Source organism: Rhizobium sp. Root483D2, from assembly GCF_001426685.1.
GTDB classification, from domain to species: domain Bacteria; phylum Pseudomonadota; class Alphaproteobacteria; order Rhizobiales; family Rhizobiaceae; genus Pararhizobium; species Pararhizobium qamdonense.
On the sequence record NZ_LMFB01000019.1, the window covers coordinates 173,014 to 229,612 of the forward strand.

The following is a 56,599-nucleotide window of genomic DNA, read 5'->3' on the forward strand; positions in this document are numbered from 1 at the left end:
GGACAGGTCAAATGCGGTTCAAACCGGCGGCGCGATCTCGATCAGGAATCCTCTTCAGGAGACGGCTAACCGATGCCCTTTCGGATCAATTGTGGTGACACCATAATTGTAAAATGGGTCACTTAAAATTGATGTAGACAACAGGCCCCAGTGTGAATTATGCATAAAATAGCAATTTTTAGTTGTGCAGGGAAATTGATATGCTTTTTGCCGGAAATGCGATTTGGTTTGTATTTGGCGGGGCGCTTCTGTCGCTAATTTGGTTGGCCGGGGCAGCTTTTTTTGCTGTCAGTTTAATCGGTCTACCCGTTTCAAGAGCAGCGTTTGAAATCGCGAAAATTTCAGCTTTTCCCTTTGGCAAAGATGTTGTTCATGTTCGGGAGCTAGACGGCAAAGGTTTGAATCCGGTCACAGCCGTCACTGGTACTATCGGATTCATTGCCAACATAATCTGGCTCATAACTTTTGGATGGGTGCTATTTTTGGGTCACCTTATTGCCGGTGTCCTAAACTGCCTCACGATTATCGGAATTCCATTCGGTCTGCAGTCCTTTAAACTAGCCGGTATTTCACTTTGGCCTGTTGGTTGGCGTGTCGTGACGGTTGAGCTTGCTCGACGAGCGAGGCAACACAAGGCACAAAAGCAGTTGGATAAACTTCGAGGACTCAAAGCGAACGTTATGGCTTAAGGAAGCGGCAGAACTGCGGTCGAAGTTCAAACCGGCGGTGCGATCTCGATCGGTGTGCCGTCCGAAAAGCGGCTGAAGCGGAACGGGCCGGGATCGACGATCGGCGTCGCTCCCATGACCAGGTCGGCGGCAAGGTGTCCCGCAGCTGGTCCGATGCCAAAGCCGTGGCCGGAAAATCCCGTCGCGATGGTCAGGCCAGGAACGGCTTCCAGCGTCGAGATAACAGGCACCGCGTCCGGTGTCACGTCGATCAGGCCGGCCCAGATCTGTTCGACTTTTGCATTGCGCAGCAAAGGCATGGCTTCCGCTGCGGCTGCCAGTGCTTTCAAGGTGGATTTTGCGTCCGGTTTGGGGTCGAGAATCCGGTGCTTTTCGAAGGCGCCCGGGCGCTCCAGGGACACTGCCGGAATTTCGAACAGTTCGTTCCAGCTTTGGGCGCTCAAACCCAGCTGTACGGCATCGCCCTCCGCCTTTCTGGCCGGCTGGAAATCCCGGAAGAAGGCAAAACTGTCTGGCACCAGCGCATGCATGTTGATGCCGCCATTGGCGATGGTGTAGCCGCCGTCCAGGCGTTTGCGATAGGCAAAGGTTGCGGTGGCGCCGGCGCCATCCGGGCCGCCGCTGACCGGGCTGGTTCGCAGCACGGAGTTGCGCACTTTCAGTTGCGGCAGCCGGATATCGAGCCCCTTGCAGAACAGCCGCGACCAGGCGCCGCCGGCAAGCACCACGGCTGATGTCTCGATGCGGCCTTTCTCGGTGATCACGGCGCTGATGCGTCCGGCACTTTTCTCGATGCCGCGCACCGCGCATCCGGTCAGGATGCGGGCGCCGGCGCGGCGCGCACCGGCTGAAATCGCAGGCACTGCCTTTTGCGGCTCGGCCCGGGCATCGCTGGGTGTATAGAGTGCGCCTTTGTAGCGCTGCACGGCTCCGGGCATCAGCGCTGCCGTCTCATCCGTGCCGATCTGGCGCGTGTCGAGCCCGTGCGCCTTAGCCAGTTTCAGCCAGGCATCGCGATTGGCAATGTCGGTCTCTGTTTCGGAAATGTAGAGGATACCGGAGCGGCGAAAGCCGGTCTCACCGCCGACGCGCGCGTCCAGCCCGTCCCAGATTTTCAAAGCTTCGATGGCAAGCGGAATTTCGCGGCGGTCGCGGCCCATGACCCGGACCCAGCCCCAATTGCGGCTGGACTGCTCGCCGCCGAGCACGCCTTTTTCGCAGAGCACGACATCGACGCCGCTTTCGGCCAGAAACAGCGCGGTGCTCACCCCGATAATGCCGCCGCCGATAATGACGACATCGGCCTTTTCCGGCAGGGTCTGGTCTGTTTCGCTGTGGTCGAGGATAGGGCCGGGCATCGAGAGGGTTCCGAACGACGAGAGGAGGAGACATCCGGTGTGCACGCTATTGCGGCGTTGTTCAAGCCGCAAAGACTGGCCGTTTGCCGGGCGTTTTCACGCTCGTCGGCCGGGGAGGGAAAAAGCATCGCTCTTGCCTTCAACTGTTTTCGGGCGACGGCGTGGCTATACATTGGCGGGGGCGCGCGATAGTCTTTTGCCGATCCAGCCAGGGCACGCAGAACCGCATGACACAGACAGATACCAGCAGTCTCCACCCCGTCCTGCGGGTGGATTTTCCCCATTCCGAAAGGCTGGGGCGGGGCAAGATCGAGCTGCTCGAACATATCCGCGAAACCGGATCGATCTCGGCTGCGGGCCGCGCGATGGATATGTCCTACCGCCGGGCCTGGCTTCTGGTCAGTGCGCTCAACAGCATGTTCAAAGAAGAGGCGGTGGAATCGCAGCGCGGCGGAAAGCAGGGCGGCGGTGCGGTGCTGACGCCTTTCGGCGAGGCGTTGATCCGTCAGTTCCGCGCGATGGAGGAAAAGGCGCAAGTTGCGCTCGCCTCCGAACTTGCCTGGCTGCAGGACAATCTGAATTCCGGCGCGGCTGTGATCAGAGATCCAGAGCCACGCTCTTGATGATCGCGTAAACCGGTTTACCGGCGTGCAGTTGAAGCATGTCGCGCGACAGAAACGTGATGCGCGAAACGATCGTCACACCGCCGCAATCCAGCCGCACATCCACCATGCCCTGCGCCGGTTCGCCGATCTCGATGATCGTGGCAGTGAGGATGTTGAGCGCGCTCAGTCCTTCCGGCCGGCTGGTGGCGAGCATGACGTCGCGGGCGGCGATCTGCAGGCGCACCGCCTTGCCGTTGGGCGCGTTCAGGTGCGGCACGCGGATTTCGGCCTGTCCGGCGCGGATGACGGTGATCTGATGCTCTGTATCTGTTCCCCCGACGACACCATCGATGACCGCGCCGGCCTCGCGGCGGCTGATGGTCGAGGAGGGCTGGCTGAGGATGGTTGCCGCATCGCCCGATGCGCTGACGCGGCCGTTTTCCAGGATGATCACCTTTGTGGCGAGCCGCGCGACTTCCGCCACCGAATGGCTGACATAGACAATCGGAATATCCGCCTCATCACGCAGCCGCTCCAGATAGGGCAGGATTTCGGCCTTGCGCTCCTCGTCAAGCGCGGCCATCGGCTCGTCCATCAGCAGCAGGCGCGGATTGGACAAAAGCGCCCGGCCGATGGCAATGCGTTGTTTTTCACCGCCAGACAGATGCGCCGGTGCGCGGTCCAGAAGCGCGCCGACGCCGAGCAGATCGACGATCCGGTCGAAATCCGCCCCACCCTGGCCGCGAGGGGCAAACCAGCGGCCGTAGCCGAGATTGCGCCGCACGCTCAGATGCGGAAAGAGCCGGGCCTCCTGGAAGACATAGCCGAAACGGCGCCTGTGTGCGGGCACGAAACTATGGGTGGCGCCGTCGAAAAGCACGTCGCCGTTGAAGCTGAGGGACCCGCTTTCAGGCCGCATCAGCCCGGCGATGATGTTGATCAGCGAGGTCTTGCCGGAGCCCGAGCGGCCGAACAGGGCGGTAACACCCTTTTGCGCGGTGAAGGCCGCTTCGACGGAGAAAGCGCCGAGCCGGTGGCGGATATCAACCTTGAGGCTCATGCGGCGTCCATTTTCTTGGCCGCAAGGTTTGCGAGGATTTCCGAGAGAATCAAGGCGGCCATGGAAATGACGATGGAAATGAGGGTCAGGCGAAACGCGCCGGCATCGCCGCCGGGAACCTGGGTAAACGTATAGATCGCCGCTGACAACGTCTGGGTTTCGCCGGGAATGTTGGAAACGAAGGTGATCGTTGCGCCGAATTCGCCCATCGCCTTGGCAAAGGCAAGCACCATGCCGGCTATGACACCGGGCAAGACCAGCGGCAGCGTGACGGTGATGAAAACCCAAAACGGCGCGGCACCGAGCGTCGATGCCGCCTGTTCCAGCCGGCGATCGACCGCTTCGATCGACAGGCGGATGCTGCGCACCATCAGCGGGAAGGCCATGACAGCGCAGGCAAGGGCGGCACCCGTCCAGCGGAAGGAAAAGACGATACCGGTATATTCGGCCAGAAATGCGCCGATCGGGCCGCGCTTGCCAAACAGGATCAGAAGCAGGAAACCGGTGACGACCGGCGGCAGGATCAGCGGCAGGTGGACGAGGCCGTTAAGGATGGATTTCCCCCAGAACCGCCCGCGCGCCAGAAGCATGGCGATGGCAATGGCAAAGGGCAGGCTGACGATCATGGCGACAAAGGATACGCGCAGGCTGAGGCGGATCGCCGTCCATTCCGCGTCGCTTAACGTCAACCAGTCCAAATGCTCATGCTCCGTCTCCGATAGCCAAACGATATGCGCTCCATCCCTTTGCGGATAGAGCGCATCGCCGTCTTATTATCGGGTCATCTATTTCAGGCTTGCTTACTTCAAAACCGTAAAGCCCTGGGCTTCGAACAGGGCGGCAGCCTTGGCAGATTTGACAAAGTCGACATAGGCGGCTGCGTCCGGGTTCTTGCTGTCAGCGGTGATGGCGATCGGGTAGACGATCGGCGGATGGCTGTCTTCCGGGAAAGTGCCGGCAATGGTCACATCCTTGTCGGCAGCGGCATCCGTCTGATAGACGATGCCATAGGGCGCTTCACCCTTGGAGACGAGCAGAAGCGCAGCCCGGACGTTTTCAGCGCCGGCGACGTTCTTTTCGACGGACGACCAGATACCGAGCTTTTCCAGTGCGGCCTTGCCGTATTTGCCGGCGGGAACGGAATCAACGGCGCCCATGGCGAGCTTCTCGTCGCCGAGCAATGCCTTCAGATCAAGTCCCTGCTTGATATCGACGGGGCCTGCATCCTTTTTGCCGGTGACCAAAACGATGCGGTTGCCGAGCAGGTTGGCGCGGGTGTCGTCCTTGATCAGTTTCTTCTCAGAAACGTAATCCATCCAGGCAAGGTCGGCGGAGATGAAGACGTCGGCCGGTGCGCCGGATTCGATCTGCTTGGCGAGTGCCGAGCTTGCAGCGTAGGAAACGGTGGTTTCCTTGCCGCTTTCCTTCTTCCATTCGGCATCAACGGCATCGAGCGCGTTCTTCAGGCTTGCCGCAGCAAAGACGGTAACCTTTTCGGCTGCAAGCGCAGGCTGGGCGAGCGACGCGCCACCGATCCAGAGTGCGACGGCGGCAGTTCCGAGAAATTTCAGCAAGGTTCGACGTTCAGTGCGCATGCGGTGCCCCATTTGGTTTCGAGATATTCCTTTAGATATAACGGCGTAGTGAGATTGGCCAGCGTTATATTAATCAAAATATATTGAAACTCATTCGCACCGGCCTGTTGCTTGCTGCTTGCCATCGGCGGAGCTGACGTTAAGTTCTGCGCCGCAGGGTGGACGGAATGGACAAGGTTGGGAACGTGATGGAATCGAGTGTGAAGATCGAGGAGAGCTGGAAAGCAGCTTTGAGCGCGGAATTCTCCAGCCCCTACATGGCCGTCTTGAAAAAATTCCTGCTGGAGGAAAAAAACAGCGGCAAGCAGATCTTTCCGAAGGGGACGGAGTATTTTCGAGCGCTGGATCTGACGCCGCTCGACAAGGTGCGGGTCGTCATTCTCGGGCAGGACCCCTATCATGGCGAGGGGCAGGCGCATGGGCTGTCCTTCAGCGTCAAGCCCGGCGTGCGCTCGCCGCCATCGCTGGTGAATATCTACAAGGAACTGCATGGCGATCTCGGCATTTTGCCCGCCCGCCACGGCTTTCTGGAACATTGGGCGCGGCAAGGTGTACTTTTGCTCAACAGCGTGCTGACGGTGGAGCGCGCGATGGCGGCGTCCCATCAGGGCAAGGGCTGGGAAAAGTTCACTGATGCGATCATCCGGGCGGTCAACGATCAGCAACATCCGGTCGTCTTCATTCTCTGGGGGTCCTATGCGCAGAAAAAGGCGGCTTTCGTGGATCCGTCACGTCATCTAGTGATCCGCTCACCGCATCCCTCGCCACTGTCGGCCCATAACGGCTTTTTCGGCACCAAGCCCTTTTCCAAAGCCAATGATTTCCTCGTCTCGAAGGGCCGCGAGCCGATCGATTGGGAATTGCCTGCCAATCCGGAAATTCAGGCTTAGGTCAGCGTCTGGGAGGATGGCGGTTCGGGTTGCTTGGCGTTGCGACGGGCGACGATGCTTTCGCGCCAGACGGTGAAGATACCGGCGCTGACGACGATCACCGAGCCGAAGATCATGTTGAGGTTCAGCGTTTCGCCGAAAATGGAGACGCCGATGATCGAGGCGAAGACCAGCTGTAAATAGGTCAGCGGCTGCACCTCGGCAGCATCCAGCAGTTCATAGGCCTTGATCAGGAAGAAATGGCTGCTGGTTCCGGTGATGCAAAGCAGCAGCATCCAGGCCCAGTCCTGTGGCGCCAGCACCGTCCAGTAGAACGGGCCGACAAGGGTGATCGCGACCGCGCCGGCAACACCTGTATAAAAGAAGCTGGTCATCGCACTGTCATCGCGGCTGACGAGCCGCGTCGAGATAACATAGATCGCAAAGATCAGCGCCGAAGAGATGGGGATCAGGAAATTGATGTCGAAGCTGCTGTCATCCGGCTTCAAGATCAGCAAAACGCCGAGCAACCCGACGATGATCGCCGTCCAGCGCCGCCAGCCGACGCGCTCGCCAAGCAGCGGCATGGAGAGCAGCGCCACGAAAAGCGGACCGGAGGAAAAGATTGCCTGCGAATGGGCAAGGCCGACCCTTGAGAACGAATAGATGACGATGACGATCTGGGCGACCAGCAGCATGCCGCGCAGGACCTGCAGCACCGGACGTTTCGTTTGGGCCGTGACGGAAAGACCGCCGCGCGATCGCGATGCCAGCAGGATGGCGAAGGCCGCAAACGCCCAGTAGCGGATCATCGTGATGAAGACCGGCGGGTAGAGGCTGCCCAGGTGCTTGGAAATCGCGTCCTGTATCGAAAAGATTACAAGGGCAAGCAGGACGAAAATATAGCCGGTGCGCTTCGAGGTCATGACACCGGTCATACACCGGCTGTGCCGCAAGCAGCCACGCGATTTTGACGATGCTGCCTTGATTGTTTGAAAACAGGCGTTTTCCGGCAACACGGCCATGCGGAACATGGCCGTGTTGCCTATTTTAACTTTAGTCTTCGCGGAACGTATGCTGGATCTGTTCGGTCAGCGGTTTTGCGAGATAGGAGATCACCGTGCGATCGGCGATCTTGATGAAGACCTCGGCGGGCATGCCGGGATAAAGGGTCAGCCCCTTCAGCCCTGCCAGGCTGTCCGCCTTCGGCTTGATGCGCAGCGGATAGTAGGTCATTCCGGTGCGCTGGTCGGTCACGAGGTCCGGAGCGATGGTGACCACTTCCGCATCGACGATCGGCGTGGTGCGCTGGTTGAAGGCGCTGAAGCGGACTTCCACCGGCTGGCCGAGGCGGATCTGGTCGATATCATGCGTGGCGATCTTCGCCTCGACCGTCAGGCCATCGGCGCCGGGAACGACAAGCATCAGCACTTCGCCGGGATTGATGACACCGTTCACGGTATGCACCGCCAGCTGATAGATGCGGCCATCGAGGGGCGCACGAATGTCGATACGCTTCAGCTGATCCATGGCGGCAATGCGGCGATCCTCATATTCGGCGATCTTGCCTTCTACATCGGTCAGTTCCTTGGCGATCTCGGTGCGGCGGTCTTCGTCGAGCTGCAGGATTTGCAGGTCGATTTCGCTGGATTTTCCGGCCGCCTGCGCACGGGCCGCAAGACGCGCCCCGCGATCACCTTCCAGCTGGGCGCGGTCGCGCTTCAGCTCGGTCAGGCGCTGCATGGAAACGAGGCCCTTGCCATAGAGCTTGTCGAGGCCGCCCAGTTCCTCGCCGATCAGTTTCAGCGCGTCCTCGATCGCCGCCAGCTGAACCGTCAGGCCCTTGGTCTCGTCCACAAGCTGGTCCTTGCGGGATGCAAGCTGGCTCTTCATGCCGACGAGCGCGCTTTTGCGGCTGACGAACAGCTTGCGCTCGCTCTGTTCCAGGACGCTCGCCGGAGTGCTTGTTCCGGAGGTCAGTTCGTTCAGGTTTTCCGGAATGCTGAAATCGCTGGACCCGAGCTGTTCTGCCAAAAGGCGAGCCCTGCGGGCATAGAGCTGTGCCAGCGTGTTCTGCACGATCGACAGGTTGGCGCGCACGGTGGTGCCATCGAGCTTGATCAGGATCTGGCCGGCCTTGACGCTGTCGCCTTCCTTGACCAGCACCTCTTCGACGATGCCACCGGTCAGGTGCTGGATCTTCTTGACGTTATTCTCGACCACGACGGTGCCGCTTGCGACGATCGCGCTCGACAATTCCGTGGTCATCGCCCAGCCGCCAACGCCAACGACGAGGGCGATGCCGAGAAGAGAAACCGCCGCGATATGCCGGCCCAGCGACCGGTGCGAGCTGATGGGTTTGACTGTACCGGTCATGATGCGGAATCCTGTCCTTCGCCCACGACTTTCAGCGATGCGTGGCTTGCAATTTGCGGCTGGCGGTTGTCCTTGCGCAGAATCTGGGCCAGCACCTCGTCCTTCGGCCCGAAGGCCTGCATCCGCCCTTCGTTCATCATGAGCACCATGTCGGTTGCCGCGAGCGCGCTTGGCCTATGGGCGATGACGACGACGATGCCGCCGCGGGCCCGCACGCTCATGATGGCTTCACTCAGGGCCTGCTCGCCCTCCGCATCCAGATTGGAGTTGGGTTCGTCAAGGACGATCAGGAAGGGCTCTCCATAGAGGGCGCGGGCAAGGGCTACGCGCTGGCGCTGGCCGGCAGACAGCGCTGCCCCGCCATCGCCGATCTCGGTCTCGTAGCCATTGGGCAGTTTGAGGATGAGGTCATGGACGCGGGCGGCCCTGGCCGCAGAGACGATGGCGTCCGGCGACGGATTGTCGGAGAGGCGGGCAATATTCTGCGCCACGGTGCCGGAAAACAGTTCGACATCCTGCGGCAGATAGCCGATGTGACAGCCGAGCCTGTCAGCGTCCCACTGGTCGAGTGCTGCACCATCGAGGCGAACCGAGCCGCGAAATGCCGGCCAGATGCCGATAAGGGCGCGGGCAAGCGACGACTTGCCCGAGGCGCTCGGGCCGATGACGCCGAGCGCACTGCCGGCCTTCACGGTGAAGTTCACCTCTGCAAATGTCAGGCGCTGCGCGCCGGGAGGGCCGCCGGCCAGGCCTTCGGCGCTCAGTTTTTCCTTGGGCTCGGGCAGTTCCAGCGGCGCTTCGCGTTCCGGCAGGGCCTTGAGCAATTCGTTGAGGCGTGCCCAGCTCTGGCGGCAGGACACATAGCCGCGCCAGTTGCCGATCGCCAGTTCCACCGGCGCCAGCGCGCGGGCGGTCAGGATGGAGCCTGCGATGATGATGCCGGGCGACGCCATGCCTTCGATGACGAGAACGGCGCCTGTTGCTAGAACGGCCGATTGCAGCGCCATGCGGAACACCTTGGACAGGGCGCCATAGCCGTTACCGACATCGGACGTCTCGCGGTTTTGCTCCCGGTAGGTGTTGTTGCGCTGTTCCCAAAGCTGCGACATCCGGCCCATCATGCCCATGGCCTGCATGACTTCGGCATTGCGCTGCGAGGCCTGGGCGAAGGCATTGCGATGGTTGCCGGCTTCCGAGGCCTTTTTCGACGGGCCCTGCGTGCCGCGATTGGTGAGGAATGTCAGGGCGATGAGGATGATCGAGCCGACGATCGCGACGATGCCGATCATTGGGTGGAAGAGGAAGCAGATGCCGATATAGAACGGCAGCCAGGGTAGATCGAAGAAGGCGGCCGGGCCGGTTCCCGACAGGAACGAGCGGACCTGATCGAAATCGCGCAACGCCTGCAGGCCGTCGCCCTGGGTGCGCAGCTTCAACGGTGCCTGAACCACGGCGCGGTAGATCCGTGCGCTCATGGCTTCATCGAGAGCGCCTGCAATGCGCACGAGCATGCGGCCGCGCACCATCTCGAAGGCGCCCTGGAAGGCATAGAGCAGCAGCGCGAGCAGGCAGAGCGCGATCAGCGTCGGGATGCTTCGGCTCGGCAGAACCCGGTCATAGACTTCCAGCATGAAGAAGGAGCCGGTCAGATACAGGATATTGACCAGCGCACTGGCGACAAAGATGCCGATAAAGCCCGCCTTGCAATTCCACAGGGCTTCGGCCGGATCGGATGCGCTGACTTTGGTCTTCGATGCATTCATCACTGTTGAGGTCCTCGCGAGACGTTCGCCGTCTCAAATGGTGTGCACAATGTGCCACAATTTCTCTAAGGCCGCATTACCTGGGATTCTTTGTCCTGGGGAGCATGCGAACTGCACCGGCATATCGTGTCGCCGGCAGCGGGATTTGCGCGCCTATGTAAATGATTTATCGCTAATGTAAACGTATTTATCGCTTTTATAGTGCAAATATCGGCCGGTGACCATGGCGGTTGTATTATCCTGGTAAAGTATTTTTGGTGTTTTACCAGATGCTTATCTTGAAGCGGGACGCCTCCGTCTTGCGCTCGTTTCATCCATGCGCCAAACACACCGATATGTTGAAAAAGGTTACGGCATGAAAAATGTTCTGGTCGTGGGTATAGGTGCGGGAAACCCTGAACACATGACGGTGCAGGCGATCAATGCGCTCAATCAGGCGGACGTCCTGTTCATCCCCACCAAGGGTGACGCCAAGGCGCAGCTGGCCGATATCCGCCGCGATATCGTCTCGCGTTATGTCTCCAATCCAAAGAGCCGGGTGGTGGAATTCGAGCTTCCCGTGCGCCATGTGGCGGATCGCTCCTATCATCGCAGCGTCGATGACTGGCACGCCGCCATCGCAAGCGCCTATGAGCGCCTGCTGATTCAGGAACTCGCTGAAGGCCAGACCGGCGCCTTTCTCGTCTGGGGCGATCCGATGCTCTATGACAGCACGATCCGGATCATCGAACGGGTGCGCGCGCTGGCGGCGGTTGCGTTCGACTACGCGGTCATTCCCGGCATTACCAGCATACAGGCGCTGGCCGCCAGCCACAGGATACCGCTCAATCTCGTCGGCAAGCCGGTGGAGATCACCACCGGGCGGCGGCTGGCGGAGAGTTTTCCGCACAGAAACGAGACGGCCGTCGTGATGCTGGATGGCGAACAAGCGTTCATGAAGATCGAGGATCCGGACGCGCGGATTTATTGGGGCGCCTATCTCGGCACCGACCAGGAGATCATCCTGTCCGGCCGCCTTGCCGACGTGAAAGACGAAATCCTCAAGACACGGGCTGCGGCGCGGGCACAGCATGGGTGGATCATGGATGTCTACCTTCTGCAAAAGGGCGCCGATTTCGAGGAATAGCGGCCAAAGCGGTGCTTCGTTTTGACGTGGTACTCGGCATGGCGGCGGGATTGTCTGTGTTGTAGAGTGCTTTTTCAGCCGGCGTTCGCTGGCCCGTTTGGATTGTTTGTAAAGACTGGAGATGGCCACGCGCCTGTCATGACGTTTCATGCCGCACCATCCGATGGGCCAATGGAAGCCGCGCAGCGCTCGCCGATGCGCCGTGGCGCGTGCCCGTCCCTGTCGGCACCGATGATGACCGGCGACGGTCTTTTGGCGCGCCTGCGGCCTGAAAAGCCCGGATTTGCGCTTCGTGAACTGATGGCGATCGCGGATGCCGCTGCAGTCTGCGGCAACGGCATCCTGGAAATCACGGCGCGCGGCAACCTGCAGATCCGCGGCCTGACGGCACAAAGCGTTCCCATCCTGTCGCAGAAAATTGAAGATGCCGGCATCGCAATCACGCAAGGGCTGGCCATCGAGACGCCACCTCTGGCGGGGCTCGACCCGGCGGATATCGCCGATGCAGTTTCAATGGCCGAGCGGTTGCGCATGGCGGTGTCTGCGCATCAGCCGCCACTGGCGCTGGCCCCGAAACTGTCGGTAATCGCGGATGGCGGCGGGCAGCTCAATCTGGGGGCGGTCACTGCTGATATCCGGTTGCGCGCTGTGCGGATCAACGATGCGGTCTTCTGGCTGCTGTCGCTTGCCGGTACGGAAGCGACAGCGAGCCGGATCGCGGTGCTGGAAGACGCGGCCGTCGTGCCCGCCACCATGGACATCCTCAAAAATCTGGCTGCGATCGGCAGGGATGCCCGCGCCCGCGATATTATCGGGGCCGTTGCGACCCGCTGGGCAAGCGCATTCGATCTCGATGGGATCCCGCCCCAGATGGCCGCGCCGAGTTCCGCTGGCATTCATGATCTTGGCAATGAATGCTGCATTCTGGGCATCGGCCTGCCCTTCGGCCAAATCCATGCGCGGGCTCTTTGCACCTTGCTGGAAGCGATGGACATAGTCGGAGCCACGGAAATCCGCTTGGCGCCCGGTCATGCGCTGATGGTGCTGGGGATTGTGCGGGACCGGATCGCCGCTGCACAGGCTCTGGCTCTTGGCCATGGTTTGCGGGCTTTCCCGCGCGATCCGCGCAATCATATTGCCGCCTGCGCCGGGCTTGGCGCCTGCGCTTCGGCGCAGATCGATACGAGAGCCGTCGCGCAGATGCTGGCCGACACGGCGCCCACACTGCTTGACGGGTCGTTGACGGTGCATGTGTCGGGCTGCGCCAAGGGCTGTGCCAAGCCGTCTGCCTCGGGCTTGACGATCACGGCTGCGCCAACAGGCTATGGGCTTGTCGTAAATGGCTCCGCATCGGCGCAACCAACCGCTTATATCGATGAAAACAACATAAGAACCGCGCTTGCACATCTCGACAAGCTGGTGTCTGAGCGGAAACAGGGTGGCGAATCGGCCCGGTCCTGCCTTACACGGCTCGGAGCGGATGGGATCAGAGCCGCGGTTCAACAGGGATAGAGATGCCTGATTACGATTATATCCGGGATGGCGATGCCATCTACGAGCGCTCGTTTGCCATCATTCGCAGCGAAACCGATCTCTCCCGTTTCACCGAGGAAGAGGCCGATCTGGCCGTTCGCATGGTGCATGCCTGCGGGCTGGTGGATGCTGCGCAATATTTCGAGTTTTCGCCGGGCTTCGTCCCGGCTGCCCGCCAAGCCCTGAAAAATGGTGCGCCGATCTTCTGCGATGCTTTCATGGTTTACCACGGCATCACCCGTGCCCGCCTGCCCGCCAATAATGATGTGGTCTGCACGTTGCGCGAACCGCAGACCATCGAGATTGCCCGCGAGATCGGCAATACCCGGTCTGCCGCTGCCCTGAAGCTCTGGGTCGATCGTCTTGCCGGGTCCGTGGTTGCCATCGGCAATGCGCCGACGGCGCTGTTCTTTCTTTTGGAACTGCTGCGCGACGGCGCGCCAAAACCGGCCGCCATTATCGGCATGCCGGTCGGCTTCGTCGGGGCTGCGGAATCAAAGGACGCATTGGCGGAGCACTCCTACGGCGTGCCCTATGCGATCGTGCGCGGCCGTCTCGGCGGCAGCGCCATGACGGCTGCTGCGGTCAATTCGCTGGCGAGGCCAGGACTGTGAGCGCGCCGTCTCAAGGCAGATTGATCGGTGTCGGAACAGGCCCCGGCGATCCGGAGCTTCTGACCCTCAAGGCGATCAAGGCATTGGAAGCCGCCGATGTGCTCGCCTATTTCGCCAAGCAAGGGCGGCGCGGCAATGGGCGCGCTGTGGTCGATGGGTTGCTGAAGCCCGGTCTCCTCGAATTGCCACTTTACTATCCGGTGACCGTCGAGATCGAGAAGGATCACGACGACTACAAGAGCCAGATCACCGGCTTTTACGATGCCTCGGCTGCAGCCGTTGCCGAACATCTGAACGCCGGCAAGACCGTCGCCATCCTCAGCGAAGGCGATCCGATGTTCTACGGCTCCTATATGCATCTGCACGTGCGTCTGGCCGGGCGTTTCCCAGTCGAGGTCATTCCGGGGATCACCGCCATGTCCGGCTGCTGGTCGCTGGCGGGCCTGCCGATCGTGCAGGGCGACGATGTGCTGTCCGTGCTTCCGGGCACGATGGGCGAGGACCAATTGATCCGGCGTCTTGCCGATACGCAGGCCGCCGTGATCATGAAGGTCGGCCGCAATCTGCCGAAGATCCGGCGGGCTTTGACGGCAGCCGGCAAGCTTGGCCAGGCGGTTTATGTCGAGCGCGGCACGATGGCGAATTCCGCAATGATCCCGCTGGCTGAAAAGGCCGATGATACCGCGCCCTATTTTTCGCTGGTGCTGGTTCCCGGCTGGAGCGGCAGATCATGAGCGGCACGCTGTATGTGATCGGCACGGGTCCGGGCGGTCCGCAGCAGATGACGCCCGAGGCGCTCGATGCGGTCTCGAAATCAACCGATTTCCTTGGCTACGGCCCCTATCTCGACCGGCTTTCCCTGCGCCCGGATCAGAACCGGATCGCGTCCGACAATCGCGAGGAACTGGACCGGGCACAGGCGGCCATCATGCGCGCCGTGGCTGGTACCGATGTCTGTGTCGTTTCCGGCGGTGATCCCGGCGTCTTTGCCATGGCTGCCGCCGTCTGCGAGGCAATCGATAACGGACCGGAGGAATGGCGCGCGATCGATCTCGTCATCGTGCCCGGTGTCACCGCGATGCTCGCGGTTGCCGCCCGCATTGGTGCTCCGCTCGGCCATGATTTCTGTGCCATTTCGCTGTCGGACAATCTGAAGCCCTGGGATGTGATTACCCGCCGTTTGACGCTGGTAGCGCAAGCGGGCCTGGTGATCGCGCTCTACAATCCGATCAGCAAGGCGCGGCCCTGGCAGCTTGGCGAAGCCTTCGATATCCTGCGCACCGTGCTGCCGGCGCAAACGCCGGTGATCTTCGGCCGCGCGGCCGGACGCCCGGATGAGCGCATGCTGGTCATGACGCTGGCGAAAGCCGATGCCGGGAAGGCGGATATGGCGACCTGCGTGCTCATCGGCTCGCCCGAGACCCGCATCATCCCACGTCCGGGCAAGCCTGACCTCGTTTACACGCCGCGTTTCATCGCCGGGGAGAAAAGGTGATCGACAAGGCCGAGCGCGTCTTTGACAGTCTCCACCGTGCGGACATCGTCCGGTTGCTGGCGCTCGACCATGATTACCGCGATACCCAGCGCACGGGCGGCTGCGATCTTACCATAGGTGGCCGTGCCGCCGCTGTTCTTGGCGACGATGACGTCGATCCGGTTGCCGGTGAGAAGGGCGCGCTCGGCGGCTTCCTCAAAGGGGCCGGTCGCCAGAATGTAGCGCGCATCGGGTATGCCGAGCTGCGGCAGGACGGGATCGACGCTGCGGATCAGATATTGGTGTTGCGGCGCATGTTCGAAATGGAAGACCTCCTGCCTGCCAATGGCGAGAAAGACACGTTTTGGCGCCGCGCCAAGCGCCGCAACCGCCTCCGGAATGGAACGGATGCAGGTCCAGAGATCGCCGGGTTGCTGTTTCCAGGCGAAGCGGCGAAGCGCAAAAAATGCAATGCCGGTGCTGCCTGCCGCAACCGCCGCATTGTGCGAGATGCGCGCCGCAAAGGGATGGGTGGCGTCGATCAAAAGGTCGAAATTTTCAGACTTCAGAAAACCGGCAAGCCCGTCGCTGCCACCGAAGCCGCCGCTGCGGCTCGGCACCGGTTGAGCGATGGGTTCCGCCGTTCGCCCGGCGAGCGACAGGAGAATGTCGCAGTCCGTGCGGAGAGCCAGCGCGGCTGCCAGCTGCCGTGCTTCGGTCGTGCCGCCAAGGATCAGGATACGGTGTTTGCCCATGGGTGACGGTCAGGCCTCTTCTGGCAGCAATAATCTGCCCTGGCTGACGATCATCGGCCTGGGTGAAGACGGTTTAGCCGGTCTCGGCGACGAGGCCAAGCGCTGCATCGCCGCTGCTTTGGTGGTTTTCGGTGGCGCCCGTCATCTAGAGCTCACCGCAACCTTGATCTCCGGCGAGCGCCATCCGTGGCTAAGCCCTTTCGAGCGTTCCGTCGAGGCCGTCGTTGCGCTGCGCGGACAGCCCGTCGTGGTGCTCGCATCCGGCGATCCCTTCTTCTTCGGCGCCGGGGTGACGCTGTCGCGCCGGATCGCCCGCGCCGAAATGCGGGTTTTCCCCGCTCCGTCCTCGTTCAGCTTGGCAGCCTCCCGCCTCGGTTGGGCGTTGCAGGATACGGTGATTGTGTCCCTGCATGGCCGTCCGCTCGATCTGATCCGGCCGCATCTGCAGCCGGGATCGCGCATTCTGGCGCTGACATCCGATGAACATGGTCCGGCTCAGCTTGCGGCGCTGCTTGTTTCAAGCGGGTTCGGGCAATCGCGGTTGACGGTGCTTGAGGCGCTGGGCGGTGCTCGGGAGCGTGTGACTTCGCAGATCGCTGCGGATTTCTCGCTGGCGGCTATCAACACGCTCAACATCTGTTCTGTTGAGGTTGTGGTTGACACTGACGCGCGCATCTTGCCGCTCGCCGCCGGCCTTGATGACGGGCTTTTCGAACATGATGGCCAGATCACCAAGCGCGAGGTCCGCGCGCTGACGCTGTCAGCACTTGCGCCCCGGCGCGGCGAACTGCTTTGGGATGTCGGCGCAGGTTCCGGATCGATCGGGATCGAGTGGATGCTGTCCGATCCGGCAATGCGCGCGATTGCCATCGAAGGCTCGCCGGATCGCATCGCGCGCATCGGGCGCAACGCGGTGAATTTCGGTGTGCCCGGTTTGACAATCGTTCATGGAACAGCGCCCCAGGCCCTTGCCGGGTTGCCATCTCCGGATGCGGTTTTTATCGGTGGCGGTGGCAGCGAGGAGGGCGTTATGGCTGCGGTCATCGCCGCCTTGAAAAGCGGTGGCCGGTTGGTTGCCAATGCGGTGACGACGCAGATGGAGGCGGTGCTTCTGGACCATCAGGCCCGCCTCGGCGGATCGCTGCTGCGCATCGATATCGCCCGCGCATCGCCGGTGGGCGCCATGACGGGCTGGCGTCCGGCCATGCCGGTCACGCAATGGTCATGGGTCAAACCCTGACCTTGGATATTCAGAAGGATAGAAGATGACCGTTCATTTCATCGGAGCAGGCCCGGGCGCCGCTGATCTCATCACCGTTCGCGGCCGCGATCTCATCGCCCGCTGCCCGGTTTGCCTCTATGCGGGGTCGATCGTCTCGCCCGAACTCCTGCAATATTGCCCGGACGGTGCGCGCATTGTCGATACGGCGCCGATGTCGCTGGATGAGATCGAAGCCGAATATGTGACGGCCGCCGCCGCCGGCCAGGATGTGGCGCGGCTGCATTCCGGCGATCTTTCGGTTTGGAGCGCCGTTGCCGAACAGATCCGCCGGCTGGAAAAACACGGGCTCGACTATACGATGACACCCGGTGTGCCGGCGTTTGCGGCGGCGGCTGCCACACTCGGGCGCGAACTCACCATCCCCGCCATTGGCCAGAGCCTTGTGCTGACGCGGGTTTCCGGCCGGGCCTCGCCGATGCCGAATGCCGAGACGCTGGCCGGTTTCGGTGCCACCGGCGCGACGCTGGCCATTCATCTGGCGATACATGCGCTGGCGCAGGTGGTTTCCGAGCTGACGCCGCTTTACGGTGCAGATTGCCCGGTGGCGATCGTCGTCAAGGCATCCTGGCCGGATGAGCGGGTGCTGCGCGGCACGCTTGCCGATATCGAGGCGAAGGTGGCGGCCGATCCGATCGAGCGCACGGCACTGATCTTTGTCGGACGCACGCTTGGCGCCACCGACTTTCGCGAAAGTGCCCTTTACGACGCCGCCTATCAACGGCGGTTTCGCGGCCGCGACGGACTATAAGCAAACCTCAGATATCCATGCCCGACGTATCCGGGCCCGGCGTATCCGGCTGGTCGCCGGCGGCCTTGCGCGGCACGTCGTTCCGGCCTTCGATCCGGTCACGGTAGAGCGCGGATTGTCCGAGCAGCATCAAGGTCACCGGCGTCGTCAGGATGACGAAGACGATGATCAGGACTTCGTGCAGGATCCAGCGGTTCTGCAGCACGGCAAAGGTGATCATCGAGGCAACGGAGATCAGGATCGTGCCGGCGCTGGCGCCGAGTGTCGGCGCATGCAGGCGGCCATAGAAGGTTTTCAGCCGGATCAGCCCCATCGAGCCGATAAGGGTGATGACGGAGCCGGTCAGAAGCAGGATGCAGACCGGGATCGCCGCCCAGGCCGGAAGGTCGGTCAGGTGGCTCATTCGATCACCTCGCCGCGCATCAGGAATTTCGCAAAGGCGATCGACGAGACGAAGCCGAGCACGGCGATGATCAATGCCGCTTCGAAATAGATCGAATTGGCCGTGCGGATCCCGAAGGTCAAAAGCAAAAGCATGGCCGTAATATAGAGCGCATCGAGGCCGAGGATACGGTCCTGGGCGCGTGGCCCCCGCACCATGCGAAACAGCGCACATCCCATCGCCAGTCCAAGCAGGATCTGGGAGGCGAGGATCGACCAGATGATGAAGAGCTCGGTCATTCGAATATCTCCTTCAACGGGGCTTCGTAACGCTTTTTGATCAGGTCCGACCAGGCAGCACCGTTTTCCAGGTCCAGCACGTGGAGAAGCAGCACGCCGGTCTGGCGGTCGAATTCGAGCCAGGCGGTGCCGGGTGTCGCCGTCAGGATGCAGGCAAGCAGTGCCAGGGCATTTTCGTCGCGCAGGCTGATATCGATCGCCACGAAACCGGAATTGACCGGCCGCCTTCCGGCGCGCAGGATCACGCCCATCACGGCAAGGTTCGATCTCACCACATCGAGCGCCACATGCCCGGCGAGAACCGCGATGCGCCCATAATTCTTCATCCGCGTCTTGTCGGGCTGCAGGTTGACCATGACCCAGGCAAACGCGATGCCGAGCATGGAGCCAAGGATGATCTGGCCGGGTGATACCGACTGGTTGATCAAAAGCCACAGCATCAGGAGGGCCAGCGACAGAAGCGGGTAGGGGAACCAGTAGCGCATGGCCTACTCCCCCGCTGCCGGGCTGGCACGCGGCGCCGACATCACGCGTCCGATATAGTTCTGTGGTTCGCCCAGCGATTTCGCCGTCGCATCCATATAACGCATCACAGGGCCTGCCTGGAAGCTCAGGAAGACGCAAGCCGCCAGAAGCATCAGGACCGGTGTGATCTCGATCAGGAAGACGCGCGGAATGGTGCCTTCGATCGAGGTCCAGAACGTGCGGATACCAACGCGGTTCATGGCGATCATGGCCGCAAGGCCGGATAGGATGAGAAGGGCGGTATAGGCCCATTCGGCGCCGGAGACCGGAGCGTCATCGCCGAAACTGCCGGGATTGAACAATCCGTGCAGCATGGCAAATTTTGCTAGAAATCCGGAAAGCGGCGGCAGGCCCGAAAGCAGGATGGCGCAGGCACAGAAGCACAGACCCAGCACGGCCATGGTGCCGGGCACGGCGACGCCGCCTTCCTTCTCCGCCTCGTTTTCATCGACATCGCCATAGGCTTCCATGGTCACCGCCAGAACGTCGGCGCCGGCATCGCGAGCGCGCTCCACCAGCTCGATCAAAAGGAAGAAGGCGCAGATCGTCAGTGTCGAGCTCACCAGATAAAACAGGGCGCCGCCGATGACGGCGCCATTGCCAAGCCCGATCGCCGCCATCAGCGTGCCGGACGAGACCAGCACGCAATAGCCGGCAAGCCTGCCCATGGCCTGCGAGGCCAGTACGCCGATCGCGCCGAAGCCGATGGTCATCAGACCGCCATAGAGAAGCACGGATTGACCAAAGCCGAGGGAGGCGCCGGCGTCTGCGCCAAACAGTAGCATGGAGAGCCGCAGGAGGATGTAGACGCCGACCTTGGTGAGGATGGCGAAGATTGCGGCGACCGGCGGCGTCGCGGCCGAATAGGTGGCGGGCAGCCAAAAGCCGAGTGGCCACATGCCGGCCTTGACGAGGAAGGCAATGCCGAGAATGGCCGCCCCCGCTTCCATGAGCATCCGGCTTTCCGGGCCGATCGTGGTGATCCGCATGGCAAGATCGGCCATGTTCAGCGTGCCCGTTGCGCCATAGATTAGGCTGACCCCGACCAGAAACAGCGAAGAGGCTGCAAGATTGATGGCGATGTAATGCAGGCCTGCCTTGACGCGCATCGGGCCGGAGCCATGCAGCAGCAGTCCGTAGGATGCGGCGAGCATCATTTCAAAGAAGACGAACAGGTTGAACAGGTCGCCGGTCAGGAAGGCGCCATTGAGGCCGGCCAGCATCAACTGGAACAGCGAATGAAAATGGTAACCGGCCCGATGCCATTTCGCCATCGAAAACACCTGCGTCGCCATTGCGAGCAGCCCGGTCAGCACCAGCATCAGCGCTGACAGCCGGTCCAGTACCAGAACGATGCCGAAGGGGGCTGGCCAGTTTCCAAGCAGGTAGACGCTGGCCCCGGTCTCGCCCTCTCCCGAGGAGGCTGCCATCCGCATCAACAGGATGCTGATGATGAAAACCACCACGGTTGAGGTGAAGGCGATCACCCCTTTCAGCGTCCGGTTCCGTTCATCGACGGGAATAAGGGCCGCTGCCGTGAGGATCGGCAGAATGATCGGCAGGATGATCAGGTGATGAAGCCAGTTCATGCCGCGTTACTCCCTACCGTCCACGTGGTCGGTGCCGGTAAAGCCGCGGGATGCGAGAAGCACGACCAGAAACAGCGCCGTCATGGCAAAACCGATGACGATGGCTGTAAGCACCAGGGCCTGGGGAATGGGATCGGTATGGGTCAAAAGTCCGCCAACGCCACCCGGCTCAAGCACCGGCGGCGCATTGACCCTCAGACGGCCCATGCCGAAGATGAAGAGATTGACGGCATAGGAGAGCAGCGACAGGCCGATAATGACCTGATAGGTGCGCGGCCGGAACAAAAGCCAGACGCCGGAAGCGGTGAGGACGCCGATGCCTGCGGAAAGAACCAGTTCCATTATGTGTTCTCCTTCGCAGCCAATTTCGCCGCCCTGATCTGGGCGCGGGGTGCACGCACCGACTGGTGGGCGAGCGCGATCAGGATCAGCACGGTGGCGCCGAGCACCAGCGAGAAGACGCCGAGATCGAACAGGATCGCGCTTGCAAGCGGAATTTTACCGATGACCGGCAAGGATACGTATTGGGAATACGAGGTCAGGAACGGATAGCCGAAGACCCAGGACCCGAGGCCGGTTGCGGTGGCGACGATGAGGCCGATTGCCATCCAGCGCAGCGGATGGATCCGCAGTCGTTCCTCGACCCAGCGCGTACCACCCGCCATATATTGCAGAATGAAGGCGATCGACATGGCGATCCCAGCTGCAAAGCCGCCGCCCGGAAGATCATGGCCGCGGAAAAACAGGAAGGCCGCCAGCATGCCGATGACCGGGAACATCCAGCGCATGATCACCGAAGGGACCAGCAGGTATTCGGCAATGCTGTCGCCCTTCTTGCGATCGGGGTGATCGTCGTCGAACGCATTCTGGACGCGCTGCTGCTCCGGTGCTTCCAAGCTTTCGGTGGCAGGGCGGAAACGCAGAAGCAGCGCGAAGACCGTCAAGGCGACGATGCACAGGACGGCGATCTCGCCCAGCGTATCGAAGCCGCGGAAATCGACGAGGATGACGTTGACGACATTGGTGCCGCCGCCTTCGATATAGGCGCGCTCGAGGAAATAGCTCGAGATGGTCTCGGGCATTTCCCGGCTCATCACCGTGTAGGAGACGAGCATCATGCCAAGGCCGGCAAAGACGGCGGTCGCAAGGTCGCGCAGGCGGCGCAGGCGCGTCGATATGGTCATCATTTCCGGATCATCGGGATCTTCGATCCGCTTGGGCAACCAGCGCAGGCCAAGCAGGATCAGAACCGTCGTGACGATCTCGACGAGCAATTGCGTGACAGCCAGATCCGGTGCTGAAAGCCACACGAAGGTGACGCAGGTAACGAGACCCGCGCCACCGAGCAGCACGAGTGCTGCAAGCCTGTGGAACTTCGCCTGATAGGCTGCGCCGATGGCACAGACCATGCCGACCAGCCAGAGCAGCGCAAAGGCCGGATCAATGTTGCGCAGTACGATATTGGCCGGTTTGAAACCCTGCGTCAGAAGCGTGGCGGCGCCGGCGACAACTGCCACTGCGACGAGGACGCGCATCTGCGGCTGCAGGCGGCGGGTGCCGGCGCGCATCTCGATCGAGCGCGCCCATTTCCATGACAGGGTGACCAGCACGCGCTCGAAGATGCGTTGGCCCTCCAGGCGGCGGAAGAAGGGCGGGCCCTCGATGCTGGTGGCAAGATAGGGCCTCATGATGAAGAACAGCCCGATGCCGCCGACAAGCGCAATCAGGCTCATGAACAGCGGCAGGTTCCAGCCATGCCAGACGGCAAGGCTATAGACCGGCGTCGCCTCGCCCAGAACCGATTGCACGGCGGTGTGCAGAAAGGGACCGATCGTCAGGGTCGGGATCACGCCGACGACGAGGCAGGAGAATACCAGGAAATAGATCGGCGCCAGCATCCAGTGTGGCGGCTCATGCGGCGTCGTGGGCAGATCCTTTGGCGGCGGTCCGAAAAAGACGCTGTAGATGAAACGCAGCGAATAGGTGACGGCAAACATGCTGGCGAGCGTTGCGACATAGGGCGTGATCGTGTCGAGCAGATTGTATTTATGGGTTTCGATCGCCTCGGCAAAGAACATTTCTTTCGACAGGAAGCCGTTCAACAGCGGTACGCCGGCCATCGAGGCGCTGGCGACCATCGCCAGCGTCGCCGTTATCGGCATGTATTTGAACAGGCCGCTGAGCTTGCGCATGTCGCGGGTGCCGGTTTCATGATCGATGATCCCGGCGGCCATGAACAGCGAGGCCTTGAAGGTGGCGTGGTTCATGGTGTGAAAGATCGCGGCGACCGCAGCCAAGGGACTGCCGAGGCTCAGAAGCACGGTAATAAGGCCGAGATGGCTGATCGTCGAATAGGCGAGCAGCCCCTTCAGGTCCTGCTGGAAGATCGCGAAATAGGCGCCGAGCAACAGCGTGCTGAGGCCGGCAAGGCCGACGATCCAGAACCACTGGTCGGTGCCCGCCATGACCGGCCAGAGCCGGATCAACAGGAAGACGCCGGCTTTGACGAGGGTCGCCGAATGCAGATAGGCCGAAACCGGCGTCGGCGCCGCCATCGCATGCGGCAGCCAGAAGTGGAACGGAAACTGTGCACTCTTGGTGAGGGCTCCGAGCAGGATAAGAATGAGCACGGTCGTGTAGAGCGGATCGTTGCGGATCAGGTTGCCGGACGAAAGCACGACATCGAGATCATAGCTGCCGACGATATGGCCGATCAGCATCAGCCCGACGAACATGCACAGGCCGCCGGTGCCGGTGACGGTCAGCGCCATGCGGGCGCCATCGCGCGCATTGGCGTTGTGGTGCCAGTAACCGATCAAAAGGAAGGAAATGATGCTGGTCAATTCCCAGAAGATCGCCAGCAGAATGAGATTGCCGGAAAGTACCACGCCGAGCATGGCGCCCATGAAGGCGAGGAACAGGGCAAAGAAGCGCGGAACCGGGTCGCTGGCCGACATATAGTAACGGGCGTAGACAACGACGAGCAGGCCGATCGCGGTGACCAGGCTTGCAAACATCCAGGCAAAGCCGTCCATGCGCAGCGAGAAGTTCAGCCCGAGTTCCGGAAGCCAGTCGACATTGTAGCGAAGCACTTTGTTTGCGGCGACGATCGGATAGAGGCCGGCCGATGTTGCAAGGCAAAACAGGGCGATCGAGCCTGAAAGCCAAGCGCTGGCCGTGCCCTTGTGTGCCGGAATGCAGATTGCAGCAAGGCTCCCCGCGAAAGGCGCAAGAACCAGAATGAGAAGCAATGTCGCTGCGGTGTCTATGTGCCCGTTTCCCTCAATCTTTCCGAAATGACAGGACCGCGAGGGGTCCGTGAGTGCTGCAGCATGCGTGCGCTGCGGCGGTGCCCGAAGCGCACCGCGAAACGGTGCAAGAGCACATTGTTTTTATGTCTGCTTTCGGCTGCCATGCCAACCCGCAACGGCGATAAAATTGCCTGCCTGCGGCAATTCGTTGCCGGTCGTGGCGCAAAACTGCGGTTTGATGGCTGATCGTTGCGGCACCGGTCAAACTGTGTTTGGAAACATCGGGCTGCGTTTTTTGTAACGAAGTGTAGGATCGGTGTGACGGGAAATATTTCGACACCGAAAACGGCCGGCAGCTGTGGATGGGCCGCGTGCGTTTTTCCGTTCTGCTGGTATAAACATCGGCATGGACACAATACCGCACATTCTTGTCGTCGATGACGATCCGGAGATTCGCCGGCTGCTTGGAAAATATCTCGATGGTCAGGGTTTTCGCATCAGTCTGGCTGGCAGCAAGGGCGAATGCGAGGCGAAGCTCGCCGAGCTGAAGATCGATCTTCTTGTTCTCGATGTCATGCTGCCGGATGGCTCCGGGCTTGATCTGTGCCGGTCGTTGCGCGGGCGGATGCCGCAGCTGTCGATCATTCTTCTGACGGCGCTCAAGGAAGATGTCGACCGCATCATCGGGCTTGAATTCGGTGCCGACGATTATCTCGGAAAGCCGTTCAACCCGCGCGAACTGTCTGCCCGTATCCGGGCCGTGCTGCGCCGCGGCCGGGCCGAGGCGCAGCCGGCGGGAAGCCGGCAATATGTCTTTGCCAATTATGTCGCCGATATCGAAAGCCGCACCTTGCTTGCCCCTGATGGGAGCACCGTCGATCTGACCGGAGGCGAGTTCGAGCTTCTGGTGGTTTTCCTGCAGCGTCCGGGACGTGTTCTGTCGCGTGATTCGCTCTTGGATCTGACGCAGGGGCGCACCGCTGACCCGTTTGACCGCTCGATCGATATTCTGGTCAGCCGCCTGCGCCGCAAGCTCGGCGATGCCAGCGTATTTGCCATGCTGAAGACCGTGCGCAACAAGGGCTATCAACTTGCGGTTCCCGTCGAGCGGAGCAACTAGATGCTGTCGCTGCGCACGCGGTTCACGGCACTTTTGATCATCTCGGTGGTTCTGGTTCTGGTGATCGCTGCTGTCATCACCGCCTGGCTTTTGCGCAAACCGCCTGAAGTCATGTATGACCGGGTGCTGGCTGAAAAAGCCGAATTTGCGCTGCTTCTCTTGCGCGCCGATCCGCTCGCAGCCCAGACATTGCATATCGTCATTCAGGACAAGCCGCCGCAGGATCGCATCGATCCGGAGCGGACGGAGAATATCCGCGCGGAGGGACGCCGCAAGGGTTATACCGCCGATGTCGTCGTGTTGAAGAGCTTCAATCCGCATCGCTGGGATATCGCCATCCGGCTGGATGACGGGCGCTGGGCATACCTCGATTTTCCCGATCCCACCCCTTTTCCCTATCTGCCGCTGGCGGCCTATCTGGCGCTGGTCGCGATCGGCATGACCGGCATTGCCACCTATGTCAGCAACGTGATGATGCGGCCCCTGCGCATCCTGGATGAAACGATCGCCAAGATACGGCCGGATGGCATCATTCCCGAATTGCCGGAAACCGGGCCGATGGAGGTTCGCACCTCCGCCAAGACCATCAACCGGCTGGCAACGCGCCTCAACGCAGCCGTGTCCAGCCGCATGCGGATGATTGCGGCCGCAGGCCATGACATGCGCACGCCGATGACCCGCATGCGGCTTCGCGCCGAATTCGTCGTCGATGGCGATGACCGGCAGTCCTGGCTCAAGGATCTCGATGAACTCGATCATATCGCTGACAGCGCCATCCGGCTGGTGCGCGAGGAAATCAGCCCGGCGGCGCAGGAACAGGTGTCGCTTGACGTGGTTTTGCGCTCGGTAACCGCAGAGGTCCGGGAGACGGATCTGCCGGTCGAACATGGTGCAATCGTCCCTGTCCTGGTCAAGGGCGCTCCGTTTGCCCTCAAGCGTGCGTTGCGAAACCTGGTGGTGAATGCCGCGACCCATGGTCAGGGCGCACGCGTTTCGCTGTCCAGTTCCGGCGAAGAAGCGGTTCTCAGGATCCTCGACAGCGGTCCCGGCATTCCAAAGGATCTGCTCGACCGGGTGTTCGAGCCGTTCTTTCGCGTCGATCAGGCCCGGCGCCAGCTCGTGCCCGGCGCCGGTCTCGGTCTCGCCATTTCGCAGGAAATTATCGAAAACCATGGCGGCACGATCACCATCATCAATCGCCGGGAGGGCGGCCTGCTGCAAACCGTGCGTCTGCCGCTGTGCAAACCGGACCAGTATTGAGCGGGGTCAATGCTTCTCGGTGATGTAATAAAGGTTGGTAAAGTGGGCTCTGGGGATCCGCCGGTAGGCTGAGCAGGAAAGCTTTCCGTTGGCATGTTCACCCGGCTCCATCACAGGGCAGACGGTCAGCTACGGATCTCTTCTAATCGTCCGCCTGATCAAAAGAACCTTTCAAGTCAAGGACTTGAGCTGGCTGGATCTCTGTGACAAGCACTGAGATGACGGAGAGTTTGTCAAACGCATAATTTCCAAGTGACCTGCAAAAAAAGCCGGGAATGGGCTTGGTCAAAAAAAGCGCGGCCGATGGAAATCGGCCGCGCTCTGTTTGTCTTCACGTCGAGCCTGCGGACAGGCTTGCGCCGTTCTTATTGTCCGATGGCCTGGATGCCTGCGCCACCGCCGATGGCGATGTTCAGAGCAACATAGTTGTTGGCGAGGTTGCGAATGCCGGATGCGAGCGCGATACGCGATGTTGCCAGCGAGCGCTCGGCGTCCAGAACGTCAAGCAGCGATGTGGCGCCGCCCTTGTAGCTTTCGCGGGCAAGACCCAAAGCCTGCTCGTAGGAATCCACGACCTTCCGCAAAGCTGCCACGGTCTGGTAGTTGTTGCGCAGTGCAACGAGCGCGTTCTCGACTTCCTCGATGCCGTTCAGAACGGTCTGCTTCCAGGAGAGATATTGCTGCTGCGCGCCGGACTTGGCGATATCGACATTGGCCTTCAAACGTCCGCCGCTGAAGATCGGGATATTCAGGCTCGGGCCGAAGGACCACGTGCTCAGACCACCGGCCACTGCAGAGACGATACGCGAACCGTCGATCGAACCGCTGAGGCTGAGGCTTGGATAAAGCTGGGCCTCGGCAACACCGATCTGGGCCGTGGCAGCGGCCAGAAGGCGTTCGGCTCTGCGGATATCGGGGCGGTTGCGCACGAGATCGGCCGGGATGCCGATCTTGGTGTTGTAGCGCGGCGAAGGCTGGGACGCGCCGTTGCGCAGGCCCGCCGTAACGGTGGTTGCCGGCAGTCCGAGCAGCGTCGCGATATGGTTTGCCGCCTGGTTGAAGCCGGTCTGGTAGCCGGGCAGTTCAGCCAGCGTGCTGTTGACGAGGCCTTCGGCCTGGACGACGTCGAGGCTGGAGGCTGCGCCCGCTGCCTTGATGTCATTCGTCAGCTTCAGCGTTTCGCGCCGCGAGGCCAGGCTTCTCTGCTGCAGTGCATAGGCTTCCTGATTGTAGCGCGCCTCGATGTAAGAGGTGGTCAGATCGGAAAGATAGGCGAGGCGGGCAACGTTGACGTCGGCATAGGCGGCATCAAGCGAAGCGTTGGCGGATTCCTTGGCGCGGGCATACTGGCCGAACAGATCGATCAGCCAGGACGCATCGCCGCCGCCGCCGATTGTTTTGGTTTCGCTGTGATCGCTTTGGCCGGCCCTGACCCGGGAGGAACCATCCTGGCCGGCGACACTGGCCGAACCGCTGGCATTGATCTGCGGCAAGCCGCCGGATGCAGCGACGATGACATTGGCGCGGGCTTCGATGATACGTTCGATCGATTGCTGAACGTCAAGGTTTTCGCTGAGGCCCTGGGCGACGAGGCCGTTCAGCTTCTTGTCGCGGAAAGCTTCCCACCAGGGCTTCAGTGTGACATCGGCTGCTTCGGCCTGGCCCCCTTGCGAAAACTTCGCCGGCACAGCTGCAGTCGGAGATTGATAATTCGGACCGACAACGCAGCCCGAAAGGAGAACGAGGCTCAAGGGAAAGAGCACTTTAGCAATTTTCATCTGGGTCCCCATCCGGCCCGAGCGGGTCGGTAACAAACGATTCACTTTTTTCGTCTTTAACATTTTCCGCGTCCCTTGCGAGGGAACAATTGCAAACTTGTGTTCGAAATCAACTATCCCCAGCTTTGGTGTTTCCAAAGTGCCACGCCTTTGGACGTGTGGACGACGATTTCAAGGGTTGACGGAAAAAATATTTACAACGGATGGATGCCGTTTCTTCACGTGATTGGATGGGATTTGCCATCCATCTCAATCCATTAACGCGTGCACGTGTCCGGCGTTTGTCGGGGGAGTGTCGAATTGTTTCCGCAGTGTGACGCGTCGCCGTCGCTGTGTGTGCCGGGCATACCAAATGGTCAGGTTAAAATGGGGAAAGGCGAACCAGGCTGCGACTCACCGTCGTTTGCGGGCGTTGCACGCTTAGTTCAGCGACGCTAACGGGAGTAGAGGCCGGTTCGATAAACCGAGCCCCTTTGATTTCTGAAGGTCGTCGAAAATTACTTTTTCTTCTTCGGCAGGTTTTTGCGGTCGGTTTCCGCGAGCTCCTTCAGCTCTTTCTCCGACATGGATTTCTCCATGCTCTTGGAGGCGCCCTTGAGTTCCGATTTTTTCGTTTCACCGCGTTTGGCAGAGAGTGCCGCACCGGCTGCCTTTTGCTGGGCCTGGGATTTTGCGGGCATTGACTTTCTCCTCTCGTTGCATGCCCGATTTAACAATCGCTGCCTAGATTGGTTCCGAAGGCTCTGCCAAATTGCTGGGCGCGCCGATCATCGCCTGCAGGGTTTCGAGCCTGTCTGCATCGCGTGGCAGCTTGTCGGTGCGCAGCCGCGATATGCGCGGAAAGCGCATCGCGACGCCGGATTTGTGGCGGCTGGAAAGGTTGATGCCCTCGAAGGCGACCTCGACAACGAAACCATGATCGGCCTCTGCCCGGATCGAGCGGACCGGACCGAAACGTTCGATCGTATTGTTGCGCACGTAGCGATCCAGCACCTCAAGCTCCGCATCGGTAAAGCCGAAATAAGCCTTGCCGACAGGCACCAGCACATCCTTGCCCTCGCTCATCATCCAGACGCCAAAAGTGAAGTCGGAATAGTAGCTTGAGCGCTTGCCGTGGCCGCGCTGCGCATACATCAGCACCGCATCGACATTGTAGGGCTCGCGCTTCCATTTGAACCACGGCCCCTTCGAGCGCCCGGACGTATAGGGCGAATCCAGGCGCTTCAGCATGATGCCTTCGATCACCGGATCCGGCGGGTCCTTCCTCAGGCGGTCGAGTTCCTCCCAGCTCGAAAACGAGACGAGCGGGGACAGATCGAAATGCGAGGGGGCGGCCGTTTCAATGAGGGCAGAGAGTGCAGCGCGGCGGGTCAGGAAGTTTTCCGGGCGCATGTCTTTTTCCCCGGAAAACAACAGGTCGTAGCCTCTGATGAACACCGGATAGTCATCGAGCATCTTTTTCGTCACGGTCTTGCGGTTCAGCCGCTGCTGCAGATCGGAAAATGTCCGCGTGGCGCGGTTGGTCCGCATGGTGCCGCCGACGAGCAGCTCGCCGTCAATAATGCCTTCGAAATCCGCAGCCTCGAGAATATCGGGAAAGGCGCCGGAAATGTCGTCGCCGCTGCGCGAATACAGCCGCCGCGTGCCGGCCAGATTGGCAAGTTGAACGCGGATGCCGTCCCATTTCCATTCGGCGGCAAAATCCTTCGGGTCGAGCAAAGCCAGATCATTGTCGCCGACCGGTGTTGCCAGCATCACCGCGTGAAAGACTGCCGGCATATCGAGTTTCGGCTTGTCCGCCTTGCCGTCGAGCCATTGAAACAGGGACAAGTAGGGTGGCGACAGGCCGTGCCAGAGCGTTTCGATCTCCGTGACATCGACATTGCCCATGTCGGCGAGCGCCTGTTTCACCAGCCGTGCGGAAACGCCGATGCGCAAACCGCCGGTGATCAGTTTGAGGAAGGCGAACCGGCTTGATCCTTCCAGGTCATCCAGGAGGTCGCGCACCAGCCCGTGCACGTTGGCCCGCCCGACGGTCTCCAGTTGATGCATGACGGCACCGAGAGACAGGTCGAGTGCGGCTGGTTTGTCCGTGGCTGCCGGTTCCCAGACCAGCGAGATGGTTTCGGCGAGGTCGCCGACATAATCGTAGGAATAGCGGAACAGCACCTCGTCCATGCGCTCCAGAACGAGTTGCCGCAGCACGTTGGGTTTCACGGCCTTGAGCGTCAGCGTGCCGGCAATGGCGGCCAGCGCATAGCCGCGGTCGGGGTCGGGGGCTGTACGGAAGTAGTCCGCCATCAGCTTGATCTTGGCATTGCGCTGCGGGGTGAGCACCAGACGGTCGAGCAGTTCGGCGAAGGCGCGCATCGGCTATTCTCCCTCGTCGTCGTAGCCGACCAGATGCAGCGGCCGGGCGGCAATGCCCTGCAGCTCGCACCAGCGCACCAGGGCTTCTTCGCGGCCATGGGTGACCCAGACTTGACCGGGCTTGACCTCGTTGATCGTGTCGAGCAGCTCCGGCCAGTCGCAATGATCGGAGATGATGATCGGCAGTTCGACGCCGCGCTGCTTGGCGCGCTGGCGCACCAGCATCCAGCCGGAAGCGAAAATGGCAACCGGATCGGGAAAGCGCCTGGCCCATTTGTCGGCAAAGGCTGATGGCGGACCGACGACCACGGCACCGGCGAAGGACTGCCTGTCTTTCGCGTCGATCGTGGCGGGCCGCAGATCGCCCAGTTCGATGCCTTCGCTTTCATAATAATCGCATAGCCTTGCGAGCGCGCCGTGGATGAAGATCGGCTCGTGATAGCCCGCTTCGCGCAGGAGCATGATGACGCGTTGCGCCTTGCCCAGCGCATAGGCGCCAACCAGATGGGCGCGCTCGGGGAATTGCCGCAGGGATGTCAGGAGCTTGGCAATCTCGCCGCGATCGTCGGGGTGGTGAAATACCGGCAGGCCGAAGGTTGCTTCGGTGATGAAGACATCGCAGGGCACAGGTTCGAAGGAAAGGCAGGTCGGGTCCCGCCGCCTTTTGTAGTCGCCGGAGACGACGATGCGCATGCCGCCCTGTTCGACGGCGATCTGCGCCGAGCCGAGCACATGCCCTGCTGGGTGAAAACTGACGGTGACATCGCCGATCGCCGTGCGCGTGCCGAGGACGGCCTCCTGCGAACTGGTGCAGAATGCCTCGCCATAGCGGATCCGCATGATATCGAGCGTCTCGCGCGTCGCCATCACATGCGTGTGGCCGGCGCGGGCGTGGTCGGCGTGGCCATGGGTGATCAAGGCCCGTTCGACGGGCTGGACGGGATCGATATAGAAGCCGCCCTTCTCGCAAAAGAGACCCTTGGGCGTCGGGTAGAGCAGCGTTTCCGGTTTCATGCCTGTGAAGATAGATGGCAATCGTGCGACTGCCAGCTATCGCGGCGAATTTTTAAGCTCAGGCCGTCTCGGCTTGTCCCAATGTCTTTGAGATCAGATCGAGGACCGCTTCGGCATCGATGCCGATGCAGATGTTCTGGCTGGGCAGGTCGTCCCAGTCGTTCGGCGGGAAGATGTGATCGTCGGCCTTCTGGATGGTCTGGCCGTCGGCAATGCCGCCGCAGACAACGCGGATCGCGCCGCTGCGCAGCGTGAAGAGTTCCGGAGCCACGACATAGACGCAGGCGCAGCTGTCGTGCACGACCATGCCGTCATCGACATGCTGTTCATAGAAATCGATGTAGAACTGCGAAATATCCGACAACAGCTTTGCCCGCTTCCCACCCGTTGCGACGATGGCTTCCAGCCTAGCGCGGGTCATGACGGTCTTTTCGGTCACGTCCAGACCCACCACGACGACTGGCCAGGGGGCTGTCATCACCACATTGGCTGCTTCCGGATCGCCGTGGATGTTGGCCTCGGCAGCGGGGGTGACATTGCCGCGCATATCGAAAGCGCCGCCCATGATGACAACGTCCTTGACCAGAACTGCGATGTCTGGATCGTCGCTGAGCGCCAGCGCCAGATTGGTCATGCGGCCGACGGCGACGATGGTCACTTCGCCCGGATTTGCGCGGACCGTGTCGATGATGAAGCGATGGGCCGGACGCGGATCGCATTCCAGATCGACCGTTTCGGGAACGCCGATATTGCCAAGGCCGTCATCGCCATGAATGAAGGCCGGCCAATCGACATGGAGCCGCAACGGATCGAACGTTTCGCCCAGTCCCCTGGCGACAGGAGCTGCAATATCCCATTGCTGCTTCAGATAAAGCGCGTTGCGTGTCGTTGTTTCGATCGAGGCATTGCCGAAAACGGAGGTGATGCCGATCAGGTCAATATCCGGATGGTTGTGCAGAAACAGCAGGGCCATCGCATCATCGACGCCGGGGTCCGTATCAAAAATTACCTTATGCATGATGTCTTCTTTTCGCTGATGGGCAGTCTACCAATATGGCGCCACTTTTAGCGGGGTACCGCCCAAGAGCAACTGATTTTGCAACTCCAAATCGGGCAAAGTCTCGAATCAGGGCAAATCTGCCGATCGCCAGGCACAAACGGCGTGGCCGCTTAAACTTTCCGAAACGTGGTGCGGTTAGGGTGGGTGCTCAATCAAAAATCAGGTTGTGCCTTTTCCCCGTTGAGATGCGCGGTGGTGGCCAGGAGTTGAGGCTGATGACGGAGCAGCAGACGTGAAGGCGGTCTTCAAGACGATACGTCTCCCCCGCAAGGTGATGTTCCTCATTGCCGGCGTTCTTGTGTTGTCGGGTGCGTCCGGCGCCTTTGCCGTCTATTCCGGCAAGGAAATGTTTCTTGGCATGGCCGGGCCGGCAAAACCCTCGCTTTCAGGCCTTGCCTGCACCACGATCGAAACCTTGAAGATGCGCCGCAACGGCCAGCGCTGGATCCGCAAATATGTGAGCACGGACGCGGCTGCCGGGATTGATCGTGTCCGCACCGCCTTGCGCATCACCGGCCTGCTTGCCAAGCAGGAACAGGCCGATCTCTACCAGGTCGTCGTGCTGGACACGGCTGGGCCCCTGGACCGGGCTGACCGCCGTGGTGCGGCTATCGGTGCCCAAGTCCTGTTTGCGCCCGACCCGTCCAAACTGCCGGGAATGAGCACGCCATTCATCGCCCGCTACAGCGATGCCAAGGCCAATGGCGCCGGTCTCTTCTATGGCCAGGACGTCCTTCTCTCGACGGATGACATCAAGACGACGCTGACGGCGATGGACGACAAGTCGGATTGCTTCGACCCGGTTGCCGCTGCGGCTGCCGCAGAACCGGGCGCTGCCGGATCGAAAAGCGGTGGACATGGTGCGGCACCGGCTCCCACCGGTCACGGAGAAAGCGCTGATAGGGGCGAGGCGGCCCCCGCGCATGGCGAGCCTGCAGACAATGACGAGGAAGCACTGGCGCGGGGACATGAACCCGCAGCTGCAACGGAGCAAAGCGCGGCACAGCTGGAGGAAAAGGGTTTCTTCGGGGCCATGCTGGCCATGGTTCTAGGCGATGGCGGTGAAAAGCCGTCGAGCGTTGTCTCTGAGCCGAATGCAGAAGATCCCGCCGGCACCTCCACGGAGGAGCCAGCGGGACACTGACGGGATTTGCCGTTCAGCCCTTATCAGACGATGGCGTTGCCAGCGATCACGGCGAGCACAACGAAGATCAGGAAGATAATCACAGCGATGGCAAACAGCACGCGCGCGATCGTCGCTGTGGCTGCCGAAACGCCGGAAAAGCCAAGAAAGCCCGTGATCAGCGATATGACCAGGAAAATAAGCGCCCATTTCAGCATGGAGGGGTCCTTTCAAATTCTGCCGGTATAGACGCGCAGAACGCTGAAAAGTTCCATGAACTGATCAGAACGCGCCATCCTGTTTCCAAGATGGCGCGGTCTTCGTGTCGTCTCAGTCCGCCTTGTTGCGGCGGGCCGGGAAGAGGATGATGTCGCGGATCGACGGGGCGTTGGTGAGCAGCATGATCAGGCGATCGACGCCGATGCCGAGGCCACCGGCGGGTGGCATGCCCTGGTCGATCGCATCGAGGAATTCGTCGTCCAGCTGCTTGTCCTTTTCGCCACGGGCATGGGCCTGTTCCAGCTGCTCGACCATGCGCTTGCGCTGCTCTTCCGGATCGTTGAGTTCCGAAAATGCGTTGCCCAGTTCCCAGGCGTTGCAATAGGTCTCGAAACGCTCGACCAGGCGCGGTTCGCCCGGCACTTCCTTGGCAAAGGGCGAGATGTCCTTTGGAAAATGCGTGACGTGCGAGGGCTGGATCAGCGTGCCTTCGACCTTTTCTTCAAAGATGAAGGCCAGGCATTCGCCCCAGGTCCAATCCTTTTCGACAGCAAAGCCGGCGGCCTTGGCGGCCGTGCGGGCTTCTTCGTCGGTCGTCATGGCGATGAAGTCGAGGCCCGTCGCTTCCTTGACGGCGTCGGGCATGGGGACGCGCTTGAACGGGCCCTTGAAGGAGATTTCCTTGTCGCCGAACAGGAATTCGGTGGTGCCGTGGATCGACAGTGCGAGCTTTGTGAAAAGCCGCTCGACGAGGTCCATGATGTCCTCGTAATCGGCATAGGCCCAATAGCATTCCATCATGGTGAATTCAGGATTGTGCCTTGTGGAGACGCCTTCGTTGCGGAAGTTGCGGTTGATCTCGAACACCTTGTCGGTAAGGCCCGAAACCAGCGTGCGCTTCAAGAACAGTTCCGGCGCGATGCGCAGGTACATGTCGAGCTTCAGCGTGTTGTGATGCGTCTTGAAGGGCTCGGCGGTGGCGCCGCCATAGACCGAATGCAGCATCGGCGTTTCGACTTCCATGAAGCCGTCGTCTTCCATGAAGCGGCGGATGCCCGAGACGATCTTCGAGCGCTGCTGAAAGCGCAGCTTGGATTCCTCGTTCGTCATGATGTCGAGATGGCGCTTGCGGTAGCGCTGCTCGATGTCGGACAGGCCATGCCACTTTTCCGGCATCGGCAGCAGCGACTTGGTCAGCATGGTGATCTCTTGCGCATTGATCGACAGTTCGCCGCGCTTGGTGCGGCGGACAACGCCGGTCACGCCAATGATGTCGCCGATATCGATCAGCGGCAGCAGCGCGCGGGCGTCTTCCGGTGTGGTATCCTTGTGGGAGAAGATCTGGATCTTGCCGCCGGCGTCATGGATGTCCATGAACATGCCGGAATTGCGCGAGGAATAGACCCGGCCGGCCACGGTGACGACATCGTCCGTGACCACATCCGCTTCCAGGCCCTCGTATTTGCTGGCGAGTTCCGCATTGGTGATGGTGCGGTGGAAATGCGCCGGATAGACGTCACCGATCTTTTCGCGCAGCATTTTCAGCTTCTGGGCGCGCACTTCGGTGACGTCGGAGGAGAGGGCGGTTTCGGTCTTGTCGGTCATGGGGCTCGCCTTCGATAGGGGCTGTGTTCTTATAGGGTCTGCACTTTGGGGCTTCGTCCTCTTCGCCCCAGTGGGGAGAAGGTGGCCCGCAGGGCCGGATGAGGGGGGAGCCGCTTGCTTCGCAGTCTACCGCCCCCTCATCGCGCTGGCTTTCGCTCGGCACTTCTCCCCGCTGGGGAGAAGAGGAGTTCGACGTTATTTTCCGCTGCCAGCCATCGCGGCCGCAACCTGGCCTGCGACCTTCAGGCGCTGACGCACGACCGAGCGGCCGAGGATGGCCATCGAATCGAACAGCGGCAACGAGCGGGTCGAGCCCGAGACTGCGACGAACAGCGGTGCGACGATGACCTTGAGCTTCTTGCCCATGCGATCAGCAATGGCCCGCAGTTCGGCTTCGATCGCCTCGACATTCCATTCGAGGATCTTTTCCAGGTCCGGCTGCACCGTGTTGAAGATTTCGACCAGTTCTTCCGGGCTCGATTTGACCTTGGCGAAGGAGGAGGCGTCAAGGGCAAGATCGGACTTGAACAGGAAGCCTGCGAGATCCGGCAGTTCGCCAAGCTTGGAAATGCGCGATTGCGAGAGCTTGAGGCCCTGCTTGATGCGGTCGTTTTCCATAGCCCAGGCGAGCACGCGGGCGGCGAATTCGTCTTCGCTTAATCCTTCGCGCAACCAGCGGCCATTCAGCCAGTCGAGCTTCTGGATATCGAAGATCGCGCCGGCCTTGGAGAGGTTGGCCGGGTCGAATTTCTCCGCCAGCTGTTCCATGGTCAGCATTTCCTCGCCTTCGGCGATCTGCACGAAGAACAGGCCGAGGAAGTTCATCAGCGCTTCCGGCAGGTAGCCGAGAGCGGTGTAGTACGAGATCGAGGTCGGGTTCTTGCGCTTGGACAGCTTCGACTTGTCGGCATTGCGCATCAGCGACAGATGCATGAACACCGGCGGTTCGAGACCGAGATACTGATAGATCAGGATGTGCTTGGGTACCGAGGACAGCCATTCCTCGCCGCGCGCCACATGGGTGATCTTCATCAGATGGTCATCGACGACATTGGCCATATGATAGGTCGGCATGCCGTCGGCCTTGAGCAGGACCTGCATATCGACCGCATCCCACGGGATATCGACTTCGCCATAGACGCCATCGACGAACTTGCAGGAGCCTTCCACCGGGATTTTCATGCGCACGACATGGGGTTCGCCGCTGGCGACGCGGGCCGTGACTTCTTCCGCCGCGATATGCAGGCAGAGACCGTCATATTTCGGCGGCTTGCCGGCGGCGCGCTGGGCCTCGCGCATTTCGGTCAGACGCTCGGGCGTGCAGAAACAGCGGAAACCGTGGCCGGCCTCGACGATCTTTTCGACATAGGGCTTGTAGAGGTCCTTGCGGTCGCTCTGGCGGTAGGGGCCGTAGGGGCCGCCGATATCGGGGCCTTCCGACCATGTCAGGCCGCACCATTTCAGCGCGTCCAGGACCTTGGTCTCGAATTCGGGGGTCGAGCGCGTCGCGTCGGTGTCTTCGATGCGCAGGATGAACTCGCCACCCATTTTCTGCGCGAAGAGATAGTTGAACAACGCGATATAGGCGGTGCCGACATGGGGTTCGCCGGTGGGAGAAGGTGCGATGCGCACCCGGACTGGTCTGTCTGTCATGATCCTGGCCCGTGCTTTACGTGCTTTCGGCCTTCCGCCGGAGAAAGAGACGTCCGGATGGAAAGGCGCATGCTTTTAAGGGAAGGAAGTGCCCGATCGATGCCTGAAACGGCGGAAAATACCGGAAATTCCATATGGCTGGCGTGAGACCATATTCAAAAGGGCACGTCAAGGAAAACTGCGTTTGCGCAACGTCGCGACCGTCACGCTCTCACCCGCAACGCAGGGCACGACAGTGACCTGGGCGATGGATGGACCGAGCCCTCTCATTGCCAAGATCATGAGTCTGTTCTTCGACGCGGACACGATGATCGGCGGCGATTTTGCGCAAGGGCTGGTGAATCTTAAGGCGATTGCCGAAATATAGGCGGGAAATGGGGAACCATTGAAGACCTAGCCCGTTTCTTTCATGAGGAATGCGGGGCTGTGTCAACCGGACCCGAGGGAGATGGAGAACGCGGAGATTTTTCCGGTTTCTCTTCGCGGCCAACGAAACGGCAGTCGAGCTTCTTTACCCCTTCGGCCCTGCATCCTCAAATTTTTTCCATTCAACATGCCCCGGAAGATTGGTTCCGGGGCATTTTTGTTTGCCGTGTTGCGGCAGCAAAAAGGGAGCGCATCCAGCCGGACGCGCTCCCTTTGATGGGGGGATAGACCGGGCAAAGACTAGTGCTTGGCGGCCTTGTCCTTCTGCCGCTTGCGGCGCGACAGCATGTTGAGCACCTCAACCAGTGCCGAGAAGGCCATGGCCGCGTAGACGTAACCCTTCGGAACATGGAAGCCCATGCCTTCGGCGATCAGCGTCGTGCCGATCATCAGCAGGAAGCCCAGTGCCAACATGACGATGGTCGGGTTCTTTTCGATGAAGCGGGCGAGCGGGCCTGCTGCCACCAGCATGACAGTCACAGCGAAAATGACCGAAACGATCATGATCGGCAGGTGCGGGGTCATGCCGACAGCGGTGATGATGCTGTCGATGGAAAACACGAGGTCGAGGACCAGGATCTGGCCGATGGCCGCCGCGAAGGTGGTGGTGCCGGCCTTGGCCAGCACATCCTCTTCGTGATCGACGGGATCGACGGTGTGATGGATTTCCTTGGTCGCCTTCCAGACGAGGAACAGGCCACCGGCAATCAGGATCATGTCCTTCCAGGAATAGCCATGTCCGAAGAGTTCGAACACAGGTTCGGTCAGCTGGACAATCCAGGCGACGGTTCCCAGCAGCGCAAGACGCATGATCAGTGCCAGGCCGATGCCGATGCGGCGGGCCTTCTCGCGGCTTTCCGGGGGGAGTTTGTTGGTCAGGATCGAAATGAAGATGAGGTTGTCGATGCCAAGAACGACTTCCATCACGATCAGGGTGATCAGGGCAATCCAGGCAGTCGGATCTTGCATCAGGAGCAAAATATCCTGCATCAGGGGCGGTTCCTTCCTCGCTATCAAGGTGCATATGCGTGAACCCGCGCCGCCGGGTGGCAACGCGGGTAAAATTGATCATTCTTATGTAAGCGGAAATACCGGCAAGGCAAGCGCCGCAGGGTGCGCAAAGGGGCCGCGATACCGTTAACTCGGCGCCTCAAGCCAAAATTTTGTCCGTCTGGAGGTGACCAGACCAACGCAGCCGCCCGGCGTCAGGCCGTTGCGGCGTGCCGTGTTGCGTAGGCGGCCATGAAGACCCGCACGGCGCCGCCGATGACCCGGTCGATTTCTTCCGGTGGCGGAGCGGTTTCCATGGTCCCGAACAGGCGCAGCTTGAAAAAGCCGCCGCTGGAAAGATCGAGGAACTGGCCGGCCGCCAGATCGAGATCATCGATCGTCAGGCTGCCGATATCGACCTGGTGCGCCAAGAACTCCTGGAGGACCGAGCGCAGGTTTTCCGGTCCCTTGAAGAAGCGCTTGCACAGATCCGGCATCCGATCGCGCACACCGAGAACCGTGCGCATCGCGGTGATGACTTTCTCGTCGGTCATGTGCGAAACGAAACTGACGCCGAACTTGTAGAGGCCGGTTGCGGCATCCTCGTGTGCGGCCAGAACCGTGCGGACAGCTGCCAGGAAAATGGCCCGTTCCTTTTCGATCATGGCCGAAAACAGGTCTTCCTTGTTCTGGAAGTAGACGTAGATCGTGCCCTTGGAAACGCCCGCTTCACGGGTGATGTCGTTCATGCTGGCGGCGTCGAAGCCCACGCTCATGAACACACGTTTCGCGCCCTCGATGATCTGCTCGCGCTTGGCCGGATCTTCGCCGGCGGCACGGCGGCCGGAGAGAGAAAATGCTTCGCCTGGACAGTCTAGGGTGTCGGATGTGTCTGCCAATTGCTCGTTACCTTCGGACATTTTTGTCTCATTGTTAACTTTTCGAACCGAGCGGTTCGATTTGACTTGATATGTGAGCGTTTTCGCATTAAGTCAAATCGAACTGAACGGTTCGGTTCGAATTTCTCATATCACGGCTGGTAGTGCAATATGTCAGTTTCAAACAAATCCGGTGCCGCCCATGTCCGCCCCGTCGGCGACGACTTCAAGGTGCCTGCTGAGCAGATCGAGGCTCCTAAAGCCAAGACCGTGACGGAGCCTGCCGCCGAAGAGCAGGCAGCCCCGCAGGTTGCCGCTGCCGCCGAGACGCCCGCGCCCAAGCGCCGCAAGCTTGTGTTTCCCATTATCGCAATCGCTGCTCTGGCCGCTGGCGGCTGGTACGGTTACGACTGGTGGACCAATGGCCGCTTCATGATCTCGACAGATGACGCCTATATCGAAGGCGATATCGCGTCGATCTCGCCGAAAGTGTCCGGCTATATCGAGAAGGTCAATGTGGTTGCCAACCAGCACGTCAAGGCCGGTGATCCGCTGATCACGCTCGACAAGGAAGATTACCGCATTGCCGCCGATCAGGCGCAGGCGCAGATCGATACCGAAAAGCTTTCGCTGCAGCGTTTCGACGCGCAGATCGCCGGTGCCAAGGCCAGCGTCCAGCAGGCAGAAGCGCAGAAAACCGCCCTCGAGGCGACCGTCCGGGGTGCCGAAACCACGCTGAAGCGTGCCAGCGACCTCCAGTCGAAGGCCGTCGGCACGGTCGCCTCGCTCGACGATGCCACGGTTGCGCTCGATCAGGCCAAGGCAAACCTCATTGGCGGCGATGCGCAGATCGCCACTGCGAACGCCAATATCGCCGTGCTGGTTGCCCAGCGCGCCGAAGCCGAAAGCACGATCCGCTCGCTTGAGCTTGCCCGTGACAAGGCACAGCGCGATTTAGGCTTTACGGTGCTCAAGGCGCCTTATGACGGGGTAATCGGCAATCTGGCCATTCAGGATGGCGATCTTGTCTCCGCCGGTCAGCGTTTGGCAGCCCTTGTGCCGACCGACCAGCTCTATATCGACGCCAATTTCAAGGAAACGCAGATCGCCCATATGGTGCCGGGCTCGAAGGTCAATATCCATGTGGATGCCTTCGACGAGGCGCCGATCGTCGGCACCGTGCAGTCGATCTCGCCGGCTTCCGGTTCGGTGTTCTCGCTGCTGCCGGCTGAAAATGCCACGGGCAACTTCACCAAGGTGATCCAGCGCGTTCCTGTCCGCATTGTCTTCCCGAAGGACGTGCTGGAGAGCGGACGGTTGCGGGCAGGCTTGAGCGTCGTCGTCGATGTCGATACCCGCACCGCGCCGGAGCAGAATACCGCTGCGGTCAAGTGATCCGTGCGCCGCGCCGCTTCCGGCGCGGCTTTGCCGGTTGAGAATGGTTCCGGGACGAGAGTGCGGGACCCGTGATGCATCAGTTTTCATGACCACGATGGCAGCCCCGTTCGCTTGAACACGGTGACGCCAGGAGCAATGCCGATGGCTGCCACTGCAACAGCGGGTACGATGCCGCTTCCTGCCGCAAACGCGGAAGAGAAGATGGATCCGAAACGGCTGATCGCCTTTTTCGCGATGGTCTTCGGCATGTTCATGTCGATCCTCGACATCCAGATCGTCTCGGCCTCGCTGGCCGAAATCCAGGCGGGCTTGTCTGCAGGGTCCGATGAGGTCGCCTGGGTGCAGACCGCCTATCTGATCGCTGAGGTCATCATGATCCCGCTTTCCGGGACGCTGGCCCGCATCGTTTCCACGCGCGTGCTGTTTTCGGTGTCGGCTGCAGGCTTTACGATTGCCAGCGCGCTTGCGGCGACAGCCACCAATATCGACCAGATGATCGTCTACCGGGTGCTGCAGGGCTTTATCGGCGGCGGCATGATCCCGTCGGTATTCGCCGCCGCCTTCACGATCTTTCCGCCATCCAAGCGCAGCATCGTGTCGCCGATCATCGGCCTTGTCGCAACGCTCGCCCCGACCATTGGCCCGACCGTCGGCGGCTATCTCAGCCATGCCTTTTCCTGGCACTGGCTGTTCCTCGTCAATATCATCCCCGGCATCATCGTCACCATCGTCACCTGGAATTTCATCGATTTCGACAAGCCGGAGCTCAGCCTGTTCAAGAAATTCGACTGGTGGGGCCTGCTGTCGATGGCGGTTTTCCTCGGGGCGCTGGAATATGTGCTGGAAGAGGGCAACAAGAACGACTGGTTCAGCGACGAATACATCTTCATCGGTGCGATCGCATCGGCGATCGGTGCGATGGTGTTCTTCTACCGGGCGTTCAAGGTGGATTTCCCGATCGTGGATCTCAGGGCCTTTTCCAATCGAAACTTTGCGTTCGGCTCGTTGTTCTCCTTTGTCATGGGGATCGGGCTCTACGGCCTCACCTATATCTACCCGCTCTATCTCGGCCGGATCCGTGGCTACGATTCGCTGATGATCGGCGAGACGATGTTCGTCTCGGGGCTCGCGATGTTCTGCACTGCGCCGATTGCCGGCAGGCTCTCCACCATGGTCGATCCGCGCGTGATGATGGCGATCGGTTTTGCCAGCTTTGCGTCCGGCACCTGGCTGATGAGCTCGCTGACGGCGGATTGGGATTTCTACGAGCTGCTTTTGCCGCAGATATTGCGCGGTTTCGGATTGATGATGTGCATGGTGCCGATCAACAACGTCGCGCTCGGCACCTTGTCCCCCGCCCGTATCCGCGGCGCGTCCGGCCTGTTCAACCTGACGCGTAATCTCGGCGGCGCCGTTGGACTTGCGGCGATCAACACCATTTTGACGCAGCGCCAGGAGGAGCATTACGCCCGCCTGCAGGAACATGTGCAATGGGGCAATCCCGAAGCCATGGACCAGTTGAACAACATGATCGCCAAGTACAATTCGCATGGGCTTGATGGTGCGACCATTGCCATTCAGAAACTGTCGGGGATCGTCACCCAGCAGGCGATGGTCATGTCGTTCATCGATGTGTTCCTGATCCTGACCGGCCTGTTCGGTACCCTGGTCTTCTGCGCCTTCCTGATCAAGAAACCGCAACCGGTCCCAACGGGCGCCGGCGGCGGGCACTAAGCCGTCAAAGACGCTGCATATCCCATCTGTACGTCTTGGCTTTGATCAGCCAGAATGCCCTGAAGACAAATTTCAGGGCATTTCTGTATGGCTGGTCATCCGTTTCCTCTGCTTCCAAGGCGGTCTTTTCTTGCCAATCTGCTGAGCCTTGGCGTCGTGTCATCGATTGCTGCGCCGTATGCGGCAGCGGCTGCAAGCAAAGCGTGGCCAGCGATCGATGCAACATTTCTGTTCACGGCCGATGTCCACACATGCCTCATCTCCGGCGGCGTGCTCAGCCCGAACTGCGCGCAGGAGGGCAAGACCGACGCCAATCTTTTGCGGCATGTGGCGGCTTTGAACCGGATTGCGGAATTCGAGTGGCCAGCGCATATTAACGGCGTGGCAACGGGGCTTGGCGGAGCGGGCAAAAAAATAGCCACGCCACTCGGCCTCGTCATTGGCGGCGACATGACCGACGATGGCGGCGGGCAGGTCAAGGTTCCCGGCGAAGGCCATCAGCTGCTGCAATTTTCCAGCCGCTATCAGGAAGGTGCCGGACCGGACCGGGTGCATTTCCCTGTTTACAATGGTCTTGGAAACCACGACCTCGACCAGGATGGCGTTCCACCGCATCTCGACTGGTATCGCCGCGAGCTGCGCGACTATGTCGAGCTCAATCATCGCCAGACGGTGTTCTACAAGCCACCGGCTGCGGTCGGCAATTACGATATCGAATCCGATAACTATTCCTGGGACTGGGGCGGTTTGCATCTGGTGCAGCTGCAGCGTTTTGGTGGCGATACCAACAAGGGTGCGATCAGCGGCCTGGACTGGTTGAAACAGGACCTTGCCAATTCGGCGGCCGACGGCAGGCCGGTCGTCCTGTTCCAGCATTACGGCTGGGACCCTTTCTCGCTGGAAAAATGGGATCCGGCCAAGATGACCTTCGATGACGATGGCTCGGGTCACGCCCATTGGTGGGGCGAGGACGAGCGCGCGGCCTTGCTCGGCGCGATCAAGGGCTACAACGTGGTTGGCCTGTTTCACGGGCATGAGCATGACACGCCGATGATCTACAATCAGCAGGGTCTCGACCTGTTCAAGCCGACCGCCACTTTCAAAGGCGGCTTTGCGGCCGTTCATATCACCAACGGCTATATGGACATGGTCCTTGCTGAGGCTGAGGGACCAGACGGGAACGTGAATTTCCTCAAGGCTTTCAGCAAGCGGTTGTCCTGATCCGGACCGGCTTCGAGAGACCGGAAGACTTCGATCACGTCGCGTTTGCAATTTTCTGATTTACGTACATCAGATTTTCCTCTAAGGCTTTTTGCCGGAGGAAACATGCGCCCGACAGTTCACGATATTGCCGCTGCGGCAGGGGTCAGCCTTGCAACCGTCGACCGGGTTTTGAACCAGCGCGCGGGCGTGCGCACCGTCACGCGCGAACGGGTCGAGCAGGCGATCGAGCGGATCGGCTATGTCCGCGACGTCGCTGCCGCAAACCTTGCCAAGAGCCGGATCTATCCCTTCGTGTTCATCCTGCCATCCGGCGATAATTCCTTCATGCGCGGGCTGGAGGCGCAGGTTCGCTTAGCGATGGCGCGCTCCGCTGCCGAGCGCACGGATATTTCCATCGTCTGCGTCCCCGCCTTCAATGCGAGAGCCTTGGTTGCCGCGCTGGACGTGGCGCGTGCGGCTTCCCCGGCAGGCGTTGCCGTGGTGGCGATCGATTCCGCCGATGTCGTGGCCGCCGTTGATCGGCTCTGCGCTGATCACATCCCCGTCGTGACCCTGGTTTCCGATCTTGCCGGTTCCAAGCGTGATCATTTTGCCGGTGTCGACAACATTGCGGCGGGCCGCACGGCCGCAAGTCTGATGGGGCGCTTTCTGGGTGGCCGCTCCGGGCCGGTCGCGGTGCTGGCCGGTTCCATGCTGGTGCGCGATCACCGCGAACGGCTTGACGGGTTCCGCGCCGTGATGTCGGAAAGCTTTCCCGGACATGCGCTTCTGCCTGTCATCGAAGGGCAGGACGATCCTGCTTTGGTCGAGAGACTGGTCGCAGAAACGCTTGCCGCCTCCCCGGACATTGCCGGGATTTATAGCCTTGGCGCCGGCAATCGCGGCCTGATCGCAGCCTTGAAGCAGCGCAGGAATGACGCTCCAGTTTGTGTCATCGCGCATGAGCTGACGCAGCATACCCGCGCAGCCTTGAAAGACGGACTGATCGATGCCGTCCTCAATCAGGATGCCGGGCATGAGGTGCGCAGTGCCATCCGCGTGTTGAAGGCCAAGGCCGACGGCGTTGCGGTTCTGGGCGCGCAGGAACGGATCCGCCTCGATATTTTCATCAAGGACAACCTGCCCTTCGAGCAGGGCAGCAACATAGAGATTCCCTTCGAGCAGGGCAGCAACATAGAGATGCCCGTTGAGCAGGGTAGTAACCAGGCGCCCGGACAGGGCAGGCAAGACTAGGGAGACCATCATGTATCTCGGCATCGACCTCGGCACATCCGGGGTGAAGGCATTGCTGATCGACGGCGGCCAGCGGGTCATCGGTTCCGCGTCCGGGGCCATGGACGTGTCGCGGCCGCATCCGGGCTGGTCGGAACAGGACCCGGCCGACTGGATCCGCGCAACGGAAGAGGCCATTGCCGGATTGAAGGCGGCCCACTCTAAGGAACTGGCTGCAGTCAAGGGCATCGGCCTGTCTGGCCACATGCACGGCGCGACGCTTCTGGATGATAATGACAAGGTGCTGCGCCCCTGCATCCTGTGGAACGATACGCGCAGCCACAAGCAGGCTTTGGCGCTCGACGCCGATCCGCAGTTTCGGGCGCTGACCGGAAACATCGTCTTTCCGGGCTTCACGGCCCCGAAACTGGCCTGGGTGGCGGAAAACGAGCCCGAAATTTTCGAGAAGGTGGATTGGGTCCTGCTGCCGAAGGACTATCTGCGCCTGTGGCTGACTGGCGAACATATTTCCGAAATGTCGGATTCGGCCGGTACCTCTTGGCTTGATACCGGCAAGCGCGCCTGGTCGGAAAGCCTGCTCGATGCGACCGGGTTGACGGAGAGCCAGATGCCGTCCCTGATCGAGGGTACGGAGCAGGGGGGCACGTTGAAAGCGGATCTGGCTGCCAAATGGGGCATGGGCTCGGGCGTCGTCGTTGCTGGCGGGGCAGGCGACAATGCGGCTTCGGCCTGCGGCATGGGCACGGTCGGCGAAGGCCATGCCTTCGTATCGCTTGGGACCTCAGGCGTGCTGTTTGCCGCCAATGCCAGCTATCTGCCCAATCCGGCCAGTGCCGTGCATGCGTTCTGCCACGCGCTGCCCAATACCTGGCATCAGATGGGCGTCATCCTGTCGGCAACCGATGCGCTGAACTGGCATTCGGAGATCACCGGCAAGAGCGCTGCAGACCTCACCGCCGAACTCGGTGACAACCTCAATGCACCGTCCGGGGTCAGCTTCCTTCCCTATCTCTCGGGCGAGCGCACGCCTTACAATGATGCGTCTATCCGTGGCGTCTTTGCCGGACTTGCCCATGAGAGCAGCCGGGTGGTTTTGACGCAGGCGGTGCTTGAGGGCGTTTCGTTTGCGCTTCGCGACAGCCTCGAGGCTTTGCGTGTCGCGGGCACCACGCTGTCACGGGTAACGGCGATTGGCGGCGGTTCGCGCTCGCGCTATTGGCTGAAATCGATTGCCACCGCCTTGAACCTGCAGGTCGATGTGCCTGCCGATGGCGATTTCGGTGCTGCTTTTGGCGCAGCGAGGCTCGGCCTTGTGGCCGCGACAAAGGCTGATCCGTTGTCCGTCTTCACGGCGCCGCAAACCGCCGAAACCATTCAGCCTGAAGCATCCCTGCACGGCGCCTACGAGGATGCCTACCAGCGCTACCGCCGTCTCTACCCGGCCATCAAGTCCGCCATGTTCTGAGCATGGCCTTGGGCCTTGCACCGGGAGTGGATGCGAGGCCTTGCAGAATTCAATTGTAAACCGAGAGGAAACACATATGAGCACAGGTTTTTTCGGCGATATCGCCAAGATCCAGTATGAAGGTCCAGACAGCACCAATCCGCTGGCCTTCCGGCATTATAACCCGGATGAAATCGTCATGGGCAAGCGCATGGAAGATCACCTGCGTTTTGCGGTTGCCTATTGGCATACGTTCGTGTGGCCGGGCGGCGATCCCTTCGGTGGCCAGACATTCGAGCGGCCCTGGTTTGAAGACAACATGCAGGCAGCCAAGCTGAAGGCTGATGTGGCGTTCGAATTCTTCTCGTTGCTCGGCACGCCCTTCTATTGCTTCCATGATGCCGACGTGCGTCCGGAAGGCAAGAATTTTGCCGAGAACACCAGGAACCTTAACGAGATCGTCGATTATTTCGCGAAAAAGCAATCCGATACCGGCGTCAAGCTGCTCTGGGGCACGGCGAACCTGTTTTCGCATCGCCGCTATATGTCGGGCGCCGCCACGAATCCGGATCCGGACGTCTTTGCCTTTGCCGCTGCGACCGTGAAGACCTGCCTTGATGCAACGTTGAAGCTCGGTGGCGAGAACTATGTGCTTTGGGGTGGCCGCGAGGGGTATGAAACCCTGCTCAACACCAATGTGAAACAGGAACTCGACCAGCTCGGCCGGTTCGTCAACATGGTCGTTGAATACAAGCACAAGATCGGCTTCAAGGGCGCGATCCTGATCGAGCCGAAGCCGCAGGAACCGACCAAGCATCAGTACGATTACGATGTCGCCACGGTCTATGGCTTCCTCAAGACCTACGGTCTGGAAAACGAAGTGAAGGTCAATATCGAGCAGGGGCATGCGATCCTGGCCGGCCATTCCTTCGAGCACGAGCTGGCTCTGGCCAATGCGTTCGGCATTTTCGGTTCGATCGACATGAACCGCAACGATTATCAGTCCGGCTGGGATACCGACCAGTTCCCCAACAACGTTCCGGAAATGGCGCTGGCCTATTATCAGGTCCTGTCCGGTGGTGGCTTCAAGACCGGCGGTACCAATTTCGATTCCAAGCTGCGCCGGCAGTCGATCGATCCGGAAGACCTGCTGATCGGCCATATCGGTGGCATGGATTGCTGCGCCCGGGGCCTGCGCGCCGCCGCCAAGATGGTCGAGGACAAGGCGCTGTCCGGCCCGCTCGATGCACGCTACGCCGGCTGGAAATCGGCCGAAGGCCAGAAGCGCCTGACCAGCATGTCGCTGGAGGAGATCACGGCCTATGTCGAAAAGACCGATCTCAACCCGCAGCCGAAATCAGGCAAGCAGGAACTGCTTGAAAACGTTGTCAACCGCTACGTCTAAGCGGATACGCGACGTTTATTCCATAAGCATTGAATGGGCGCCGGTGGCGCCCTTTCACGATCTCGAATGTCGAGCGGGTTTGCGCTGCATCATATGCAGAGCATGAGCTCAGATGAATTCCAGGCAGGTCCTGTCCCGTATCATGCGGTCTCAACAACGGCTGGGCTCGATGAATGGTTGTAGCGTCAATCGGCGGACAATCTCGGTCACTTTGTCGCATTTTTGAGAAAATAGGTCAGAAAAACAGGTTGTTAACCCTCTTTGGTTTCGACAAAAGCGAGCGCTCTTAAAGGCATTGTTAACGATGCCCGCCTAATTCTCCGGTTACGCCTTAGACCATCTGCCGGCATGACGCCGATCGCGCAGCGCGCATGCCTTTCCCCGTTTCGATTTAGGATGCTCCCATATGTCTGCGCCCGTTTCCACGACCAAACACCTCAATGAACGTCTCGATTTCGTTGGGCTCGCCGGCGAAGAGCGTGCTGCTCTCGTGCGGGCACGGCCAACCATTTCCGCCTCGCTCGATGGCGCGCTCGACACGTTCTACGCGAAGGCGACCGTCCATCCGGAAACGGCGAAGTTCTTTTCCAGCGAAGCGCATGTGAAAAGCGCCAAGACCCGGCAGGTTCGCCACTGGGACCAGATCGCCTCCGGCGCCTTCGATGATAAATATGTCGATGCCGTCACGGCGATCGGCAAGACGCATGCGCGTCTCGGGCTGGAGCCCCGCTGGTATATCGGCGGTTACGCGCTGATCATGGAATCGATCATCAAGGCCGTTGTCGAAAAACACCTTGAGGGCTTCCTCTACAAGAAGAAGGCGAAGGATATCACGCTTGAAGTGACCGCGATCATGAAGGCGGCCTTCGTGGATATGGACTATGCCATCTCCGTCTACCTCGATGCGCTGCAGGAGCAGCGCGCGATCGGTGATGCCGAGCGCACGACGCTCTCGGCACAGCAGGACGAAGCGCTGTCGGCACTCGACCGCTCGCTGACCGGCCTTGCCAAGGGCGATCTGACCGCCACGATGAACGCCGATATTGCCCCACAGTTCGACGGCCTGAAAACCAACTTCAATTCGGCGCTCGGTACGCTCGATACGGCTTTGAGCTCCATTGTTCTCGCCGCCGACGAAACCTCCGGCAATGCCGGCGAGCTGGTCACGGCTGTTGATGACATGGCCCGCCGCACCGAACAGCAGGCCGCATCGCTCGAACAGACGGCTGCAGCGCTGGAAGAAATCACCACGATTTCCAAGGAAGCGGCGCAGCGCACCGAGGAAGCCCGCCGCGTCGTCGGTCATGCCACCGCAGAAGCGCATAAATCCGGCGCGGTGGTCGAGCAGGCCGTCAGCGCCATGAGCGCGATCGAGGATTCCTCACGCCGGATCACGCAGATCATCAGTGTCATCGACCAGATCTCGTTCCAGACCAATCTTCTCGCACTCAATGCCGGGGTGGAAGCCGCCCGCGCCGGCGATGCCGGCAAGGGGTTTGCAGTCGTCGCCCAGGAAGTGCGCGAACTCGCGCAGAAATCGGCCGATGCGGCCAAGGAGATCAAGGGGCTGATCGACAAGTCGTTCGAGGATGTGCTCAGAGGCGTTTCGCTGGTCAACCAGACGGGCGATGCGCTGCGCACCATCGGTGAGCAGGTCACCCATATCAATGGCCATATCGATGCGATTGCAGGCTCTGCACGGGAACAGGCAATCGGGATCACTGAGATCAACACGGCCGTCACCGGCATGGACCAGATGACCCAGCAGAATGCCGCGATGGTCGAACAGACCAATGCCGCGACCCACAATCTGATGCGCGTCAGCAATAACCTGAAGGCTTTGGCCGATCAGTTCACGGTGTCGGGCGGGCGGCGTGCGCCCACGCTCGTTCGCCAGCGCAACGAACGGCGCTACGCTTAAGAGCCTCATTGATCGTACGAGGCTCTCACGGACTTCAGGCACGGAGCGTCAGGCCGCAAGGCTCAACGCTTCGTCCATTTCGGGGAGGGGGCAGCAACCGAATTGCGCACGACGAGGTCGGGCCGCAGCAGGATTTCGGTTTCCGGCGGCTGGCCGTCGGACAGAAGTTCCAGCAACAGCGCCATCGCGTGTTTGCCGATCGCCGTTCGCGGCTGGCGGATCGTGGTCAGTGCCGGCGACATGAAGCTTGCCTGCGGCACATCGTCAAAGCCGGTCACGGAAAAATCGCGCGGGATATCGTAGCCGCGCGCGCCAAGCCCGATCATCACGCCGATCGCCGTCTGGTCGTTGACGCACATGAAGGCCGTCGGCAGCGTGTCGCGCATGAACAGCTGCTCGACCGCCAGCCGGCCGCTTTCGATCGTGCCGTCGCCTTCAAAGACAATGCGCTGATCGGCGCTGACATTTGCCGCGTCAAGTCCCGCCTCATAACCGATCCGGCGGCGGCTATAGGCAAGCCGGGTGCGGGAATCGCCGATGAAGGCGATCTTGCGATGGCCTTCGGCAATCAGCAGATCGATCACCTTGCGGGCACCCTCGGTATCATCGACGCCGACATAGGGAATGCCGCCATTGAAAACCGGCTCGAAGACACCGACGCTGGGCGGCAGCCTTGCCGTCATCGACTGATGGCCGAAGGGCAGGATGCCGGTAAACAGGATGAGCCCGGCAGCCTGGTTCGAATTGAGGAATTTCAGATATTCCAGCCCGCGCTGGGCGTCATTTTGCGTATGGCCGATCAGCACGCCGTATCCATGCGAGCGCGCCTCGTTTTCCAGGCCGACGAGAATATTGGAGAAATTCGGGTCGCCGATATCCGGCGCCACGACGAGAATCATGTTGGAACGGCCGAGCCTGAGGCTGCGCGCCATGGCGTTGGTCGTGTAGCCGGTAATGGCGATCGCTTGACTGACTTTCAACCGCGTCGAATTGGCAACCTTTTCCGGCATATGGATGGCGCGCGACACCGTTGCGATCGACACTTCCGCGATCCGGGCGACGTCTTCAATAGTTGCCGGCGTGGAATTCGACACTGCGCTCTGCCTTGGATTTTAGTCTCGGCGGGACACTACACAGACTTACCCGGAGGTCAAAGCCTGCTCGAAGAATTTCTCAGTTATGCCCTGATGTAAACCTTTACATGGTCTATGTAAAGGTTTACATAGCATTCAAGCGGATGGGAGCCGCAGGGAGGAATTCATGAGTTCGCAGACCAGCGGCGCCAGTGAAGGCGCGGTCGTGCTATCTGCACGGCGCATCAGCAAGTCGTTCAACGGCGTGCAGGTCCTGTTCAGCGTCGATTTCGATCTGCGTGCCGGCGAAATTCATGCCCTGATGGGGGAGAATGGGGCTGGCAAGTCCACGCTCGTCAAGATCCTTTCCGGTTTCGAGCAGCCGACATCCGGCGAAATCATTCTCGATGGACAGCCGGTCAAGCTGCCGCCGAACGGCGCGGCTGAAGCGCTTGGCATCGTCATCATTCACCAGGAATTCAATCTTGCAGAGCATTTGACCGTCACCGAGAGCCTGTTTCTTGGCCGCGAAGTCACGCGTTTCGGCGTGCTCGACCGCAAGTTCATGCGGGCTGAAACGCGGCGTGTTCTCGATCTGCTCGGGTCGCATGTGGACGAAAACGCGATGATCAGTTCGCTGTCGATCGCCGACAAGCAGATGGTCGAGATCGCCAAGGCAATCAGCCGAGATGCCCGTGTCGTCTTCATGGACGAGCCGACTGCAGTTCTGTCCCGCGATGAAACCAATTTCCTGTTCAAGCAGGTGCGCAAGCTGCGTGACCAGGGCACGAGCTTTGTCTTCGTGTCGCACAAGCTCGACGAGGTCATGGAGCTGACCGACCGCGTGACGGTGCTGCGTGACGGCCAATGGATCAAGACCTCGCCGACATCGATCCTCGATGGCGAATCGATTGCCCAGCTGATGGTCGGTCGCGAGCTTTCCAAGCTCTATCCGGCCAAGCGCGAACCCAATGTCGATGAGGAGGTCGTGCTGAGCGTCGATGCGCTCTCGACCGGTTATGTGAAGGACGCGACTTTCGAGGTTCGCAAGGGCGAAATCCTCGGCTTTTCCGGAATGATCGGCTCAGGCCGCACGGAGCTGATGGAGGCGATTGCGGGTTTGAGGTCGCGCGCGTCGGGAGAGGTGATCATTCGCGGCGAGACGGTTCCGTCAGGCGATGTGCATGCCGCCAACCGGCGCGGTCTTGCCTATATGACCAAGGACCGCAAGTCGAAGGGTCTGTTGCTCAATTCGCGGATGACTGCCAATCTGACGCTGCAGTCGCTCGAAAACCACGGCAAGCTCGGATATCTCAGCCCCGCCAGCGAGGCGCAGGCGCTGGAGCGTGCGCGCCGCCGCTTCGATATCAGGGTGCGTGACGGCAATGTCGTGGCCGGGCGCATGTCGGGCGGCAACCAGCAGAAGCTGCTGCTCGCCAAGGTGATGGAAACCGAGCCCGAGATCATCATCATCGATGAGCCCACCCGCGGCATCGATGTCGGCACCAAGCAGCAGATCTATCATTTCATCTCGGCGCTGGCGCGCGACGGACGCTCGATCATCGTCGTCTCCTCGGAAATGCCCGAGGTCATCGGCCTTTGCACCCGCGTTGCGGTGATGCGCGAAGGGCGGATCGTCGGCATGCTGGAAGGCGATGAAATCTCCGAGCAGGAGATCATGCGCTATGCGGCCGGATTGAAGAAAAAGGCCGCAGCCTGAACTTTGATGCGCAAGCGGCGCACTGAAATATAAACCCCAGGGATAATGGGACGGGAGGTTGGAGTGGACACGAGCGTGAATGAGGAAACCCGGGACGTGCGGCGCCGGAACTGGCGGGATATTGACCTTCGGGCCGTCGCACCCTTTGCCGCCTTGATATTGCTTCTCATCCTCGGCGCGCTCGTCAATCCGAATTTCATCGGGTTGAACAACCTCGCCAATGTCGCGACCCGCAGCGCCTTCATCGCCATCATCGCGATCGGCGCTACTTTCGTCATTTCGTCTGGCGATCTTGATCTGTCGGTCGGGGCCATGGTCGCCTTCGTCGCCAGCCTGATGATCCTGTTCATGAATTCCGGCGTTATCGCCGACCCGGCCCTGATGCTGACGGCAGCCGTGCTCTTTGCCGTCGTTGCCGGATCGCTTTGCGGCCTTGCCAATGGGCTGATCACCACGGTCGGCCGCATCGAGCCGTTTATCGCGACGCTCGGCACGATGGGTATCTATCGCGGCCTCACCACCTGGCTGTCGCAGGGCGGGGCGATCACGCTGAAGGATCCGGCGCTGCAGGAGATCTACCGTCCGGCCTATTTCGGCTCCATTCTGGGTGTGCCGGTGCCGATCGCGGTGATCTTGGCGGTGACCTGTGTTGCGGCGTTCATTCTTTACCGCACCCGCTACGGCCGCCATGTAGTTGCCGTCGGCTCGAACGCCGATGTGGCCCGCTATTCCGGCATTCCGGTCAACCGGGTTCGCACCATCGCCTTCGTTATCCAGGGGCTTTGCGTGGCGATTGCGGTCCTGCTCTATGTGCCGCGCCTCGGCTCGACCTCGGCCACGACAGGCATTCTGTGGGAACTCCAGGCCATCACGGCCGTCGTCGTCGGCGGTACCGCGCTGAAAGGTGGCGCCGGCCGGGTCTGGGGCACGATCTGCGGCGCCTTTATCCTGGAACTGGTCGGCAATATCATGCTGCTGTCCAATTTCATCAGCGAATATCTGATCGGCGCCATCCAGGGCACGATCATCATTGTTGCGATGCTCGTCCAGCGCTCGCTGGTTCGGAAATCGTAAACTGCCGGGTTCAGGGGGTCGCCCGGTCTCAAAGACTGCAAGACCCGCATCACTAGGGAGAGAGAAACATGCGTAAGGGATTATTGGGCGCTGCAGCCGTCGCCATGATGGCGCTGACCGGCGTGGCCCATGCACAGGAAGAAAAGAAGGTCACGATCGGCGTTTCGATCCCGGCCGCCGACCATGGCTGGACCTCGGGCGTGGTGTTTCATGCCGAGCGTGTCGCCAAGCTTCTGATGGCAAGCCATCCGGGCCTCAACGTCATCGTCAAGACCTCGCCGGATCCGGCAAGCCAAGCCAATGCCGTTCAGGACCTTGAAACCCAGGGTATCGACGCGCTGGTGATCCTGCCGTCCGATCCGGATCCGCTCGTCAACGCCATCAAGGAAGTCAAGAGCAAGGGCACGTTCGTCGCCATCGTCGATCGCGCACCGTCGGTCAACGACAACACCGTGCGCGACCTCTATGTGGCCGGCAACAATCCGGCGCTTGGCCAGACGGCCGGCGAATATATCAAGGCAACGACGCCGGACGCTGAAGTCGTCATCATCCGCGGCCTGCCGATCCCGATCGACCAGCAGCGCCAGGACGGCTTCGACAAGGGCATCGAAGGCTCCAATGTCAAGGTTCTCGACCGCCAGTTCGGCAACTGGAACCGCGACGATGCCTTCAAGGTCATGCAGGACTACCTGACAAAGTACCCGAAGATCGACGTTGTATGGTGCCAGGACGATGACATGGCTGTCGGCGTACTGCAGGCCATCGATCAGGCCAAGCGCACCGACATCCAGTATGTCGTGGCCGGTGCCGGTTCCAAGGACATGATCAAGAAGGTCATGGACGGCGACAAGATGATCCCGGTCGATGTGCTCTATCCGCCGGCAATGGTTGGTACCGCACTCGAAATGACCGTTGCGAATTTCTACGGTCAGGTTCCGGTTCGCGGCGTCTACACGATCGATGCGACGCTCGTGACAAAGGACAATGCCAAGGACTTCTACTTCCCCGATTCACCATTCTAATCGGTTCTGCAAGCTGCCGGGCGCCCGCGAAAACGGGCGCCCATTTTTATGGGATCAGGCCGCGCAATTCTTTGGTTTCAGGTCTGTGGTTTCAGTTTTGCGGCACGTACCTCTTGCCGCCATGCGGCGTCCGTGATTAGGTTCCGGCGCACTGGAATTGCGGCTGTCCCACCAGCTGGCCGTTATCGGCAAGAGGCGTCTTGCCCTCGATGAACGGCGTGTTGACACACTTCGAAAACGTTTACGGTCGATAATCAGGGAGGAATCTGACATGAAGACCATCAAGGGCCCCGCGCTCTTCCTCGGACAATTCGCCGGCGATGCCGCTCCCTTCAATTCATGGGATTCGATCACCAAATGGGCTGCCGATTGCGGCTATATCGGCGTGCAGGTTCCGACCTGGGCGAGCCAGCTGATCGACCTGAAAAAGGCAGCCACCTCCAAAGATTATTGCGACGAATTTGCCGGCAAGGCGCGCGAGAACGGCATCGAAGTGACCGAGCTTTCGACCCATCTTCAGGGTCAGCTGGTTGCGGTCAATCCGGTCTATGACGAAGCCTTCGATGGTTTTGCCGCACCCGAAGTGCGCGGCAATCCGAAGGCGCGGCAGGAATGGGCGGTCGAGCAGGTCAAGCTGGCGCTGACGGCGTCGAAGCATCTCGGCATCAAGGCGCATGCGACCTTTTCCGGCGCGCTGGCCTGGCCGTTCATGTATCCATGGCCGCAGCGTCCGGCCGGGCTGGTGGAAACCGCTTTTGACGAACTGGCCCGCCGCTGGAAACCGATCCTCGACCATGCCGAAGATTGCGGCGTCGATATCGCCTATGAGATCCATCCTGGCGAAGACCTGCATGATGGCGTCACCTTCGAGATGTTCCTCGAGCGTGTCGGCAACCATCCGCGCGCCAACATGCTCTACGATCCCTCGCACTACATTCTTCAGTGCTTGGATTACCTCGACAATATCGACATCTATCACGAGCGCATCAAGATGTTCCACGTCAAGGATGCCGAGTTCAATCCGACCGGGCGCCAGGGCGTCTATGGCGGTTATCAGGGCTGGGTCAACCGGGCCGGGCGCTTCCGCTCGCCGGGCGATGGTCAGGTCGATTTCGGCGCGGTGTTCTCGAAACTGACGGCGAATGATTTCGACGGCTGGGCCGTGGTCGAATGGGAATGCGCGCTGAAACATCCGGAAGACGGCGCGCGCGAAGGTGCGGAATTCGTCAAGCACCACATCATCCGCGTCACCGAAAAAGCCTTCGACGATTTCGCCGACAGCGGCACGGACGATGCGGCGAACCGGCGGATGCTGGGGCTTTGATTTTCTACCCTCCCCTTGAGGGGGAGGGTCGGCGCGCAGCGCCGGGATGGGGTGATTTCCGCGAGATCCAAAGCGTCACCCCCACCCGCAGCTTCGCTGCGACCTCCCCCCTAAAGGGGGAGGTGGACGTCTCCGCAAACCTAAAGATTCAAGGGAGAACATCATGGCAATCGAAGGAACCACTGAGGTTCGCGAAAAGAAGATCCGTCTCGGCATGGTCGGCGGCGGTTCGGGTGCGTTTATCGGCGCGGTTCACCGCATGGCCGCGCGGCTGGACGATCAGTTCGAGCTGGTGGCCGGCGCCCTGTCATCGACGCCGGAAAAGGCGAAAGCTTCCGGCGCAGAACTCGGTCTTGATCCGCAGCGCAGCTATTCCGACTTCAAGGAAATGGCGATCCGCGAGGCCAAGCTGAAAAACGGCATCGAGGCAGTGGCCATCGTCACGCCAAACCATGTGCATTACGAGGCGGCCCGCGAGTTCCTGAAGCGCGGTATCCATGTGATCTGCGACAAGCCTTTGACCTCGACGCTGTCGGACGCAAGGAAGCTGAAGAAGCTGGCCGACGAGAGCGATGTGCTGTTTGTGCTGACGCATAATTACACCGGCTATCCGATGGTCCGCCAGGCCCGTGAGATGA

50 protein-coding genes and 1 pseudogene (1 of these 51 cut by a window edge) are annotated in these 56,599 nt (G+C 60.7%); 26 read left to right on the forward strand and 25 right to left on the reverse strand.

The genetic code is table 11. From position 1 onward, the window contains the following. Positions 1 to 200 precede the first annotated feature (200 nt). The gene (locus ASD32_RS17010) at positions 201 to 689 is read left to right on the forward strand and encodes a YccF family protein (protein WP_060639225.1); all 489 of its coding nucleotides are present in this window, start codon (positions 201 to 203) and stop codon (positions 687 to 689) included. Positions 690 to 715: 26 nt separating this feature from the next. On the opposite strand, the gene ASD32_RS17015 is transcribed toward ASD32_RS17010, so the two are convergent. After that, the gene (locus ASD32_RS17015; RefSeq protein WP_060639226.1) at positions 716 to 2,047 is read right to left on the reverse strand and encodes an FAD-binding oxidoreductase; all 1,332 of its coding nucleotides are present in this window, start codon (positions 2,045 to 2,047) and stop codon (positions 716 to 718) included. 227 nt (positions 2,048 to 2,274) lie between these two features. On the opposite strand from ASD32_RS17015, the gene ASD32_RS17020 reads away from it, so the two are divergent. Beyond that, the gene (locus ASD32_RS17020; protein WP_060639227.1) at positions 2,275 to 2,670 is read left to right on the forward strand and encodes a winged helix-turn-helix domain-containing protein; all 396 of its coding nucleotides are present in this window, start codon (positions 2,275 to 2,277) and stop codon (positions 2,668 to 2,670) included. Here the strand turns inward: ASD32_RS17020 and modC are convergent. The 3 genes from modC to modA form a co-directional block, all read right to left on the reverse strand. After that, positions 2,645 to 3,712 carry a molybdenum ABC transporter ATP-binding protein gene (gene modC, locus ASD32_RS17025; RefSeq protein ID WP_060639228.1) on the reverse strand — a complete coding sequence of 356 codons (1,068 nt, stop codon included), beginning with the start codon at positions 3,710 to 3,712 and terminating at the stop codon, positions 2,645 to 2,647. The two genes, ASD32_RS17020 and modC, sit on opposite strands and share 26 nt — an antisense overlap. Continuing rightward, the gene (gene modB / locus ASD32_RS17030) at positions 3,709 to 4,410 is read right to left on the reverse strand and encodes a molybdate ABC transporter permease subunit (RefSeq protein ID WP_060639229.1); all 702 of its coding nucleotides are present in this window, start codon (positions 4,408 to 4,410) and stop codon (positions 3,709 to 3,711) included. Before modB ends, modC begins: the two co-directional genes overlap by 4 nt. A gap of 102 nt (positions 4,411 to 4,512) precedes the next feature. After that, positions 4,513 to 5,307, reverse strand: a complete 795-nt coding sequence (gene modA / locus ASD32_RS17035) for a molybdate ABC transporter substrate-binding protein (RefSeq protein ID WP_060639562.1) — start codon at positions 5,305 to 5,307, stop codon at positions 4,513 to 4,515. A gap of 188 nt (positions 5,308 to 5,495) precedes the next feature. On the opposite strand from modA, the gene ung reads away from it, so the two are divergent. Further along, a complete protein-coding gene (gene ung, locus ASD32_RS17040) occupies positions 5,496 to 6,197 on the forward strand; it encodes a uracil-DNA glycosylase (protein WP_060639563.1) in 702 nt (233 codons plus the stop codon). Here ung and ASD32_RS17045 read toward each other — a convergent pair. From ASD32_RS17045 to ASD32_RS17055, 3 genes are all read right to left on the reverse strand, one after another. Further along, positions 6,194 to 7,102, reverse strand: a complete 909-nt coding sequence (locus tag ASD32_RS17045; protein WP_060639564.1) for a DMT family transporter — start codon at positions 7,100 to 7,102, stop codon at positions 6,194 to 6,196. The two genes, ung and ASD32_RS17045, sit on opposite strands and share 4 nt — an antisense overlap. 130 nt (positions 7,103 to 7,232) lie before the next feature. Continuing rightward, complete coding sequence (locus tag ASD32_RS17050; protein WP_060639230.1) at positions 7,233 to 8,552, reverse strand: HlyD family type I secretion periplasmic adaptor subunit; 1,320 nt, start codon at positions 8,550 to 8,552, stop codon at positions 7,233 to 7,235. Further along, complete coding sequence (locus ASD32_RS17055; RefSeq protein ID WP_060639231.1) at positions 8,549 to 10,315, reverse strand: type I secretion system permease/ATPase; 1,767 nt, start codon at positions 10,313 to 10,315, stop codon at positions 8,549 to 8,551. Before ASD32_RS17055 ends, ASD32_RS17050 begins: the two co-directional genes overlap by 4 nt. A gap of 355 nt (positions 10,316 to 10,670) precedes the next feature. Here ASD32_RS17055 and cobF point away from each other — a divergent pair, with 355 nt between their 5' ends. The 5 genes from cobF (at position 10,671) to ASD32_RS17080 (ending at position 15,083) form a co-directional block, all read left to right on the forward strand. Beyond that, positions 10,671 to 11,441, forward strand: coding sequence for a precorrin-6A synthase (deacetylating) (gene cobF / locus ASD32_RS17060; protein WP_060639232.1), 771 nt, complete (start codon positions 10,671 to 10,673; stop codon positions 11,439 to 11,441). A 138-nt stretch (positions 11,442 to 11,579) separates the two neighbouring features. Next, positions 11,580 to 12,953, forward strand: coding sequence for a precorrin-3B synthase (gene cobG, locus ASD32_RS17065; protein ID WP_060639233.1), 1,374 nt, complete (start codon positions 11,580 to 11,582; stop codon positions 12,951 to 12,953). Positions 12,954 to 12,955: 2 nt separating this feature from the next. Beyond that, positions 12,956 to 13,588, forward strand: coding sequence for a precorrin-8X methylmutase (locus tag ASD32_RS17070; RefSeq protein ID WP_060639234.1), 633 nt, complete (start codon positions 12,956 to 12,958; stop codon positions 13,586 to 13,588). Then, positions 13,585 to 14,322, forward strand: a complete 738-nt coding sequence (locus ASD32_RS17075) for a precorrin-2 C(20)-methyltransferase (RefSeq protein ID WP_060639235.1) — start codon at positions 13,585 to 13,587, stop codon at positions 14,320 to 14,322. The genes ASD32_RS17070 and ASD32_RS17075 overlap by 4 nt, the downstream gene beginning before the upstream one ends. Continuing rightward, on the forward strand, positions 14,319 to 15,083 hold the full coding sequence (locus tag ASD32_RS17080; protein WP_060639236.1) for a precorrin-3B C(17)-methyltransferase: 765 nt from the start codon (positions 14,319 to 14,321) through the stop codon (positions 15,081 to 15,083). The genes ASD32_RS17075 and ASD32_RS17080 overlap by 4 nt, the downstream gene beginning before the upstream one ends. On the opposite strand, the gene ASD32_RS17085 is transcribed toward ASD32_RS17080, so the two are convergent. Beyond that, positions 15,047 to 15,817, reverse strand: a complete 771-nt coding sequence (locus tag ASD32_RS17085) for a cobalt-precorrin-6A reductase (protein ID WP_060639237.1) — start codon at positions 15,815 to 15,817, stop codon at positions 15,047 to 15,049. The two genes, ASD32_RS17080 and ASD32_RS17085, sit on opposite strands and share 37 nt — an antisense overlap. Between ASD32_RS17085 and ASD32_RS17090 the strand changes: the two genes are divergently transcribed. After that, positions 15,816 to 17,057, forward strand: coding sequence for a bifunctional cobalt-precorrin-7 (C(5))-methyltransferase/cobalt-precorrin-6B (C(15))-methyltransferase (locus tag ASD32_RS17090; protein WP_060639238.1), 1,242 nt, complete (start codon positions 15,816 to 15,818; stop codon positions 17,055 to 17,057). The genes ASD32_RS17085 and ASD32_RS17090 overlap by 2 nt on opposite strands. A gap of 25 nt (positions 17,058 to 17,082) precedes the next feature. Beyond that, complete coding sequence (gene cobM, locus ASD32_RS17095) at positions 17,083 to 17,847, forward strand: precorrin-4 C(11)-methyltransferase (protein ID WP_060639239.1); 765 nt, start codon at positions 17,083 to 17,085, stop codon at positions 17,845 to 17,847. A 7-nt stretch (positions 17,848 to 17,854) separates the two neighbouring features. On the opposite strand, the gene mnhG is transcribed toward cobM, so the two are convergent. Genes mnhG through ASD32_RS17125 form a run of 6 tightly spaced genes read right to left on the reverse strand, consistent with a single transcriptional unit; the run spans position 17,855 to position 23,881 of the window. Beyond that, positions 17,855 to 18,250, reverse strand: a complete 396-nt coding sequence (gene mnhG, locus ASD32_RS17100) for a monovalent cation/H(+) antiporter subunit G (RefSeq protein ID WP_060639240.1) — start codon at positions 18,248 to 18,250, stop codon at positions 17,855 to 17,857. Beyond that, positions 18,247 to 18,528 carry a K+/H+ antiporter subunit F gene (locus tag ASD32_RS17105; protein WP_060639241.1) on the reverse strand — a complete coding sequence of 94 codons (282 nt, stop codon included), beginning with the start codon at positions 18,526 to 18,528 and terminating at the stop codon, positions 18,247 to 18,249. The genes mnhG and ASD32_RS17105 overlap by 4 nt, the downstream gene beginning before the upstream one ends. After that, positions 18,525 to 19,013 carry a Na+/H+ antiporter subunit E gene (locus tag ASD32_RS17110; protein ID WP_060639242.1) on the reverse strand — a complete coding sequence of 163 codons (489 nt, stop codon included), beginning with the start codon at positions 19,011 to 19,013 and terminating at the stop codon, positions 18,525 to 18,527. The genes ASD32_RS17105 and ASD32_RS17110 overlap by 4 nt, the downstream gene beginning before the upstream one ends. 3 nt (positions 19,014 to 19,016) lie before the next feature. Beyond that, positions 19,017 to 20,642 (reverse strand): monovalent cation/H+ antiporter subunit D, encoded by a 1,626-nt coding sequence (locus ASD32_RS17115; RefSeq protein WP_060639243.1) that lies wholly within the window; start codon positions 20,640 to 20,642, stop codon positions 19,017 to 19,019. Between the two features lie 6 nt (positions 20,643 to 20,648). After that, positions 20,649 to 20,984: a Na+/H+ antiporter subunit C gene (locus ASD32_RS17120; RefSeq protein WP_060503055.1), complete on the reverse strand. Its 336-nt coding sequence runs from the start codon at positions 20,982 to 20,984 to the stop codon at positions 20,649 to 20,651. Beyond that, positions 20,984 to 23,881, reverse strand: coding sequence for a monovalent cation/H+ antiporter subunit A (locus ASD32_RS17125; protein ID WP_348270745.1), 2,898 nt, complete (start codon positions 23,879 to 23,881; stop codon positions 20,984 to 20,986). Before ASD32_RS17125 ends, ASD32_RS17120 begins: the two co-directional genes overlap by 1 nt. A gap of 418 nt (positions 23,882 to 24,299) precedes the next feature. Here ASD32_RS17125 and ASD32_RS17130 point away from each other — a divergent pair, with 418 nt between their 5' ends. Both ASD32_RS17130 and ASD32_RS17135 read left to right on the forward strand, forming a co-directional pair. Continuing rightward, complete coding sequence (locus ASD32_RS17130; protein WP_060639565.1) at positions 24,300 to 25,013, forward strand: response regulator; 714 nt, start codon at positions 24,300 to 24,302, stop codon at positions 25,011 to 25,013. Further along, positions 25,014 to 26,273, forward strand: a complete 1,260-nt coding sequence (locus tag ASD32_RS17135; protein WP_060639245.1) for an ATP-binding protein — start codon at positions 25,014 to 25,016, stop codon at positions 26,271 to 26,273. A 365-nt stretch (positions 26,274 to 26,638) separates the two neighbouring features. Here the strand turns inward: ASD32_RS17135 and ASD32_RS17140 are convergent, their stop codons facing one another. The 5 genes from ASD32_RS17140 to ASD32_RS17160 form a co-directional block, all read right to left on the reverse strand. Beyond that, positions 26,639 to 28,051 carry an efflux transporter outer membrane subunit gene (locus ASD32_RS17140; RefSeq protein ID WP_060639246.1) on the reverse strand — a complete coding sequence of 471 codons (1,413 nt, stop codon included), beginning with the start codon at positions 28,049 to 28,051 and terminating at the stop codon, positions 26,639 to 26,641. 497 nt (positions 28,052 to 28,548) lie between these two features. After that, positions 28,549 to 28,731, reverse strand: a complete 183-nt coding sequence (locus ASD32_RS17145) for a DUF3008 family protein (RefSeq protein ID WP_060639247.1) — start codon at positions 28,729 to 28,731, stop codon at positions 28,549 to 28,551. Positions 28,732 to 28,774: 43 nt separating this feature from the next. Further along, positions 28,775 to 30,421 (reverse strand): cisplatin damage response ATP-dependent DNA ligase, encoded by a 1,647-nt coding sequence (locus tag ASD32_RS17150; RefSeq protein ID WP_060639248.1) that lies wholly within the window; start codon positions 30,419 to 30,421, stop codon positions 28,775 to 28,777. Between the two features lie 3 nt (positions 30,422 to 30,424). Then, the gene (locus ASD32_RS17155) at positions 30,425 to 31,435 is read right to left on the reverse strand and encodes a ligase-associated DNA damage response exonuclease (RefSeq protein ID WP_060639249.1); all 1,011 of its coding nucleotides are present in this window, start codon (positions 31,433 to 31,435) and stop codon (positions 30,425 to 30,427) included. A gap of 58 nt (positions 31,436 to 31,493) precedes the next feature. Continuing rightward, positions 31,494 to 32,453, reverse strand: a complete 960-nt coding sequence (locus ASD32_RS17160; protein WP_060639250.1) for a nucleoside hydrolase — start codon at positions 32,451 to 32,453, stop codon at positions 31,494 to 31,496. A gap of 274 nt (positions 32,454 to 32,727) precedes the next feature. Between ASD32_RS17160 and ASD32_RS30700 the strand changes: the two genes are divergently transcribed. Beyond that, the gene (locus ASD32_RS30700) at positions 32,728 to 33,639 is read left to right on the forward strand and encodes a hypothetical protein (protein WP_244490189.1); all 912 of its coding nucleotides are present in this window, start codon (positions 32,728 to 32,730) and stop codon (positions 33,637 to 33,639) included. Positions 33,640 to 33,662: 23 nt separating this feature from the next. On the opposite strand, the gene ASD32_RS29025 is transcribed toward ASD32_RS30700, so the two are convergent. From ASD32_RS29025 to gltX, 3 genes are all read right to left on the reverse strand, one after another. Next, the gene (locus ASD32_RS29025; protein WP_037100293.1) at positions 33,663 to 33,836 is read right to left on the reverse strand and encodes a DUF1328 domain-containing protein; all 174 of its coding nucleotides are present in this window, start codon (positions 33,834 to 33,836) and stop codon (positions 33,663 to 33,665) included. A gap of 112 nt (positions 33,837 to 33,948) precedes the next feature. Next, a complete protein-coding gene (gene lysS / locus ASD32_RS17170) occupies positions 33,949 to 35,442 on the reverse strand; it encodes a lysine--tRNA ligase (protein WP_060639251.1) in 1,494 nt (497 codons plus the stop codon). Between the two features lie 195 nt (positions 35,443 to 35,637). Next, complete coding sequence (gene gltX / locus ASD32_RS17175) at positions 35,638 to 37,095, reverse strand: glutamate--tRNA ligase (RefSeq protein ID WP_060639252.1); 1,458 nt, start codon at positions 37,093 to 37,095, stop codon at positions 35,638 to 35,640. 184 nt (positions 37,096 to 37,279) lie between these two features. Between gltX and ASD32_RS17180 the strand changes: the two genes are divergently transcribed. Next, positions 37,280 to 37,462 carry an SRPBCC family protein gene (locus ASD32_RS17180; protein ID WP_060639253.1) on the forward strand — a complete coding sequence of 61 codons (183 nt, stop codon included), beginning with the start codon at positions 37,280 to 37,282 and terminating at the stop codon, positions 37,460 to 37,462. A 299-nt stretch (positions 37,463 to 37,761) separates the two neighbouring features. Here ASD32_RS17180 and ASD32_RS17185 read toward each other — a convergent pair whose 3' ends face one another. After that, positions 37,762 to 38,511, reverse strand: a complete 750-nt coding sequence (locus ASD32_RS17185) for a TerC family protein (protein WP_060639254.1) — start codon at positions 38,509 to 38,511, stop codon at positions 37,762 to 37,764. A gap of 215 nt (positions 38,512 to 38,726) precedes the next feature. Continuing rightward, the gene (locus ASD32_RS17190) at positions 38,727 to 39,431 is read right to left on the reverse strand and encodes a TetR/AcrR family transcriptional regulator (protein ID WP_082546803.1); all 705 of its coding nucleotides are present in this window, start codon (positions 39,429 to 39,431) and stop codon (positions 38,727 to 38,729) included. 129 nt (positions 39,432 to 39,560) lie between these two features. On the opposite strand from ASD32_RS17190, the gene ASD32_RS17195 reads away from it, so the two are divergent. From ASD32_RS17195 to ASD32_RS17225, 7 genes and pseudogenes are all read left to right on the forward strand, one after another. Continuing rightward, positions 39,561 to 40,784 (forward strand): HlyD family secretion protein, encoded by a 1,224-nt coding sequence (locus tag ASD32_RS17195; RefSeq protein WP_060639255.1) that lies wholly within the window; start codon positions 39,561 to 39,563, stop codon positions 40,782 to 40,784. 138 nt (positions 40,785 to 40,922) lie between these two features. Beyond that, positions 40,923 to 42,521, forward strand: coding sequence for a DHA2 family efflux MFS transporter permease subunit (locus ASD32_RS17200; protein ID WP_060639256.1), 1,599 nt, complete (start codon positions 40,923 to 40,925; stop codon positions 42,519 to 42,521). 87 nt (positions 42,522 to 42,608) lie between these two features. Beyond that, a complete protein-coding gene (locus ASD32_RS17205) occupies positions 42,609 to 43,742 on the forward strand; it encodes a metallophosphoesterase (protein ID WP_244490190.1) in 1,134 nt (377 codons plus the stop codon). 105 nt (positions 43,743 to 43,847) lie between these two features. Next, positions 43,848 to 44,870 (forward strand): annotated as a pseudogene (locus ASD32_RS17210) (LacI family DNA-binding transcriptional regulator); the annotation flags it as partial. Between the two features lie 118 nt (positions 44,871 to 44,988). Then, a complete protein-coding gene (gene xylB, locus ASD32_RS17215) occupies positions 44,989 to 46,443 on the forward strand; it encodes a xylulokinase (RefSeq protein ID WP_060639257.1) in 1,455 nt (484 codons plus the stop codon). 76 nt (positions 46,444 to 46,519) lie between these two features. After that, positions 46,520 to 47,827 (forward strand): xylose isomerase, encoded by a 1,308-nt coding sequence (gene xylA, locus ASD32_RS17220; RefSeq protein WP_060639258.1) that lies wholly within the window; start codon positions 46,520 to 46,522, stop codon positions 47,825 to 47,827. A gap of 406 nt (positions 47,828 to 48,233) precedes the next feature. Continuing rightward, on the forward strand, positions 48,234 to 49,748 hold the full coding sequence (locus ASD32_RS17225) for a methyl-accepting chemotaxis protein (protein WP_060639259.1): 1,515 nt from the start codon (positions 48,234 to 48,236) through the stop codon (positions 49,746 to 49,748). Positions 49,749 to 49,810: 62 nt separating this feature from the next. Here the strand turns inward: ASD32_RS17225 and ASD32_RS17230 are convergent, their stop codons facing one another. Then, positions 49,811 to 50,842, reverse strand: a complete 1,032-nt coding sequence (locus ASD32_RS17230; RefSeq protein WP_060639260.1) for a LacI family DNA-binding transcriptional regulator — start codon at positions 50,840 to 50,842, stop codon at positions 49,811 to 49,813. A gap of 166 nt (positions 50,843 to 51,008) precedes the next feature. Here ASD32_RS17230 and ASD32_RS17235 point away from each other — a divergent pair, with 166 nt between their 5' ends. The 5 genes from ASD32_RS17235 to ASD32_RS17255 all read left to right on the forward strand — a co-directional run. After that, positions 51,009 to 52,541, forward strand: coding sequence for a sugar ABC transporter ATP-binding protein (locus ASD32_RS17235; protein ID WP_060639261.1), 1,533 nt, complete (start codon positions 51,009 to 51,011; stop codon positions 52,539 to 52,541). Positions 52,542 to 52,586: 45 nt separating this feature from the next. Next, on the forward strand, positions 52,587 to 53,615 hold the full coding sequence (locus tag ASD32_RS17240; protein ID WP_060639262.1) for an ABC transporter permease: 1,029 nt from the start codon (positions 52,587 to 52,589) through the stop codon (positions 53,613 to 53,615). 68 nt (positions 53,616 to 53,683) lie between these two features. Then, positions 53,684 to 54,637 (forward strand): substrate-binding domain-containing protein, encoded by a 954-nt coding sequence (locus tag ASD32_RS17245; RefSeq protein WP_060639263.1) that lies wholly within the window; start codon positions 53,684 to 53,686, stop codon positions 54,635 to 54,637. Between the two features lie 271 nt (positions 54,638 to 54,908). Then, entirely contained in the window at positions 54,909 to 55,961 is a 1,053-nt protein-coding gene (locus ASD32_RS17250) for a sugar phosphate isomerase/epimerase (RefSeq protein ID WP_060639264.1), read from the forward strand. Between the two features lie 163 nt (positions 55,962 to 56,124). Continuing rightward, positions 56,125 to 56,599, forward strand: partial view of a Gfo/Idh/MocA family oxidoreductase gene (locus ASD32_RS17255; RefSeq protein WP_060639265.1) — the 5' portion only. 707 nt of this gene lie beyond the right edge of the window; 475 of the gene's 1,182 nt are visible here — the first part of the coding sequence; it begins with the start codon at positions 56,125 to 56,127; the stop codon falls past the right edge of the window.

What these genes read in the sequence shown, in the direction of transcription:
- ASD32_RS17010 (WP_060639225.1), top strand. Translation starts at nt 201, where the DNA reads ATGCTTTTTGCCGGAAATGCGATTTGGTTTGTATTTGGCGGGGCGCTT.
- ASD32_RS17015 (WP_060639226.1), bottom strand. Translation starts at nt 2,047, where the DNA reads ATGCCCGGCCCTATCCTCGACCACAGCGAAACAGACCAGACCCTGCCG.
- ASD32_RS17020 (WP_060639227.1), top strand. Translation starts at nt 2,275, where the DNA reads ATGACACAGACAGATACCAGCAGTCTCCACCCCGTCCTGCGGGTGGAT.
- modC (WP_060639228.1), bottom strand. Translation starts at nt 3,712, where the DNA reads ATGAGCCTCAAGGTTGATATCCGCCACCGGCTCGGCGCTTTCTCCGTC.
- modA (WP_060639562.1), bottom strand. Translation starts at nt 5,307, where the DNA reads ATGCGCACTGAACGTCGAACCTTGCTGAAATTTCTCGGAACTGCCGCC.
- ung (WP_060639563.1), top strand. Translation starts at nt 5,496, where the DNA reads ATGGAATCGAGTGTGAAGATCGAGGAGAGCTGGAAAGCAGCTTTGAGC.
- ASD32_RS17045 (WP_060639564.1), bottom strand. Translation starts at nt 7,102, where the DNA reads ATGACCTCGAAGCGCACCGGCTATATTTTCGTCCTGCTTGCCCTTGTA.
- ASD32_RS17050 (WP_060639230.1), bottom strand. Translation starts at nt 8,552, where the DNA reads ATGACCGGTACAGTCAAACCCATCAGCTCGCACCGGTCGCTGGGCCGG.
- ASD32_RS17055 (WP_060639231.1), bottom strand. Translation starts at nt 10,315, where the DNA reads ATGAATGCATCGAAGACCAAAGTCAGCGCATCCGATCCGGCCGAAGCC.
- cobF (WP_060639232.1), top strand. Translation starts at nt 10,671, where the DNA reads ATGAAAAATGTTCTGGTCGTGGGTATAGGTGCGGGAAACCCTGAACAC.
- cobG (WP_060639233.1), top strand. Translation starts at nt 11,580, where the DNA reads ATGACGTTTCATGCCGCACCATCCGATGGGCCAATGGAAGCCGCGCAG.
- ASD32_RS17070 (WP_060639234.1), top strand. Translation starts at nt 12,956, where the DNA reads ATGCCTGATTACGATTATATCCGGGATGGCGATGCCATCTACGAGCGC.
- ASD32_RS17080 (WP_060639236.1), top strand. Translation starts at nt 14,319, where the DNA reads ATGAGCGGCACGCTGTATGTGATCGGCACGGGTCCGGGCGGTCCGCAG.
- ASD32_RS17090 (WP_060639238.1), top strand. Translation starts at nt 15,816, where the DNA reads ATGGGTGACGGTCAGGCCTCTTCTGGCAGCAATAATCTGCCCTGGCTG.
- ASD32_RS17085 (WP_060639237.1), bottom strand. Translation starts at nt 15,817, where the DNA reads ATGGGCAAACACCGTATCCTGATCCTTGGCGGCACGACCGAAGCACGG.
- cobM (WP_060639239.1), top strand. Translation starts at nt 17,083, where the DNA reads ATGACCGTTCATTTCATCGGAGCAGGCCCGGGCGCCGCTGATCTCATC.
- mnhG (WP_060639240.1), bottom strand. Translation starts at nt 18,250, where the DNA reads ATGAGCCACCTGACCGACCTTCCGGCCTGGGCGGCGATCCCGGTCTGC.
- ASD32_RS17105 (WP_060639241.1), bottom strand. Translation starts at nt 18,528, where the DNA reads ATGACCGAGCTCTTCATCATCTGGTCGATCCTCGCCTCCCAGATCCTG.
- ASD32_RS17110 (WP_060639242.1), bottom strand. Translation starts at nt 19,013, where the DNA reads ATGCGCTACTGGTTCCCCTACCCGCTTCTGTCGCTGGCCCTCCTGATG.
- ASD32_RS17115 (WP_060639243.1), bottom strand. Translation starts at nt 20,642, where the DNA reads ATGAACTGGCTTCATCACCTGATCATCCTGCCGATCATTCTGCCGATC.
- ASD32_RS17120 (WP_060503055.1), bottom strand. Translation starts at nt 20,984, where the DNA reads ATGGAACTGGTTCTTTCCGCAGGCATCGGCGTCCTCACCGCTTCCGGC.
- ASD32_RS17130 (WP_060639565.1), top strand. Translation starts at nt 24,300, where the DNA reads ATGGACACAATACCGCACATTCTTGTCGTCGATGACGATCCGGAGATT.
- ASD32_RS17135 (WP_060639245.1), top strand. Translation starts at nt 25,014, where the DNA reads ATGCTGTCGCTGCGCACGCGGTTCACGGCACTTTTGATCATCTCGGTG.
- ASD32_RS17140 (WP_060639246.1), bottom strand. Translation starts at nt 28,051, where the DNA reads ATGAAAATTGCTAAAGTGCTCTTTCCCTTGAGCCTCGTTCTCCTTTCG.
- ASD32_RS17145 (WP_060639247.1), bottom strand. Translation starts at nt 28,731, where the DNA reads ATGCCCGCAAAATCCCAGGCCCAGCAAAAGGCAGCCGGTGCGGCACTC.
- ASD32_RS17150 (WP_060639248.1), bottom strand. Translation starts at nt 30,421, where the DNA reads ATGCGCGCCTTCGCCGAACTGCTCGACCGTCTGGTGCTCACCCCGCAG.
- ASD32_RS17155 (WP_060639249.1), bottom strand. Translation starts at nt 31,435, where the DNA reads ATGAAACCGGAAACGCTGCTCTACCCGACGCCCAAGGGTCTCTTTTGC.
- ASD32_RS17160 (WP_060639250.1), bottom strand. Translation starts at nt 32,453, where the DNA reads ATGCATAAGGTAATTTTTGATACGGACCCCGGCGTCGATGATGCGATG.
- ASD32_RS29025 (WP_037100293.1), bottom strand. Translation starts at nt 33,836, where the DNA reads ATGCTGAAATGGGCGCTTATTTTCCTGGTCATATCGCTGATCACGGGC.
- lysS (WP_060639251.1), bottom strand. Translation starts at nt 35,442, where the DNA reads ATGACCGACAAGACCGAAACCGCCCTCTCCTCCGACGTCACCGAAGTG.
- gltX (WP_060639252.1), bottom strand. Translation starts at nt 37,095, where the DNA reads ATGACAGACAGACCAGTCCGGGTGCGCATCGCACCTTCTCCCACCGGC.
- ASD32_RS17185 (WP_060639254.1), bottom strand. Translation starts at nt 38,511, where the DNA reads ATGCAGGATATTTTGCTCCTGATGCAAGATCCGACTGCCTGGATTGCC.
- ASD32_RS17190 (WP_082546803.1), bottom strand. Translation starts at nt 39,431, where the DNA reads ATGTCCGAAGGTAACGAGCAATTGGCAGACACATCCGACACCCTAGAC.
- ASD32_RS17195 (WP_060639255.1), top strand. Translation starts at nt 39,561, where the DNA reads ATGTCAGTTTCAAACAAATCCGGTGCCGCCCATGTCCGCCCCGTCGGC.
- ASD32_RS17200 (WP_060639256.1), top strand. Translation starts at nt 40,923, where the DNA reads ATGCCGATGGCTGCCACTGCAACAGCGGGTACGATGCCGCTTCCTGCC.
- ASD32_RS17205 (WP_244490190.1), top strand. Translation starts at nt 42,609, where the DNA reads ATGGCTGGTCATCCGTTTCCTCTGCTTCCAAGGCGGTCTTTTCTTGCC.
- xylB (WP_060639257.1), top strand. Translation starts at nt 44,989, where the DNA reads ATGTATCTCGGCATCGACCTCGGCACATCCGGGGTGAAGGCATTGCTG.
- xylA (WP_060639258.1), top strand. Translation starts at nt 46,520, where the DNA reads ATGAGCACAGGTTTTTTCGGCGATATCGCCAAGATCCAGTATGAAGGT.
- ASD32_RS17225 (WP_060639259.1), top strand. Translation starts at nt 48,234, where the DNA reads ATGTCTGCGCCCGTTTCCACGACCAAACACCTCAATGAACGTCTCGAT.
- ASD32_RS17235 (WP_060639261.1), top strand. Translation starts at nt 51,009, where the DNA reads ATGAGTTCGCAGACCAGCGGCGCCAGTGAAGGCGCGGTCGTGCTATCT.
- ASD32_RS17240 (WP_060639262.1), top strand. Translation starts at nt 52,587, where the DNA reads ATGGGACGGGAGGTTGGAGTGGACACGAGCGTGAATGAGGAAACCCGG.
- ASD32_RS17245 (WP_060639263.1), top strand. Translation starts at nt 53,684, where the DNA reads ATGCGTAAGGGATTATTGGGCGCTGCAGCCGTCGCCATGATGGCGCTG.
- ASD32_RS17250 (WP_060639264.1), top strand. Translation starts at nt 54,909, where the DNA reads ATGAAGACCATCAAGGGCCCCGCGCTCTTCCTCGGACAATTCGCCGGC.